This window comes from Microcoleus sp. PH2017_08_TRC_O_A (genome assembly GCF_020738665.1).
Lineage (GTDB): Bacteria > Cyanobacteriota > Cyanobacteriia > Cyanobacteriales > Microcoleaceae > Microcoleus.
Window position 1 is genome coordinate 1 of the sequence record NZ_JAEQCE010000027.1, and the last position, 54,628, is coordinate 54,628.

44 protein-coding genes and 1 pseudogene are annotated in these 54,628 nt (G+C 43.8%); 23 read left to right on the plus strand and 22 right to left on the minus strand.

Annotated features, from left to right (window positions below):
• Nucleotides 1-105: 105 nt before the first annotated feature.
• Together JGK22_RS11480 and dapB are read right to left on the minus strand one after the other, a co-directional pair.
• Nucleotides 106-510 carry a four helix bundle protein gene (locus JGK22_RS11480; protein ID WP_293177471.1) on the minus strand — a complete coding sequence of 135 codons (405 nt, stop codon included), beginning with the start codon at nt 508-510 and terminating at the stop codon, nt 106-108.
• 54 nt (nt 511-564) lie between these two features.
• On the minus strand, nt 565-1,392 hold the full coding sequence (dapB, locus tag JGK22_RS11485; RefSeq protein WP_293213387.1) for a 4-hydroxy-tetrahydrodipicolinate reductase: 828 nt from the start codon (nt 1,390-1,392) through the stop codon (nt 565-567).
• Between the two features lie 266 nt (nt 1,393-1,658).
• Between dapB and JGK22_RS11490 the strand changes: the two genes are divergently transcribed.
• From JGK22_RS11490 to JGK22_RS11500, 3 genes are all read left to right on the plus strand, one after another.
• Nucleotides 1,659-4,214, plus strand: coding sequence for an EAL domain-containing protein (locus tag JGK22_RS11490; RefSeq protein ID WP_293312897.1), 2,556 nt, complete (start codon nt 1,659-1,661; stop codon nt 4,212-4,214).
• 202 nt (nt 4,215-4,416) lie between these two features.
• On the plus strand, nt 4,417-4,734 hold the full coding sequence (locus JGK22_RS11495) for a DUF4926 domain-containing protein (RefSeq protein WP_293312899.1): 318 nt from the start codon (nt 4,417-4,419) through the stop codon (nt 4,732-4,734).
• A gap of 53 nt (nt 4,735-4,787) precedes the next feature.
• Nucleotides 4,788-4,937, plus strand: coding sequence for a hypothetical protein (locus JGK22_RS11500; protein WP_293219517.1), 150 nt, complete (start codon nt 4,788-4,790; stop codon nt 4,935-4,937).
• Nucleotides 4,938-5,194: 257 nt separating this feature from the next.
• Here the strand turns inward: JGK22_RS11500 and JGK22_RS11505 are convergent, their stop codons facing one another.
• Nucleotides 5,195-5,617, minus strand: coding sequence for a hypothetical protein (locus tag JGK22_RS11505; RefSeq protein ID WP_293191884.1), 423 nt, complete (start codon nt 5,615-5,617; stop codon nt 5,195-5,197).
• A gap of 198 nt (nt 5,618-5,815) precedes the next feature.
• Here JGK22_RS11505 and JGK22_RS11510 point away from each other — a divergent pair, with 198 nt between their 5' ends.
• The 9 genes from JGK22_RS11510 to JGK22_RS11550 all read left to right on the plus strand — a co-directional run bounded on the left by JGK22_RS11510 (nt 5,816) and on the right by JGK22_RS11550 (nt 9,007).
• Nucleotides 5,816-6,265, plus strand: coding sequence for an element excision factor XisH family protein (locus JGK22_RS11510; RefSeq protein ID WP_293177449.1), 450 nt, complete (start codon nt 5,816-5,818; stop codon nt 6,263-6,265).
• Complete coding sequence (locus tag JGK22_RS11515; RefSeq protein WP_293191866.1) at nt 6,253-6,588, plus strand: XisI protein; 336 nt, start codon at nt 6,253-6,255, stop codon at nt 6,586-6,588. The genes JGK22_RS11510 and JGK22_RS11515 overlap by 13 nt, the downstream gene beginning before the upstream one ends.
• A 144-nt stretch (nt 6,589-6,732) precedes the next feature.
• A complete protein-coding gene (locus JGK22_RS11520; protein ID WP_293177443.1) occupies nt 6,733-7,020 on the plus strand; it encodes a hypothetical protein in 288 nt (95 codons plus the stop codon).
• Between the two features lie 17 nt (nt 7,021-7,037).
• Nucleotides 7,038-7,376: a type II toxin-antitoxin system PemK/MazF family toxin gene (locus JGK22_RS11525; protein WP_293177441.1), complete on the plus strand. Its 339-nt coding sequence runs from the start codon at nt 7,038-7,040 to the stop codon at nt 7,374-7,376.
• A 244-nt stretch (nt 7,377-7,620) separates the two neighbouring features.
• The gene (locus JGK22_RS11530) at nt 7,621-7,815 is read left to right on the plus strand and encodes a DUF2281 domain-containing protein (protein ID WP_194012388.1); all 195 of its coding nucleotides are present in this window, start codon (nt 7,621-7,623) and stop codon (nt 7,813-7,815) included.
• Nucleotides 7,800-8,132, plus strand: coding sequence for a type II toxin-antitoxin system PemK/MazF family toxin (locus tag JGK22_RS11535; RefSeq protein ID WP_293177389.1), 333 nt, complete (start codon nt 7,800-7,802; stop codon nt 8,130-8,132). The genes JGK22_RS11530 and JGK22_RS11535 overlap by 16 nt, the downstream gene beginning before the upstream one ends.
• 39 nt (nt 8,133-8,171) lie before the next feature.
• Nucleotides 8,172-8,321, plus strand: coding sequence for a hypothetical protein (locus JGK22_RS11540; RefSeq protein ID WP_293312901.1), 150 nt, complete (start codon nt 8,172-8,174; stop codon nt 8,319-8,321).
• A gap of 64 nt (nt 8,322-8,385) precedes the next feature.
• Nucleotides 8,386-8,640: a type II toxin-antitoxin system ParD family antitoxin gene (locus JGK22_RS11545; protein ID WP_293213398.1), complete on the plus strand. Its 255-nt coding sequence runs from the start codon at nt 8,386-8,388 to the stop codon at nt 8,638-8,640.
• On the plus strand, nt 8,630-9,007 hold the full coding sequence (locus JGK22_RS11550; RefSeq protein WP_293312903.1) for a type II toxin-antitoxin system VapC family toxin: 378 nt from the start codon (nt 8,630-8,632) through the stop codon (nt 9,005-9,007). The genes JGK22_RS11545 and JGK22_RS11550 overlap by 11 nt, the downstream gene beginning before the upstream one ends.
• Here the strand turns inward: JGK22_RS11550 and JGK22_RS11555 are convergent.
• The 3 genes from JGK22_RS11555 to JGK22_RS11565 are packed head-to-tail and all read right to left on the minus strand — an operon-like array spanning nt 8,987 to nt 13,301.
• Nucleotides 8,987-9,274 carry a hypothetical protein gene (locus tag JGK22_RS11555; protein ID WP_293312905.1) on the minus strand — a complete coding sequence of 96 codons (288 nt, stop codon included), beginning with the start codon at nt 9,272-9,274 and terminating at the stop codon, nt 8,987-8,989. The two genes, JGK22_RS11550 and JGK22_RS11555, sit on opposite strands and share 21 nt — an antisense overlap.
• The gene (locus JGK22_RS11560; RefSeq protein WP_293312907.1) at nt 9,256-9,798 is read right to left on the minus strand and encodes an SMI1/KNR4 family protein; all 543 of its coding nucleotides are present in this window, start codon (nt 9,796-9,798) and stop codon (nt 9,256-9,258) included. Before JGK22_RS11560 ends, JGK22_RS11555 begins: the two co-directional genes overlap by 19 nt.
• A gap of 14 nt (nt 9,799-9,812) precedes the next feature.
• Nucleotides 9,813-13,301, minus strand: a complete 3,489-nt coding sequence (locus JGK22_RS11565) for a S8 family serine peptidase (protein ID WP_293312909.1) — start codon at nt 13,299-13,301, stop codon at nt 9,813-9,815.
• Between the two features lie 824 nt (nt 13,302-14,125).
• Here JGK22_RS11565 and JGK22_RS11570 point away from each other — a divergent pair.
• Together JGK22_RS11570 and JGK22_RS11575 are read left to right on the plus strand one after the other, a co-directional pair.
• Nucleotides 14,126-15,151 carry a site-2 protease family protein gene (locus tag JGK22_RS11570; RefSeq protein WP_293312911.1) on the plus strand — a complete coding sequence of 342 codons (1,026 nt, stop codon included), beginning with the start codon at nt 14,126-14,128 and terminating at the stop codon, nt 15,149-15,151.
• A gap of 73 nt (nt 15,152-15,224) precedes the next feature.
• Nucleotides 15,225-15,899, plus strand: coding sequence for a PEP-CTERM sorting domain-containing protein (locus JGK22_RS11575; protein ID WP_293177368.1), 675 nt, complete (start codon nt 15,225-15,227; stop codon nt 15,897-15,899).
• 107 nt (nt 15,900-16,006) lie between these two features.
• On the opposite strand, the pseudogene JGK22_RS11580 reads toward JGK22_RS11575, so the two are convergent.
• From JGK22_RS11580 to JGK22_RS11595, 4 genes and pseudogenes are all read right to left on the minus strand, one after another.
• Nucleotides 16,007-16,102, minus strand: a pseudogene (locus tag JGK22_RS11580) (1,4-alpha-glucan branching protein domain-containing protein); the annotation flags it as partial.
• 612 nt (nt 16,103-16,714) lie between these two features.
• Nucleotides 16,715-17,278: a hypothetical protein gene (locus JGK22_RS11585; RefSeq protein ID WP_293225438.1), complete on the minus strand. Its 564-nt coding sequence runs from the start codon at nt 17,276-17,278 to the stop codon at nt 16,715-16,717.
• A gap of 15 nt (nt 17,279-17,293) precedes the next feature.
• Nucleotides 17,294-17,707 carry an RloB family protein gene (locus JGK22_RS11590; RefSeq protein WP_293177796.1) on the minus strand — a complete coding sequence of 138 codons (414 nt, stop codon included), beginning with the start codon at nt 17,705-17,707 and terminating at the stop codon, nt 17,294-17,296.
• A complete protein-coding gene (locus JGK22_RS11595) occupies nt 17,700-18,968 on the minus strand; it encodes an ATP-binding protein (protein ID WP_293191874.1) in 1,269 nt (422 codons plus the stop codon). The genes JGK22_RS11590 and JGK22_RS11595 overlap by 8 nt, the downstream gene beginning before the upstream one ends.
• 269 nt (nt 18,969-19,237) lie before the next feature.
• Here JGK22_RS11595 and bchI point away from each other — a divergent pair, with 269 nt between their 5' ends.
• On the plus strand, nt 19,238-20,323 hold the full coding sequence (bchI, locus tag JGK22_RS11600) for a magnesium chelatase ATPase subunit I (RefSeq protein ID WP_293219523.1): 1,086 nt from the start codon (nt 19,238-19,240) through the stop codon (nt 20,321-20,323).
• Between the two features lie 74 nt (nt 20,324-20,397).
• On the opposite strand, the gene JGK22_RS11605 is transcribed toward bchI, so the two are convergent.
• Nucleotides 20,398-21,021, minus strand: coding sequence for a precorrin-8X methylmutase (locus tag JGK22_RS11605; protein ID WP_293186971.1), 624 nt, complete (start codon nt 21,019-21,021; stop codon nt 20,398-20,400).
• An 892-nt stretch (nt 21,022-21,913) separates the two neighbouring features.
• On the minus strand, nt 21,914-22,717 hold the full coding sequence (locus JGK22_RS11610; RefSeq protein ID WP_293186972.1) for a TPM domain-containing protein: 804 nt from the start codon (nt 22,715-22,717) through the stop codon (nt 21,914-21,916).
• 659 nt (nt 22,718-23,376) lie between these two features.
• Between JGK22_RS11610 and JGK22_RS11615 the strand changes: the two genes are divergently transcribed.
• Both JGK22_RS11615 and JGK22_RS11620 read left to right on the plus strand, forming a co-directional pair.
• Nucleotides 23,377-32,397 carry a DUF4114 domain-containing protein gene (locus JGK22_RS11615; protein WP_293312913.1) on the plus strand — a complete coding sequence of 3,007 codons (9,021 nt, stop codon included), beginning with the start codon at nt 23,377-23,379 and terminating at the stop codon, nt 32,395-32,397.
• 4 nt (nt 32,398-32,401) lie between these two features.
• Entirely contained in the window at nt 32,402-32,656 is a 255-nt protein-coding gene (locus JGK22_RS11620) for a cytoplasmic protein (RefSeq protein ID WP_293186102.1), read from the plus strand.
• 739 nt (nt 32,657-33,395) lie between these two features.
• On the opposite strand, the gene JGK22_RS11625 is transcribed toward JGK22_RS11620, so the two are convergent.
• Together JGK22_RS11625 and JGK22_RS11630 are read right to left on the minus strand one after the other, a co-directional pair.
• The gene (locus tag JGK22_RS11625) at nt 33,396-33,893 is read right to left on the minus strand and encodes a transposase (RefSeq protein ID WP_325315439.1); all 498 of its coding nucleotides are present in this window, start codon (nt 33,891-33,893) and stop codon (nt 33,396-33,398) included.
• Nucleotides 33,894-33,932: 39 nt separating this feature from the next.
• Nucleotides 33,933-34,235 carry a transposase gene (locus tag JGK22_RS11630; protein ID WP_293208430.1) on the minus strand — a complete coding sequence of 101 codons (303 nt, stop codon included), beginning with the start codon at nt 34,233-34,235 and terminating at the stop codon, nt 33,933-33,935.
• An 86-nt stretch (nt 34,236-34,321) separates the two neighbouring features.
• Between JGK22_RS11630 and JGK22_RS11635 the strand changes: the two genes are divergently transcribed.
• Nucleotides 34,322-34,600 (plus strand): hypothetical protein, encoded by a 279-nt coding sequence (locus JGK22_RS11635; protein WP_293208433.1) that lies wholly within the window; start codon nt 34,322-34,324, stop codon nt 34,598-34,600.
• Between the two features lie 35 nt (nt 34,601-34,635).
• Here JGK22_RS11635 and JGK22_RS11640 read toward each other — a convergent pair whose 3' ends face one another.
• Nucleotides 34,636-35,598, minus strand: a complete 963-nt coding sequence (locus JGK22_RS11640; RefSeq protein ID WP_293208436.1) for a pentapeptide repeat-containing protein — start codon at nt 35,596-35,598, stop codon at nt 34,636-34,638.
• A gap of 243 nt (nt 35,599-35,841) precedes the next feature.
• Between JGK22_RS11640 and JGK22_RS11645 the strand changes: the two genes are divergently transcribed.
• Nucleotides 35,842-36,723, plus strand: a complete 882-nt coding sequence (locus JGK22_RS11645; RefSeq protein WP_293208439.1) for a hypothetical protein — start codon at nt 35,842-35,844, stop codon at nt 36,721-36,723.
• Nucleotides 36,724-36,801: 78 nt separating this feature from the next.
• Entirely contained in the window at nt 36,802-38,166 is a 1,365-nt protein-coding gene (locus tag JGK22_RS11650; protein WP_293208442.1) for a DNA/RNA non-specific endonuclease, read from the plus strand.
• A gap of 105 nt (nt 38,167-38,271) precedes the next feature.
• Here the strand turns inward: JGK22_RS11650 and JGK22_RS11655 are convergent, their stop codons facing one another.
• Nucleotides 38,272-39,231: a pentapeptide repeat-containing protein gene (locus tag JGK22_RS11655; protein WP_293312915.1), complete on the minus strand. Its 960-nt coding sequence runs from the start codon at nt 39,229-39,231 to the stop codon at nt 38,272-38,274.
• A 958-nt stretch (nt 39,232-40,189) separates the two neighbouring features.
• Between JGK22_RS11655 and JGK22_RS11660 the strand changes: the two genes are divergently transcribed.
• On the plus strand, nt 40,190-41,830 hold the full coding sequence (locus JGK22_RS11660) for a DNA/RNA non-specific endonuclease (RefSeq protein ID WP_293193953.1): 1,641 nt from the start codon (nt 40,190-40,192) through the stop codon (nt 41,828-41,830).
• Between the two features lie 142 nt (nt 41,831-41,972).
• Here the strand turns inward: JGK22_RS11660 and JGK22_RS11665 are convergent, their stop codons facing one another.
• Nucleotides 41,973-42,446, minus strand: coding sequence for a pentapeptide repeat-containing protein (locus tag JGK22_RS11665; RefSeq protein WP_293219461.1), 474 nt, complete (start codon nt 42,444-42,446; stop codon nt 41,973-41,975).
• Between JGK22_RS11665 and JGK22_RS11670 the strand changes: the two genes are divergently transcribed.
• Entirely contained in the window at nt 42,439-43,266 is an 828-nt protein-coding gene (locus tag JGK22_RS11670; protein WP_293186107.1) for a hypothetical protein, read from the plus strand. The two genes, JGK22_RS11665 and JGK22_RS11670, sit on opposite strands and share 8 nt — an antisense overlap.
• 120 nt (nt 43,267-43,386) lie before the next feature.
• Here JGK22_RS11670 and JGK22_RS11675 read toward each other — a convergent pair whose 3' ends face one another.
• The 5 genes from JGK22_RS11675 to tnpA form a co-directional block, all read right to left on the minus strand.
• Nucleotides 43,387-43,899 (minus strand): pentapeptide repeat-containing protein, encoded by a 513-nt coding sequence (locus tag JGK22_RS11675; protein ID WP_293219463.1) that lies wholly within the window; start codon nt 43,897-43,899, stop codon nt 43,387-43,389.
• A 54-nt stretch (nt 43,900-43,953) separates the two neighbouring features.
• Nucleotides 43,954-44,346: a pentapeptide repeat-containing protein gene (locus tag JGK22_RS11680; protein WP_293219465.1), complete on the minus strand. Its 393-nt coding sequence runs from the start codon at nt 44,344-44,346 to the stop codon at nt 43,954-43,956.
• Nucleotides 44,347-44,816: 470 nt separating this feature from the next.
• Nucleotides 44,817-50,294 carry an AAA family ATPase gene (locus JGK22_RS11685; protein WP_293186112.1) on the minus strand — a complete coding sequence of 1,826 codons (5,478 nt, stop codon included), beginning with the start codon at nt 50,292-50,294 and terminating at the stop codon, nt 44,817-44,819.
• Between the two features lie 677 nt (nt 50,295-50,971).
• Nucleotides 50,972-52,303, minus strand: coding sequence for an ATP-binding protein (locus tag JGK22_RS11690; protein ID WP_293150090.1), 1,332 nt, complete (start codon nt 52,301-52,303; stop codon nt 50,972-50,974).
• A 490-nt stretch (nt 52,304-52,793) separates the two neighbouring features.
• Complete coding sequence (tnpA, locus tag JGK22_RS11695; protein ID WP_293186113.1) at nt 52,794-53,201, minus strand: IS200/IS605 family transposase; 408 nt, start codon at nt 53,199-53,201, stop codon at nt 52,794-52,796.
• A gap of 277 nt (nt 53,202-53,478) precedes the next feature.
• Here tnpA and JGK22_RS11700 point away from each other — a divergent pair, with 277 nt between their 5' ends.
• A complete protein-coding gene (locus JGK22_RS11700; protein ID WP_293198897.1) occupies nt 53,479-54,495 on the plus strand; it encodes a transposase in 1,017 nt (338 codons plus the stop codon).
• The last annotated feature ends 133 nt before the right edge of the window (nt 54,496-54,628 follow it).

Sequence of the window (54,628 nt, forward strand, 5' to 3'; positions counted from 1 at the left end):
AATGGGGAATGGGGAATGGGGAATGGGGAATGGGGAATGGGGAATGGGGAATGGGGAATGGGGAATGGGGAATGGGGAATGGGGAATGGGGAATGGGGAGATTTTTTATTGGCGATCTATCTCAATTTTTTCATCACTTATTCGATCTTTTTTACCACCAATTGAGTTTAGATAAGCATTGAGTTTTGGTGGCAATTCATCGATTATTGGTTGAATTTTTATGACTTGTTCATCTGCTAACAACTTTCGGGCATATGCCAATCTCAACCAACTGATTGTTTCATACAAAGAGCCTCTGGCAATTTTAACAAAACGCCGATTGTCTTGATGATTGTACCTGCCGCGTCCTTCTGCGATATTAGCACAAACACTATCGGCGGCTCGTACAATTTGGTTGCCCATAGTATCTTTCGTGAAATAATCCCATTGTTTGACAATAAACCAAACCTCATTTGCTAGCTTTTCAGCCAATTTGTAAACATCCAAATCCTCAAAATCAGGTCTTGCCATATCTACACCCCTCTATTACCAATCCCCAATTCCCAATCCCCCATTCCCTATTCCCTAGAGTATTTTTTCCAATCCGTAAACGAGCGATCGCAATTCCAGCACTTTTCGCACCGATAACAAAACTCCCGGCATATAACAAGCCCGATCGCTCGTATCGTGTCGTAAAGTATAAACTTGGCCTGCACCGCCAAAAATTACCTCTTGATGAGCAATTAAACCGGGCAAACGGATGCTGTGAATCCGAATCCCTTCATCGGCCACCGAACCACGAGCTCCCGCTATTTTTTCGGTTTCCTCAACTTCTGGCACATTGAAAGTTTTTCCCAATTCTGCTAGCATTTGAGCAGTTTGAATCGCCGTGCCACTGGGAGCGTCGGCTTTTTGATTGTGGTGCAGCTCGATAATTTCTACGTGTTCAAAATACTGAGATGCGGTGACGGCTGCTTGTTGTAGCAAAACCATGCCGATCGAGAAATTGGGTATAATCAAACAGCCGATGCTGGCTTTGTCAGCGAATTCACCTAAGTTATCAATTTGCTTGCTGCTCAATCCTGTAGTCCCAACTACCGGGCGTATACCATAAGCTATAGCCGATCGCACATTTTCATAAACAGACGAAGGGTGCGTAAAATCTACCATCACGCCTAATTGCTTTTCCTGAGATGCTAATACCAGCATTCCTTGCAAGTCGTCTGTTACCGGAACTTCTAACGGGCCGCATCCGGCTAATTCCCCCGCATCGGCGTTGAGGCACTCAGGAGAACGGTCTACAGCCCCAAATAAAGTCATGTCATCAGCATTTGCGATCGCCTTAATTACTTCGCGGCCCATCTTGCCACCAGCACCGTTAACAATCACCGGAATCGGAAGTTGATTCGCCATAATCTCAAAAATATCCTGAAACTTCGATCGACTAAATTTTAACGCTTGTGGGAATTTAGGGAAACAGGGGAATAAAAAACAGGACTTGTCGGCAAATCTTCAACAACCCGGTTTCCCCTCCCGAAATACTTGGCAAAATCGAGTAATTAACTTAAATAAACTCGGTTTCGGCACAATTTCTGAAAAAATTACACTCAATCTCATAATAAGCTCAATTCTGTGGAACAGACTTGTGCGAAGCGAATTTGCACCCATATATTTTTTCTGTGACTCCCAAATTCTCTCGAAATCTTCGTTCTGTACTGTCTGTCGCCACTGGCCTCGATCTGAGTTCTCCAGGCCGCCGGGTCAGAATTTTGCCTGCAATGCTGGCGGGTGCTACTGTAACGCTGCTGAATCTGGGAGTTCAACGGTTGGGATGGCTGCAAAGCTGGGAATTGGGCAGTTTTGACTCGTTAGTACGCTTGCAGCCCGATGCGGGCAGGGATCCGAGGCTGCTGATAGTGGGAATTTCCGAGGCAGATATTCAAGCTTTGGGGAGATTTCCGGTTTCCGACGGTGCGATCGCCCAAACCTTGACAAAATTGCAAAAGTACCAGCCAAAAGTCATCGGTTTGGACTTGTACCGAGATTTGCCGCAACCACCGGGACACGAAGAATTGCTGGTCAAGCTGAAAGCACCGAATGTAGTGGCGATCGCCAAAATGAGCGATGCAGAAAGTCCGGGAGTCCCGGCGCCCCAAGGAATACCGCGCGATCGAATCGGTTTTAACGACTTCGTGCTCGACGCTGACGGCGTGGTGCGCCGCCATTTACTCTCAGTCTCGCAAGCAAACAAGACTACTGTTTCGTCGTTTTCTCTGCAACTGGCTTTGCTGTATCTCAAAAACAGCGTGCAGCCCACAGATAGCCCTGTCCATCCCCACCAAATCAACTGGGGCAAAGCAGAATTTGTGCCTTTAAAATCTGACAGCGGCGGCTATGCAAATCTTGATGCCAGAGGCTACCAAATTCTGCTCAAATACCGTTCTGCCAATAATGTAGCGCGACAAGTCAGTATGTCGCAGGTATTGAAGGGGGAAATTGACCCAACCTGGATAAAGGACAAAATTGTGCTGATCGGAACGACAGCACCTAGTACCAGAGACGTGTTTCTGACGCCCTACAGTCCGGTTCAAAAACAAACTCCGAAAATGCCGGGGGTGATCCTGCACGCCCAAATGCTCAGCCAAATATTGAGTGCCGTTTTGGAGGGGCGATCGCTGTTTTGGATCTGGCCGCAATGGGCGGAAATTTTGTGGAACGCTTCTTGGGCTGTGCTTGGCGGGGTTGTGGCTTGGCGGATTGTGCACCCGGCGAGGGCAGCATTGGTTGGGGGTGCGCTGTTGATGGGGCTGTTGGGAATTAGTTTTGCGATTTTTATTGAGGGTGGGTGGGTGCCGCTGGTGTCGCCGGCTTTGGGTTTGGTGGTGACTGGTGTGGGCGTCAGCGCTTACAGGAAGCTTTACGATGCTTTTCACGACTGTCTGACGGGTTTGCCGAACCGGGATTTGTTTGTGGAATGTTTGGGGCGGGCGATCGCCCACAATAAAGGCCACCACAGCTATCTGTTTGCAGTGCTGTTTATTGATTTAGACCGATTTAAGGTAATTAATGATTCTCTAGGTCATTTGGTAGGGGACGAACTGTTGATGGCCGTGGTGCGGAGGCTGAGGGCAAGTATTGCTCGCGCGGATACTGTGGCGCGGGTGGGGGGTGACGATTTTGCGATTTTGGCGAGGAATGTCGATCTGGGGAATGCGATCGATTTGACCGATCGCATTCACCAAGCTTTAATTGTGCCTTTTGACGTGAGAGGGCAGGAGGTGTTTGTCACGGCGAGTATCGGAATTGCGGTGGGAGGCGAACCAACTACTACCACCCGGGAACAGCCGGAACACTTGCTGCGAGACGCCCACACGGCGATGTACCGGGCGAAGGCTTTGGGAACGGGAAGGTATCAGGTGTTTAATGCTTCGATGCACGATTTGGCGTTGGAGAGGTTGCGGTTGGAAACAGATTTACGGATGGCCCTGAAGCGTCGGGAGTTTTTGCTGCACTACCAGCCCTTTGTGTCTTTGGCTAGCGGGAGGATTATTGGGTTTGAGGCTTTGGTGCGCTGGCAGCACCCCCAGCGGGGCTTGATTTCGCCGGTCAAGTTTATTCCGGTGGCTGAGGAAACGGGGGCAATTGTGCAGCTTGGTGAGTGGGTGCTGGAGGAAGCTTGCCGGCAGTTGCGGCTGTGGGAGGAAATGTTTAATTTCGATCGCCCTTTGATTATGAGTGTAAATTTATCTGGGAAGCAGTTTGCTCAGCCGGATTTGGTCGATCGCATTCAGGCTATTTTGGCAGAAACGGGTTTGAGTGCCGAGAGTTTGAAGTTGGAGATTACTGAGAGTGTGGTGATGGATGATGTCGAATCGGCGATCGGGGTTTTGAAGCAGATGAAAGCCTTAAATGTCAAATTGGGAATTGATGATTTTGGCACTGGTTATTCGTCGTTGAGTTATTTGAGTCGGTTTCCTACGGATACTTTGAAGGTTGATAAGTCGTTTGTCGGGCTGATGGAGTTGGGTGAGGGAGAGAATGTGGCGATCGTCCGAACAATAGTCACCCTGGCCCACGCTTTGGGAATGGATGTGATTGCTGAGGGTGTGGAGACGGCGGCGCAATTAGCTAGGTTAAGGGCGATCGGCTGCGAATACGGCCAAGGTTATTTTTTTGCTAAGCCATTACCGAGCGAAGATGCGACTGCTTTAATGGCTTCCGAACCGCAATGGTAGTTGTTAGTTATTAGTCATTAGTCAGCAGTCATTAGTCATTTAACGGGTGTATCTCAATGCAAGCGAATATATCCGTAGGGGCGAAGCATGACCTCCGTAAATATGAGATGATAACTAATAACTTATATGCGGTCATGCTTCGCCCTCTTCAAAAACCAGATGCACCCCATTTAACACTATTCGTTCGGAGGTAAGCACGATCGTGCCAGAATTATTTCCAGAATTATTTGATGCAGTCGAATTGTTAGTAACATTGCCTGAATCTAATTTACACCTAGGTGTTAGAGGGGCTATTGTAGATTGTTATGATGAGGGAAATTACGAAGTAGAATTTAGCGATTGCTCTGGCGAAATGATAGCTTTGTGTACTCTGTCTACCGAGCAGTTTTTAGTTGTTTGGAAGTCGAAAGAAAGGCATTGGTTGTCTGTATCTGAGCTATTAGCTGCGATGGTTGCACGTTTGTCAGACGAACGTCAGATAGAAGTTTTAGAGTTTGCACGTTCTTTGTCTGGGAGATAGCGAGTTTTTGTGAGGGCGATCGCTTATATCAAAAAGGATCTCGCCCTTCGCCCGTGAAAAAGCGATCGAGGGCGATCGACCTTTCGATGAAAAAAAGGGCGATCGACCTTTCCATGAAAAAAAGAGCGATCGCCCTGCTCTCTAATTCACAAGATAATCACTCAGAGTTTTTAGTAAGCGTTGATGTCGCTCTGAGGAAATAGCTCTAATAGAACCGATAATTTGATTGCGAGGCAATACAGCAAGGAAACCTAACCGAATCAAGGATTGAGACCGTAAACCGCTGGCAGCAAAGTCTGAGTCAGAGGGGGAAATAATATCGTCAAAACCTGGAACCTGTTGATTTAGTTGGGTACTAACACCACACTAAAAAATCTCTATAAGGTGGGAGTTCCCTCAGAAGGATGGCTGGACGATTTTAGTTGTCCCGTCAGCTTGGGGTATTGGGGTGAGAACAACATCAGCTTCCTGCATAGTCAGGATTTAGTGTTTTAATTGCATTGCTCGGGTAATCATCGTCCTGACTGTAAGCATTGTTTAGTTGATGCCTTGACAACCACAACCAGGCTTCGCGTTCTGCTAATTGTTCCGGGAGGACTGTGACAATTAGTTTTATGTTTGGTTCAAGCTTATAGGGTTCATCTAGCTGAATAGATTGCCCATCAAAATGTGCTGACAAAGAAATAAGCTTCATGGCTTGGATATCTTGAAGGCGAGTGCTTTTACTAAGTTTATCATATTTTGACGTTCTAGGGACACAGGCTTTGACCCGTTTTTCTACGATTAATTTGCTCCATTCCTTAGAAAAATGATCGCCCCTCCTCGAACCAAAAAGCGAGATTCCTCGGTCGAGAAAAGCGATCGACCTTTCCATCCCACTCATAGCGATCGCCCCTGTCCATCGACAAGACCGCGCGTGCGGAGCTATCCCGAGCGTGAATCGCCCTTTCCATATAGCCAAAAATAGGCAAAAAGCGATCGCACGTTTTGACTTATTCCAAAAAGGCGATCGCCTTTTATTTCCGCTTCCGAAATAAAGGGCAATGGCGAGATATTCAGTTTGTATTGCACTATTGCACCAGTGTATACTAGATTAGAGGGGTGTTTTGAGCTAGTTTATGCCACAGATATCTACCATAATGTCGTTAAAGCCGCTCTCATTAAAGACGGCTGGACAATTACTCACGATCCTTTCACTATTAGATTTGAAGACTTGACTGTTTACGCGGATCTAGGAGCCGAAAAATTAATTGCCGCCGAGAGGAGTGAGCGAAAAATTGCTGTTGAGGTGAAGGTATTTATCAGTCCTTCCCCAGTGACCGATCTCGAACGAGCCGTTGGACAATACTATCTATATTCGAGTTTTATGGCACGGCTGGAGCCCGATCGTACTCTATATCTTGCCATTCCGAAACGCACTTATGAAAACTTTTTTCAGCGTCCGTCGATTCAGGAATTTGTTAAAGAACGACAATTCCCTTTGATTGTTTTCAATCCCGACTTAGAGGAGATTGTACTATGGAAAAGTTGACTCAGTATCGATCGATCGCGCGAGAAGTAATCGACGAATATGCCCGATATAAACCTAGTTTCGGGCAGAGCGATATGTCGGCGGTTTATGATAGCGATCGCGACCATTATTTGCTGGTTAGTTTTGGATGGAATGGCGATCGGCGAGTTCACAGCACTATCGTGCATCTGCGAATTTTCGAGGGCAAACTCTGGATTGAACGAGATGAAACTGAGGAGGGGGTGACTCAGGATTTGCTGGATCGAGGGGTTTTTCAAAAAGATATTGTGCTGGCTTTTTACCATTATGAAGACCGGAAGTTGACTGATTTTGCAATTGCTTGAGGTAAAGGGCGAGATCCCTTGGTTGAGAAAAAGGGGTAAAGAGCGATCGCACGTTTTGACTTATTCCAAAAGGGCGATCGCCAATCGACTGACGGTAATAGTTGTATAATAGACAAAGTAGGCAAGCACAAAAAGTGAAAACCGATGTCACAGGCAATCCTCAACCAAATTGTCAATCAGCTTGAAATGCTGGAAATTTTAGAGTTACAGGAACTCGATCGGGCGATCGGGAAATATCTAGCCCAGAAACAGCAAGCTACTCAACAAAATCAAAAATTTGCTAAAAAAAGGCAATTATTTCGAGAGTGGGATGCCATTTCTGATGAGGAAGCTGCGGTACTAAAATCTGAGTTTGCGGCAGAAGATTTAGAGTTGGCAGAAGTTGCCTTAAGTGATTATATGCTGAGACTTCAACAACTGGATAAAATCTGATGCTAGGAGATATTTATTTGGCTGATTTGAATCCTTCGAGAGGCTCAGAACAAGCAGGAATTAGACCAGTCATTGTTGTACAGCGAGATACATTAGACCGCTTTACTACAACAGTCATCGTAGTTCCCGTAACAAGTAATCTGCGGCGTGCTAAAATACCAGGGACAATTATTTTGCCGACTGGTGAAGGTGGTTTACCACAAGATTCAGTCGTGCTTTGCTATCAAATAGTAGCGATAGATCGAGAGCGATTAATCAAAAAAATGGGCACTCTTTCAGCAGATTATGTATCAAGATTACAGGTGGCATTGCAGTATACATTGCAAATGGATGAATTTGAAAATGTAGAAGAATAGAATGAGTTGAAGTAAGCGCGTGCGAAGCTATCCCGTAGGGAATCGCACTTTTTGACTTATTCCAAAAGGGCGATCGCTTATCTGCGCTTACAAGCAAGGCGATCCTGCTATAATTGGCTAAAGTTGCTGATGTTGAGCCAGAGGAGGCAGAGGAATCTGCGCGATGAGCTGCTAATCTCAAGGATGCTATAATAGATAGGAGTTACGCATGACCTCAATTAGTATATTTTTCTAGGTAAATGAGATGAACGCTAAAGAATTACTCCTTAAGGAAGTAGAGAATATTCCAGAATTTATATTAGAAGAAGTTTGGAATTTCCTGCAATTCCTCAAATTAAAATACAATAAAGATAAGTTAGAAGCAAGCCTGCTCAGTGAATCTTCTTTGGAAAAAGACTGGTTAAAGTTAGAAGAGGATGAAGCATGGCAGAATTTGTAAAAGGTGATGTAGTAGTTGTTCCATTCCCATTTTCAGATTTAACACAAGCCAAGCGCCGACCGGCTCTAGTAATCGCAACTTTGGCAGGAGACGATATAATTCTTTGTCAGATTACTAGCCAAAAGATCGCCGATCGCTATGCTATCACTCTTGAAAGTAGTGATTTTAGCGAGGGCGGACTTAACCAAATTAGCAACATTAGACCTAATCGCTTGTTTACCGCAGATCGAGGAATTATACTTTATAAAGCCGGTCAGCTTAAAACTGAAAAGTTAAACGAGGCGATCGCTAAGATTGTTGAAATTATTCAGCAGTAATTCTCTATTGTCAAGCGTTCCCTCTGCTTAAAATACTGTTTGACTATGTTGTGTTGTGCGATCGCCATTTTGGGCTGGAAAGAGCGATCGCACGTTTTGACTCCTTCCAAAAGGGCGATCGCTGGTTTGGCATCTGGTATAGATGAAGGGCGATCGCGCCATCTTCCCATAGCCAAAAATGTTAAATAACAAAATTGGATAATTTTTGTTATTATGGAGGGTAGTAGTTGACTCAAATAGGTGACTCAACATCATGAATATATCCTTAACTCCTGAACTAGAGCAGTTTGTTCAATCAACAGTCAAAAACGGTAGGTACTCATCTGCTTCTGAAGTGATTCTGGCTGGATTACGATTGCTAAAAGAACGGGAAATTTTAGTTGTTTTGAATCCGGTTTCGTCAGAGGGTAAGCAGAAACCCAGCTATGATTTTTCGGATTTGGTAGGGCGATTAACTTGGCGGGGAGATGCAGTAACAATGCAGAGGAATCTACGCGATGAGTGGTAATCGCTATGTGTTGGATACGAATGCGATCGTTGCTTTGCTTCAAGGGAATATTCAACTCATTGAATTACTTAAAGATGCCGATTGGCTGGGAGTTTCAATAATTAGCCAAATTGAGTTTCTGGTGTTTCCGGGGCTGACTAAAGACGATCGTCAGATTTTTGAGCAGTTTCTGCAACGAGTGGAGGTTCTTGGTTTAGGGGCGATGGATGCTGTTTTGATTGACAAAATCATTGAAATTCGCCAGCAACATCGCTTGAAACTGCCGGATGCGGTTATTGCAGCAATGGCAATCCAAAATTCAGCAACTTTGGTGACAGCCGATCGAGAGTTTGCAAAGGTAACAAGTTTAACTGTAATTAATTGGTAGAGATTGCCAACGATCGCCCTCTCCATCCCAAACAAGCGATCGCACTTTTTGACTTATTCCAAAAGGGCGATCGCAGGTTTGGCATCTGGTATACATGAAGGTCGATCGCCCTTTCCTGCAAAAACATTCGTAACCAAAAGGGCGATCGGACGGATGTTGAGTTGAGGAGATAGATCGCCCTTTTTTGATAAAGAGGAGGAAAGGGCGATCGGGCATCTGCAATCTCAAAAGGGCGATCACATCCATATCTAACTTGAGTATTCCCACGGCAGTAAGGCCTCCTGACATTTTTCAATCATTGGGTCTTGTTCAAGAACTTTTTGTTTGTTAAAAGGCCAATAATCTTCACCAATTTCTTGCCGAAGCACAAAGCGCAGGAATTGCCATAGCCCAGATGCAACTACATATGCCAAACAATCAGCATCTTCATGAGTATCGATGAAAAAAACTGGATGACCTGAAACTTTACAGGAGTGTTTTCCTAATACATAATAATTGCCACATCCATCTCCAGCAATAGGAATCCATCCTTGTTTCTTCCAGCTTGGATAAAGTTCATAAAATGAATCTACATCCAGCCATCGTTCCAAAGTATGAACCCCAAAAAGACCTCCTCCAATATATGAACCATTACATATGCAAAGCCAAGCTTTAAGGTCTGGGGGAACATCCAGATTATTCTGAATGGCAAACCCCAATATCTCAGTCTCGTTAGTTCCACTTGGAGGTGATTGTTCTTTTAATGCCAATACGTTATAAAGTAGTGAAATCACTTCTTCTTTAATTTTCATGTCTCTTCCTCTTTTTACTTGGCAGGTTTCATGAATTGACCATACTTCAGGTCAATTTCTTTAGCTTTACTTTCGACTTGCTCAGATGTTGGGTTTCCGGTCAAAGCTTTACGCCACGAATTCCATTCATTAGTTATAGACTGGTGATTCTTAGGGTCAACTGACTTCAAATTGCTCAAAGCATTAGGGTCATCCCCTCTTCTTATATGCGACCACTCTAGAGGAATACGATGATGAACTTGATTAGGACTGGCAGCACGACCAGTTACCTGTTCCCAAATGTCCCTGGCATCTCTTCGGAGAAAGTCCTTATCTGTAGTAGATAGGCGCTTACCTTGTGTTATGTCTCTAAGAACATCCCCTTTTCTTTGAATTCTACTTTTATTTTGACGCTTCTTTTTATTGTCCTGTTTTTGGTTTTGAAACCAGTTACGTTGGACAGCCTTACGCTTTATTGGTCCGGTGACTATGCCAGCAAGCAAACTCAAAAATGGGCCTGTACTGCTTTCAACAAAATCTTCTCCTATTTTATCTAAGTCTGCTTCAGTTTCAGCATTATTGATTTTACTTGGTAGGTTCTCTACACCCTTTTTTAGGGTATCAATAGTATTCAATATTTCCTGAACAGCTTTCGCCGCATTCTCAACAAGCTGCTTCGTCTCTTCCCATGCTTTTAGAGGATTTAAAATGAAATTCCAGATATTTTGACCTGTATTTCCAATTAAGCTCAAGAGTTTACCAGGATTAGATGCTAAGTTCCAAAGACTGGCTAATATCTCACTTGGAGATTTATCTATCCCAACTAGCTGCATTGCAGCTAAGATTGCACGACCAGGCGCCGTTCTACCAAGGACTTTAACAACTACAACATCGAATATCTTTTTAATCAGCCTTCCCCAATCAACATTAGGAAATTTTTTAGTTTCCTCAAGAATACTGTTGAAGTCAGAACCGATATCATTAAGAGCAGCTTCTGCCAGTCCCTTAATATACTCAGGAACGTATTCCTTAATGTGGTCATATACCGCATTTAGTTTCCAGTCACGCGACCGACTCTTGATATTTTCACCACTATCGTCGTATTCAAACTTATCATTATAGTTATAGTCTTCATCGCTAGACTCATCAGGCTTAGAGGATGGTTTCGGAGTAACGGCAACACCCGGCCCTGGTTGATAACTCACAGGCAAATAAATCGATTGTCCTGGTTTGATCGATTGTGCTTCCGCTGCGGTAAATGTACTACCATCAACTTTCTTAATCTCCGTCCAACGGTTAGCATTACCCAGTTCTCGCAGAGCGATCGCCGATAACGTATCCCCACTACGCACAACATACTGCCGCTGCTGTCCAGGCTTTGCCGGAGGTGCATTATAGGAATTAGTCTGAGCATTTTCCAGTCGGACAAACGACACTCCAGCATATTGAGCCGGCGTCAGAATTCGTTCCTTAATTCCACTACCGGTCGGCCAATTTGCCTCAGTAATCCGAACCCGTCCATCGGGATAAACCTCTTCCAAAAAGGCAACGTGACCCACACTTCCAGCCCCTTTAGTATTCGGCGGCCAAACGACTAAACCCCGCGCCCCAGCAGTTGGTGTAGAAGTAACAGGCAAACCTACCTTCAAAGCATCGTTCCTCCACAGCCCAGCATTACCCAGGAACAAAGCATTTTTCTTGACATCTGGGGGTAACAATCCTGTTTCCAGCATCCGTCCATAGGCATACCAAGTGCATTGCCCCTGCCAGCGGTAGGCAAAAGGATTAACCGCCCCATTCCGGTAGTTAGCTGAATTAGAGTTAATTGGAACTTGCGGAGTTGGTGTTGGTGTTGGTGTTGGAGTTGGTGTTGGTGTTGGTGTTGGTGTTGGTATAGGTGGTAACGGAGTAGAACCGGGAGCATTCCCGTTAATAAGTGCGCTCGCTATCCAGTTATTCGTGCCAGCAATCCGATACCAGCGCTCATCGGGAGTTCCTAGCTGAACGTCAGGAATGCGCTCTCCATAAGTCCAACCGCTAAATTGAAGAGTAGTTTTATAGCCATATGTGCCGACTCTCCCAAAGCTAGTTCTAGGCCCCGATCGCACATTTGCACCAATCGTTGCCATTACCGAACCAGAAAAGTTTACTGCTTCGATATTTGGCCACAGGGGTACAGCAACCGCACGTTCCCCAGGCGTTACCTTTCCTTCGCCGCTCCAAGTATCAGGAACAACTGTTGCCGGAATTTCGTAGACTTCCGGCGTAGTCTTCTTCGCCAAATCCACCGCAGCCAACGTATTCAAAAACCCAAAACCCGTCTCATCATCCCATCCAACCGGCCCCAAATCCCTCGCCGTAGACTTCAAAATCTCCATCACTTGGCGATAGTTCAAAGCAGGATTTGCCGCCCAAACCAAAGAAGCCGCCCCCGCAACTTTCGCAGTCGCTACCGAAGTCCCCGCCATCGTACCCAAATCATTTCCCACAGTCGATAAACCAGGGTGTTCAGTCGTGCCGCCATCCGCCACAATATCCAAACCGCGGCCATAACTAGAATAGATCGATCGCCCGTTAATATCCCCAGCCCCAACAGTAAAAATATTGTCAAATTCCTGAGAAGCTTGGCCCAAAACGGACATCACACCGCCATCATTACCCGCCGCCACTACCAGCATGACCCCATTTTGCCGCGCATATTCGATCGCACTTCTTTCTTGCGGAGTCAACTCATAGCGCGTCGTCACACTCTCGTCAGCATTCTTCTGAGTCAAATCCAAACTGAGATTGGCGATCGCATTTTTCTGTCCAGAAGCCTTCGCAGCATCCACAAACTCTACCAAAGAATCCGCCCATCTCCCAGAATCGATCGCCCTTCCCACCCACTTCGGCGCAGTCTTATTAATCGCATCAATAATCCCCAACATAAAAGTACCGTGCTCGCTACCTTCCCCACGCTTCAGCAACGGATTATCATCCCCGCCCACATAATCGCGGCCCTTCTTGATATTCGCGTAATTCAAATAAGGACTATCCGCACTCACACCCGTATCAATACTTCCCAGCAACGGCTGATTAGCCAAAGGAAAATTTAGCAATTGACGGATTGCATTCGGATTGTTAGGATTCGGCGCCTGGGGATCGACGGGAATTATACCAATTGGCAAAGTCTCAAACGCACCGCCCGGATTGTAAGGAGTTTGAGTGGCAATTCCGTTGTTGTACAAACCCAGCGGGTCAAAATCAATCAGCGGTGGTAAATTATTAGTTGGCGCAGAAGGGTCGATCGGGCAAACACCGCTATCAGCAAAGAAATTAGGTAAATGTAAATCAGGTAGCGGCAAAGAACCGAATAACTGATGCAGCGGATTCAAATCATCCAGCCATCCCCCAACACCCGCACTCGGAGTCACAATTCTTTCCAACACATGACTGCGGGATTTTTTGCGGCCTTTGCGTTTCGGTGAATTTCCAAAACCTTGAGCCTCTTTGCGTTTTTTGCCACCCAAATTTAGCCAACCCATAATCTTTCTACCTTGATTAATATGAATTCGATCGCACGAACTCGATCGAATGCCTCCCGCATTCAACCAAAATCGTTACTTGACAAAAATCTGTAAGTAATAATCTGAAAATTTCTGTTTGTTTGAAAAACTACGCAAAGTTAACAAATTTTACGTATTGGCGATCGCTTCACATCTGCCGCGCTTTGCTAACGGTCTCGTTGGCGATTGAGCCCATACTTTGTCAATGCTTAATTTTTCGGTTTTTCTTGCTTCTTCACGGTTATCCTACACCAAAAACCCTCTTTCGATTGTAAAGTTTGTGTAAAGTTTTTTTGCCAACTTAAATTAGGACTGACTCCGAAACCTGGTTTTTACGAAAATATGGAATCGCAGCCTTTAAAATCGATAAAAAACCCGGTTTCCGGCCGCCAGCGCTACATTCCAAAAATAGTTAGAATTGGCACTTGCTTTTTTTACGATTTCTGATAATATGAACCGAGAGGTGAAATTTGGAATGAGGTCTGAAGCCCTAGCAAATATCACCAAAGCTTCTTCAAAAACTACTCTCCCCTTTCCCTGCTTCTTTGAAACAGGGCACATATTGCTTGGAAAATTTATGTTTTCAGCAAGATTTAGGGCGATCGCACTTTTGCTCTCTAAAAAAAGGGAGGAGAAAGAGCTTCTTCAAAATCTCCTACTTAAGGAGGATGCGAGGGTATCTGAATTTAACGGGGAAAGGGGAAATTTGAAAACAGGCGCTAGGGGCGATCGCTCTTTTAGCCTACCAAGGCATAATTCTTATTTAGTCGATCGCACTTTGTCAGCCAAAGTAACAATATGCTATGGAACTCAAATCAGCGGTGCAGTGGATAGCTCATCCAGACGGTCATTGGATACTTCGCAATCCCGAAGACATGACTTTCATGGAAGTTGACGACTTTGACAAACAGGTAATCTTGCAACTAAGCAAACAACCCGTAACAAACACTCTCGCTGAATACGACATCGATTTAGAAGATGTGCAAAACCTCTTGAGAAGCTTAGCACAAACGGGAATGCTACAAGGCACAAAAGCCCCGAAAGCCAAATTCAATCTTCTATCTTTCACAATTCCCCTAGTCAATCCCGATGTCTGGCTGTCGCAGCATATCGACAAATTGCGCTGGATTTGGACGTGGGAGTTTGGATTTTTCCTGTGCGCTTTCATCGCATCTTCCGCAGCAGCTTGGTTTGGTTCCTCGGCGGAAGTTGTTGTCTCGCACCAGCAGTTGTGGACAGCCGGAAAAATTGAGACTATTATCACATTTGTGTTGCTGACAATCCTGGTAATATCTTTGCACGAACTCGGTCATGCTTTCACGCTCAAACATTACGGCGGTATTGTTAAAGAAATTGGATTGTTATTTATGTGTTTCATTCCTGGATGTTATACAGATACTAGCGACCAATACAGTTTAGTCAAGCGAAAACAGCGGGTTTTAGTCGTGGCAGCGGGAGTTTTGATTCAAGTAACAATTTGGGCGTTTGCTGTTTGGGTTTGGCTGTTTTCGCAGTCGAATCCTGTCTGTCATCAAATTAGTTATTTATTGATGGTGGCGGCTTTGCTGACTGTAGCAATTAATTTGAATCCCCTCAACCGATTTGACGGTTATTATTTGTTAGTGGCAGGAACTGGCATTAACAATCTGCGTCAAAAGTCGTTTGATTTTTATATGGATTTGTTGCGGAGGGAGGAGATTGAGGCAGAATCAAGTGATAGATTGGTTTTGGCAGCTTATGCGCCTTTGAGTATCATTTATACTGTTTTTGCTTTGAGTTATTTAATCTCCTTGCTGGGAAACTGGGTTTTGCGGGTTTGGAGTTTTTAACCGCAGATTAATCACGGGCGAGACGCCCGTACCACAAAATGTTGTTGATTTTTTTAGTTAGGGGTTTACTGATATGAATGTTTGTCAAAGGTTGGGAATTGTTGGCGGAAGTTTGAGTTTTGCGGTTGTTAGTCAATGTTTTTCCGTAGAAGCTGCTACTCTGAGTCAAACTTATACTGTGAATCTGGATTCGCAGCCGTTAAATAGCAGTACGAATGTGGTTTTGCCGAAGTTTAATTCGCTGTTGGGTACTCTGTTGAAGGCTTATGTTACGGTTAAGTCTACTGTTAATAATAGTGTCAGCATTACTCCTTTGACTGGAGATTTTACGGGAACGGCAGCAACTAATGCTAATATTGCTGTGAATATTCGGCTGTTGAAAACTGACCCGAATTTGACTTTGAGTGTTTTGGCTAGTCCGCCGGAAACGAAGATTGCTAGCGGTGGTACGGGAAGTGTTAGCGGTTTTGGTTCTGGTAGCGTGTCGAAAAGTTATGATTTGCCGCAGTTTTTGAGTGCTTTAACTGGCTGCGATGGTGATACTTTTACTGCTGGTGTGGCGACAACTGGTTTAACTCAAATTCTGGGGAGTCCTGCTAGAGGTAGTTTTGGCGGTAAGGTGTCGGCGGATATTGCTGCTAGTGTAACTTATGAGTATGAACCTGTGCCGGAACCGATGACGGTGGCTGGTACGTTTGTGGCGGCGGGAATGGGTTTATTGTGGAAGAAAAGACGAACAAAAAGATAAGAAGACCTAGCGGTTAAAATTACGTTATTTTCTTCAGTCTGCGGAGGCAGACTTTGTTCGTGTAGACGCGGTTTCAACCGCCGTCTGCATCTGTTTTGGGTAACTTCAAGCGATCGATAAATGCGATAATTAATCTCAGGGAAGATGCGATCTATCTCCTGAACCTTCTCCAGCCAGCCAGAATCGACTTTGCCTTCTTTAACTTGCAAACTTCCGGGATTTTTGATGTTAAATGGATAAAGGTCAAAAATATTTTTACTGTCAACACTACCTGTGTAGGTTTTGCTGTCAGTCAATGCCCCGATGTTAAGTTCAGCCATGTGTACCCCTGAAAAATAGTTGCTGGAAAATGCCCTCAAATATATATCTGTGGGAACTTGAGGTTTTTATGCAAAATCCGGAAAATCGTTACATTAGTTTATATTGGCGTGGCGCGATCGCCCTTCTTCTACCATCTACCCTGAGTTAACATCGGTGGTAACTTTGCTGCAAACTCTTGTGGGGTGGGCATCCTGCCCGCCCAAATTTGTCATGTAAATGCCGCAAATCTTAGTTGCGCTTGGGTTTTGCAGAAACAGACTTACGCATTTACCAAAGAAACCGGGTTTTTGGCGGAGTCTGTGCACTGCGATCGAGTATTCTCGAAAAAATCCGGTTTCTGACCACTCCTGCGTCCAAGATTATAAAATTGAAAGTCGATCGGAGGTAAGTGCGATCGTGCGCTATCATCGGAACAATTTTTGGTAGTTTGGCTGACGCAAGAAAGGCGTTGGTTATCTGGGAGATAGCGAGTTGTTGTCAGGGTGATAGTTTTTTTACAGTTCAGTTACATTGTCAAGGGCAATAATTAGTATTTCATTCGGCTTAGGACTAAAATTAAATCTTAAAGTCCCCGTTGCGGAAAATATTTCAAACTTTAAGATAATATCTTGAGTTAAACTTGGTTCAATTATTATTGGATTATCAAGAGCAAGTTGAAATTTATTTTGATCTTCATCTCTTATATAAAAGTGACCGCTGTCATTGTTAACTAAATAGGTAATGTTTTTGTCATTGAGAATACTAACACTCAACTTTATTATTCCACAGTTGTGCTGAACAGCATTAACCGTGATACTAATATCGCTAATTTTCTGTGTTTCGTTAATAACTCCATAGGTTACAGGATTCAAATCTAAAAGCTTTATGACTAACTTGTCTACAGTGGTATAAGGATTTAATTCATAGATTTTATGATCGCAAGCAGCTAAATTTTGTGCCATCTTCATCCGTAACCATGCTGAATTTTCAATAGCTGTTTTAGTCAGGCTTTTAAGTCTAGAATAAATTAAAATATCTGCTTTTTTAGCATAGCCTGTAAAATAATCTGATTGTTCCAAGTAATCAATAACATTTTAGGACTTAGGGAAAGCAGTTCGATACTGTTCGTAATGCAATAAAATCCAATGCTCAAAGGCAATACTTGAAAAAGCAAGATTCACACCATGTTTCTTGGCTTCTGAAAATGCTTGTTCGTGTTTGGTATAACCATCTTTATCAAAAACTGCCCAAACTTCATCATAATTATTTATTTCTTGTTTGGCGAGTTTGACCAGATTCATCGCATCTGTTTTAATAGATTCACCTTCTTTTTTTGCTGCTTTGATTTGGTCTTCTTCACTTGGATAAACTTTGACCGCATATTTCTCAAACACATCATCTTGTTGAGCAATCTCCTCAAAGTAAATTCGTTCTGTATTAGTTCCTTCACATACTATGTAGATCGACTGCTTTAACTGTTTTCGTTTATTCTCTCTTTTTTTATTCATCACCAAACATAAATTCAACTTCTTTAATATTAGGTTGACCACCAAATTTACCTTGCATATACCATTGGTCAAAAGGTTCATCACCTTTTACCTTGTCAAAGTCTTGGGCAGAAAAGAGTTGTGTTTCACCATATTTATTTTTTTCGGTAAACCATATTTGGTCTTTTCTTAACAATTCTCGATCGAGCAATGTAGTTTCATGGCTAGCAAAAATTAGTTGGGCATTACGGGGATTAGTTGACGGATGGTGAAATAACTTAATTAAAAACTTACACAGTTTGGGATGTAAACTATTATCTAATTCATCAATAACTAGAATATGACCTTCATTTAAAATAAATAAAATTAGAGTGCCAATAGTATAAAGTGTCATAGTTCCTATTGATTCTTCATGAAAAAATGAAAATTCACTTTCACCAGTAAACACATTATTTTTAAATGTTTTGTGAACTGCAAATACCTCATATTTATCACTCATTATTAAATTTTTAATATCCTCTGGCATCTCTTCATCAAATTCAGAAGTCATTGATTTTTCCTCAATATTAATTCTATCGATATGAGTGTCGGCAATTTGGATGAGCTTACTTAATTTCTTTTTCAGTTTTTCATCTCCTTGTAATGATTGGTTGACATGACGTATTAATGATTTTTTTGTTTGATTATCATAGGCTGGGAAAAAAGCATAGGTTTTTAAGTATTCATAGATTTTTTGCATTTGTTCATGTTCTTCACGAGCGACTTTTGATAAATAAGGATATTTAGTTAAAGCTTTATTTGAAAAAGAGCGCTTGTCTTGAAAATAATCACCGCGTTTGACCTCATTTTTTGTACGAATGAATAAGTTTGACTTTCTTTTTTTAGGGTAAAAATCTAGCTGTTCGTGATGAACTTCTCGACTATCAAAAGCAATTTGATAGTCATACATAATTCCTTCAAGAATAAAACTCAGCTTAAAAATAGAAGGCTGGCTTAATCGCGATTCATCTAACTTAAATGGTTCGTAATAAGGAATTTTATGATCGACATCAATATTGAGAGTCTGAATATAGGAAATAAGTCTATGTAAAGCCTTGAGAATATTTGATTTACCAGAAGCATTGGCTCCATAGATCGCAGCCGAGTTAAGCAATCGCAGTTTATTGCCTTCGATCGGCACAAAAGTATTCTCATTCTTCCTGCTGGAAGAGTCTGCAATCATACTTAATGTTTGCTCTTCTTTAATTGACCTAAAGTTAGTGACTGAAAAATCAATTAACATAGAGGAACTCAACTTTTAATTAGATAGAATCACTCAGCCAATATCTGCCAATGAAATAGATTAAATGAAAGAGATAAATAACTATCTCATAATTATAGCTCTTGACTGACTTTACACGATATTATATGAGCCTATTAATTTCTGTAAGCCGACTCGGCTTGACCCTGAACAACCTTCGATCGACTAATGTACCCCTGTATGTCACAATAGAGGACTGTCATTAGAGTAAAGAATTTATTGTGAGTCCTACTGCCGAAGTCAGCAATAACCTGAATGCGGGCGCTATACCAACCGTTACCGCCACCGCCCCCCGCCGCGCTGTTTTTCCCTTCACTGCGATTGTTGGCCAGGAGGAGATGAAACTGGCGCTGCTTTTGAATGTCATCGATCCCAAAATTGGCGGAGTGATGATTATGGGCGATCGCGGTACAGGCAAATCTACCACAATCCGCGCCCTCACAGATTTACTGCCAGAAATTGAAGTCGTGGCTGACGATCCTTTTAACAGCCATCCCACCGATCCAGATTTGATGAGCGATGAAGTGCGCGATCGCACTTTGCATCACGGTACAATGCCGATCGCCCGCAAAAAAGTACAAATGGTAGACTTGCCACTCGGCGCTACCGAAGACAGAGTGTGCGGTACGATCGACATTGAGAAAGCTTTGTCCGAAGGAGTTAAAGCTTTTGAACCAGGCCTTTTAGCTAAAGCTAACCGCGGCATTCTTTACGTCGATGAAGTCAATTTGCTCGACGATCACTTAGTCGATGTTTTGCTCGACTCCGCCGCCAGCGGTTGGAATACAGTTGAAAGAGAAGGGATTTCAATCCGCCACCCAGCTAAGTTTATTTTAATTGGTTCCGGGAATCCAGAAGAAGGAGAATTGCGGCCGCAATTGCTTGACAGATTTGGAATGCACGCAGAAATTCGCACTGTAAAAGATCCTAATCTGAGAGTAGAAATTGTCGAACAACGATCGAGTTTTGACCAAGATCCGCCCGAGTTTCTCGCCAAATATCAGCACCAACAAGACGATATGCAGCAGAAATTGGTGGAAGCCCAAGAAAGATTAAAATCCGTAAATCTCGATCGCGATTTGCGAGTAAAAATTTCCCAAGTCTGCGCCGAATTGGACGTAGACGGGCTACGAGGCGATTTGGTCACAAATCGGGCCGCGAAAGCTTACGCCGCCTTAGAATGCCGAACAGAAGTCACTGTGGACGATATTCGCAAGGTAATGACTCTGTGTTTGCGCCACCGATTGCGGAAAGACCCGCTCGAATCCATAGATTCCGGCTATAAAGTGACTAAAGTGTTCGATCGAGTATTCGGCCTAGAAACAACCGAAGGTTAGAGCATCGATGGCCAAGAGTAGTATCTTAACAAATGGAACCTCTGCGAGTCGGCTTTAAATTCTGATAAACCCGATCAACTGTTCCCCTCTTGGCCATAGGCCTGCCAAGCCAAATCCACCAAACCGTTAACAATCGCCACAGCAACCACCGCCGAACCCTTGCGCCCCTCAATCCGAATATGAGGAACCATCGAATCGTGCAGCCTTGACTTAGCCACGTCAACCCCGACAAACCCCGAAGGCGTTCCAATCACCAAAGCCGGTCGAATTTCCTCAGCCTCAATCAAATCCACCAGCGCCGACAAAGAAGTTTGAGCCTGGCCAACCACAAAAATCCCCTCAGGATAGCGTCTAGCCAAAGTTTCAATCCCCCAAGCAGCCCGCGTCCGTTCCTTTTGAGGGCGCGTCAAAGCATCCATCGAACAGTAAACCGGATTCGCAAAGGTACTTTGGATCAGCGGCGTAATGCCCACCTGTACCATCGGCACATCTACTACGATCGTAGTTCGTGCAGCCAAAGCAGCCGCCCCAGCTTGCAAAGCCTGATCGGAAAAACTAATTAAAGACTTGTACTCAAAATCAGCAGTCGCATATATCACACGGCGGACTATTTCGTACTCCGCCGCAGAAAAACCGTGGTCGCCAATTTCATTATCGATTAATCCCAGACTCTGGGCATCGCTTACGTGCCATTCCATTTGTTGGATAGCTGTCGCCTGTGTGTTGTCAGGTATCAGCTTACCAGCTTTTAGTCATAACAGAAGGAAGAAGGAAGAAGGAAGAAGGAAGAAGGAAGAGGGGAGAAGGAAGAAGGAAGAAGGAAGAAGCAGTCTAATCAAGGGTTTCAGAAATTACGCAGGGTGTCTAGAAACCGGGTTTTTTCACAGCAATACTTCGTTACAGCCGACAAAAAAGCTAAAAAACCCGGTTTCTTTGGACTTGCGCGCGAGGCAGAGAAACCGGGTTTTTCACGAGTTAACTTGGTTGCGGTCGCCAGATTCCTTGACATACTCCCCGACCGTCGCGGACGGGGATTCTAATTCATGGTTCACAGAAGTCGGCTTGCTATATCAGGCTTCCCTTTGATAGTAGAGGCAGTCTTCTCCCCATGCTTTCCCTCGAACGAGGCAGATTCCTAATGCCCTTAGGTACTGTTAGATTAAATTAATCATGGCTTTTGTTTCTTTGGGTACTTAACTTATTTCCCCTAGCTATGTTTTTCTTGGCTTTCGCTACCCAATATTTGGCAGATATCAACTCTGCTTTCTGGTTCAAGGAGTCTTAACAAGCCACCACCATGGGATTTCCAACCAATATAATTATACCAAAAGCCGATACTCAAAGCACGGGGCTTTAGACCCCATTTTTTGGTAAAAGCTGAAAGTCTTATAGAGCAGGACTTTCACCCTCGGGGTTCAAGGCATGGGTTCCGATCGCCCAAGCGATCGCTAATTGTCCATTTAGTAGGGTTTCATTGATTGGATGCGGTTTTTATTTTTCGAGAGTGATGAAAGAGCGCCAAGAGTCACACTAATGACTGATGACTGATGACTGATGACTAATGACTAATAACTAATGACTCATCAAAAACTAACTTTCTTCTGAAGGAGACTTGCCCAATACTGGAGTCAAGAATGCTACCAAAGCCCCGATCGCAAAACCGGCAACATTTCGGGCCAAAGGCAACCAATCAGAAGTCCGAGTTACCACCGGCCCAATTCCGAAGGCCAAAAACAGAATCCCCCACAGCGGCGAAAAAATCAGCGCCCACTGCCAAGACACACCGTCTCCCGGTTTCCGAGGCTGAGCCGCAAACCCGCAGATCACGCCGCCCAGCACCGACGTAATTAAAGTCAGCACCCACTGTTCCCTCGGCAAACCTGGAACTACGCGACAACCGCCCTGACGCAAACAGCCTTCTATCGACTCCAAAGATTCAATGATCGATCGATCTTCGCCATTGTCCCGCACAAAAAACTGATTGCCGTAGCGGGTTTGCAGTTCCACCCAAAAAGTCCGCGGCAGCAGTGGATACAGCGCATCGCCCACATTAAAATTTAGTAAATTGCCACCGCGCGGGTCAGCAACTAGCAATACACTTTTATTGTCTAAGCCCCAATAACTTTTCACAGCCAAACCGGGCGTGCGATCGTACTGAGTCAGCACTCGCAGCTTCCAACCGGTTTCGGCTTCAAAGGCGTTTAAATTTTTTGCCAAACCCTCTTCTTCAATATCCGTAAGGGCTTTAGCTAAATCAATAATCGGCGTCTGAGTCTTCGGCAACAAATCGGGATTGTTGAAAGCATGGGCCGCAGGTGCGATCGTCCACACCGACAAAGCCAGAAAAAAGGCGACAGCAGAGGCTAGAAATTTGCGGGGGAAAAGCTGTGACATAGGAAATTCTAATCCGGGTCTTAATTGTGAATGTTAGCTGGCGGTCTTAACCAGAGGATAAGAGAAAACTCATATTTCTTTACAATTATTTACTTTACAGGAAGCCGAGAGCAAGGGGAAGGGTTCGGGGAAGGAAAGTTTGCGATCGGGGAAAGGGCTGACAATTAACTGTAGAGGGCGCGATCGCGATCCAGGGCAAACCGTCGTTAAACAAGAGCTCGATTTTCTGACGGGTGAGTATCGATCCCAGATATCGTACCCGCAATCAAAAACCTGTAGGGGCGGGTTCACCAAAAGCTTTAAGGGGTGCAGACAGGTTAAATAAACCCGCCCCCACCCACAAAAAAGCCCCTTATTGATATTGGTGCAACATCTGGGATTAATAATACTTCAAGCCGATAGTAATAGAGAGAGACCGGATGTGCGATCGGTTATTTAAGTATTTTCCTGCCTGAAAAAAGTTACCTTCATAAAGATTTAGCATAACTTTAAAAACTATCAGTAAATATACGGCAAATATAACAGACTAGCAACATCAAAAAAACTCTGAACTTCTGTATTTTTCCGAATATCTTTATAATCGAGTCTACCCGATAATGATGAGTAACCGCTGAATAATGATTTAAAAGAAATTAACCATTTTTCAAGGAGTGTCCAGAGTGCCTTTAACCGACCCGATTAGAGAACCTTTAACAGAAGTGGAATCCTTAATTCCCGGACTAGCCCCAACTTTTGCCCCACAACTGCCGGGAATTCAGACTAACAAAACCTTATTATATCAAACTCCCGGATCTTCATCAAACTCTGAACAACCTAACTTAATAGAAACCGCAAAGCCGCCACAATCCGAATTCATTCGAGCCGAAACCGATGCTTTTATTACTAACAAAGCCTCCGATATTAACAGCATACCTTCTGCTAAAACCAGTGCCACCAAAACTAACAGCTACTCCAGGGATTCAACCACTTCTGAAATTGACCTTCTAATTGGCAAACTCGACTCGGACTTAGGAGATCCCCTGACAAACCCGAATCCAACTGCCTCAAATAGCGAGCCTTTTGACTCTAATAAACCCGTTCCTCACCCACCTGCAATCAGCTCGTTAGTCAGTAACTCAGAAATTAATAAAACCACACCTGCTACAACCACTGCAAGTGATAAATTACCTGAAAATAAAACACAATTACTCCCAACCGGAGTTGCCAACTCAGAAAAAGAAAATAACAAAACATTACCCGTTATAACTACATCCACAAACTTAGAAAAAGCTTCGGAAAAAACACCATTACCCGCAACCCCTGAAACGAGTTCAAAACCCGAAGATAACAAAACATCTTTATCGTCAGGGGCTACACTCAAAAGTGATTCAGAACCCAATAAAACATCACCTGCAACTGTATCAACGGTTGACAACTTAGAGCCGAACAAAACATCACCTGCAACTGTATCAACCGATCGCTCTGAGCCGAAAAAAACATCACCTGCAACTGCATCAACCATAATACCAGATCGCAGTACAACTTCATCAGAAAAATCCGAGAAAATTGCAGTAACAAATTCAACCGAAACTGTTGCGGCTAGTCCAAATATTCCCTCAACTGATAAAACCTCTACAGACAAACAGTCCCCAGTTGCCACAACTGACGACAAGATAGACTCAGACAAGCAATCTCAAAACTCCACAATTGTGGAGAAAGCCAACTCAGGCGAACAATCTCGTACTGCCGAAGTTTCTGACAAAATAGACTCCGATAAAAAAGCTCCAATTGCCCAGACTTCAGAAACAAAAAACTCAGACAAACAGCTTCCTATTACCGAAGCTGCCGCCAAAATAGACTCAGATAAAAAATCCCCAAAAGTCGATGCAATACCGACCGAAAAACCCATTTCAGATTCTCAACAGTCACCGACAACACAGCCCCCAACAGCCCCATTAATCCCAGCCACATCTAACCCAGTTTTACCTAACACTAATATCAGTGCAGAAGTCAAATCAACCGATTTACAAAAGCCAGTACAAACCGCCACTCAATCTTTAACTGACAAACAGAATGATACAGGAAAAGTTGACCCATTAAAAATCGAACCTGCTGCAATACCAAAAACAGCAGCCAGTGAAAATGTAACGGTGACGACAGCAACAGCAGCAGTTAACACCCCAGAAAAAACTCCGAACAATACTGACTCAGTTTCGGAAATTAAACAGCCAGTTAAAACAGAATCTATTGTCAGTCAATCAGCAGATGCTGAATTAATCAAAACCGACAAAGATGCAACTTCCAGCATCTCTCAACCTCCCGCAGAAACAGAGTCAGTTATCGCTCCAATTGCGGAAAAGTCTCCTGCAAAAATAGACTTACTCAGTTCTAACGTTGGCGAACAATCACCCAAACAAAGCAACTCCAACGTTTCTACCGTACCCGAACAATTGCCAATAAAAATTGAGTCAATTATTCCCACAAAAAACGATTCGGCTACGGTAGAAAATGAGAGCGTTTTTCCTGAAATAACATCAGAAATTGAAAGCGAATTGCCAACAAAAACCGATTCGGTATCGACAGCAGAATTCACTGCTGATACAATCGAACGGAACATTACTGTTTCCTTCACAGCAGCGGAATTAGAAACTGAGAAAAGCCCAGCACTCTTCTCAACTCCATCAGAGACAGCAGCAGTTACGACACAGATAGCAGAAGTCGAAACAAGCGCTTCACCCTCAACTCTTAAATCCCCACCTAAACTCACTTCAAACAATTATAATAGCAATTCAAATCCCACAGAAACTGTCGCTGTTTTACCAGCGTATTCCGATCCTGAAATTGCGCCCAAATCCGCAGAGATGACAAGCGGTTGGCTACTGTCAGCAACCGAAGAATCTGCTCAACTTTCAGACAATATTGCAGACACTCAACCCAATTCAACACAGCGTACTGGCGACTTCCAAAGCAATACCAATCCCTCAACAAATCTCTCAATAACAGCAGCAGCCAATTCACCCAGTGGCACTTTCCTTGTAGATAACCAAGGACAAGTCAAATTTGACTATGTATTTGACGGCGGCTACTTTACTGGCGAAATCGGCATTTTTAGTCTTTCAGGAATGGAAGCATTTACACCTGGTACTCCAGAATTCATCGCCGAAGCTGCTAGGAGAGTCCTAACTAATTCCACATTAGGAAACATTGTAATCCGCGACAGTACAGAAGGAGCCAAATTCACCGGTTCGATGCCGGGAGAATACGACTTCGGTTCAGGAGAATATCAGGGTATCAAAACTTTCAACATGACCCCTGGAGACACTTTTGCCGTCATGTTCGTACCCAGCGGTACAGTACAATCATCCCTCCAATACTCCTGGCTGTGGGATTTGTTTCCCGAAAACCGTCCCTTATTCAGTATCGCCACAGCCAATCCCAACGATACCGGTCATCTGCTACAAATAGCCGACATTACGGGCAGCGGTAACACCTTTGCCCTCGAAGATATGTCATCCGCTAACTCAGACAGAGATTACAATGACCTAATCTTTAAAATTAGTGGCGCAACCGGAAACGCACCGCTGCTAGATACAGTCATCAACCCTGACAAAGAATGGCGAAATACTCCCCTAGGACAACAATTGCTCGCCGAAGCCAATCCCCCGAATTCTGACAACAATCCGCCCGTTGTTTCACCGACAAGCACTCGGACTTATACAGAATTAGAGACAACTATTTCATTAGACAATCTTGCCACAGATGCAGAGGGCGACCCTCTGACAATTAGCGTCCTCAATCCAGTAAACGGCACAGTAATTTTCAATCCCTTAACGAACAAAGCATCCTTTAAACCAGCAACCGGCTTCTCTGGAATTGCCAGCTTTGATTTCCTTGCCAGCGACGCTTTTGGGAGTTCAACGCCCGCGCGGGTGACAGTCAACGTCAGCGATGTTCCCCTGCTAAATCTAGATTTTGTGAAGCGAAATCCCCGACTTAATGCAGGAGAAAATACGGAATTGATTGTACTCGGAGACTTTGCCGACCAAAAAGGTGTAGTGCTCCCAGATTCTTATCTAACTTACACTTCATTCAATCCAGAAGTAGCACCAATTGATCCAACGGGGAAAGTGACAGGTTTGGTCAACGGTACTTCAGTTTTGAGCGCAAGTCGCAACAACCTGCAAGCAGTAACAGCAGTGCGAGTAGGAAAATTGCCAGCCCCAACCAACGATGCAGAATTCAATGGAGCACTAGCCGAGATTAACGGTTTGAATGTCTATCCCAAAGCAGTCACAATGACAGCCGGAATGGGACGCTCGCTTTTAGTAGGAATTGAAAATATCATCAAATCCCCCGATCTGAAATTCGGCTCTACAGGAACTCGCTATTTCCCCGGAAACTCCAACCTATTACAAGTGAATTCAGACGGCGTTATTACCGCTATAAAAGAAGGAGTTACTAACGTCACTGTCATTCACGGAGCCGCCGAACAAGTCGTGCCAGTAAGAGTCTCCCTTCCCGCCATCGCCGGAACAATTTTAGGAGTAAATGGCGGTGCAGTTACTGGCAGTGACGGTTCAATTGTGATGGTGCCGCCCGGTGCTCTTGCCGAAAATACAGCTATTAGCTTGACATCTCTAACCAGCAATGATCTATCGCTACAACTTCCCGACGGTTTGCAGTTCGCCGGAGGCTTCAATTTAGACTTGGGCGACAACTCCTTGAAAATTCCCGCTCAATTAGCAATTCCTGCCCCTGCCGGCTTATCTCCTGGTACCGAAATTTTATTCCTGCGAAAAGGTTCGCTGCCGGATGCTAACAATATTTATTCCCCAATTTGGCTGATTCAAGAATCCGGTGTAGTCGATGCCAGCGGTACTATTCGCACTAATTCTCCACCATTTACCGGTATTTTGGAGACTGCCGAAATAGCGATGATAGCAATGCCGGACCTGGAGTTACAGAAGTTGGCATTGGAAAAGTTGCTCACCACCTCCAATATAAATGGTTCCCTTCTCTCAACAAATGTCGGTCTCCCAAATGGTTCCCTTCTCTCAACAAATGTCGGTCTCCAAAACAGCTTTTTAGCAGCCAATGCCGGTTTAATCGGTATAGCCGCCGTCACCACAGCTCAATTCGCCGCTACAATTTTACTGCTGGCTTACTTGGCTAAATACCTGAAATCTGGATTGAAAATTATTGCCATTCCTGAAGTCGGTTTACCTGTAGTCACTCCGGCGGGTGTTGAACTCGATCCAGAAGGGATTCCCCGCGTCACAGCCACTCTAAACATACCCACACTATTCCCAGCAGACCCCTTCGCACCTCCAGTGCTTCAATCCGCTGAATATAAGTTGGAAAATGGCGAACCAACCGTCGTCCTGACAGGCAGCAACTTCCTGAATAACTCCAATGATTTAGGCGGTGAATTTAAAGACTTAACAGTCAGCTTCCGCGTCGGCGACAAAACTTATCCAGGCACATTGATACCGGATAAAAACACCGATTTGGGAGAAAATAGCTACAAAATTGCTGTCAAAATTCCGATTACCGTACCCCTCGGCGAATCCAGCATTGTAGTGTCGAGAAAGCAGAAAAAGCGCTTCGGACCGGGTACTGGAGATTACGAGACTGTCGAACTAGAAAGTGAAGAAAATATCCGCCTCGCTCCTACCTGCGTTGAATTGGCGCTGGTAACAGAACGTACGGGCGACAAAATCAACGTTATTAACCTCAAAGACGCTTTATCAACTGTTGAAACCCAGAACAGCAATAAATTAGCGGTTGCTTTTAACATTCCTGTGGGTAATCCCAATATCCCATCAGACCGACCGGAGTCGATCGCGGCTACTAACAATGCTACCCGCGCCTACGTGACTCTGCGGGACACCGGTCGGGTGTCTGTGGTGGATTTGATGGCGCTGCGAGAGATAGATACTACCCCAGAAACGGCAACTGTGGATGCGATTGGCTTGCCCTCTGGAGCCAGACCACAAGCTATTGCGATCGACCCCAAAGACAATTACGCTTACATTGCCGACCAAAATCGCCCCAACATCTACGTCCTCGACATCAACCCGAATTCAGCAACCTATCATACTGTTATCCAGACAATTAACGTCACATCACCCCTGGGACTGAGCCAGTTGGCTATCAGCAGCGACGGGCGCCGACTGTTCGCTACTGGTTCCGACAATAACGAACAAACACCTAACCGCCGCATTTACGCTGTCAACATTGACCCCGCCGACAAACCGAGCGCTCAGGGCTCTAACGAGCGGAAGTGGCACCAGCAGATTAAAGTAATTCCCACCCTATCGGAGACAGAGGGCATAGCTGCTACTTCCGACCCCAAGAAAATGGTGTTCACCAACGGATTTGCTAGTGTCCGCACCATAAGTAATGGGGAGGAGATAAAGCTTCAGGATGACGGCAAGGGCTTCGGAGTGCTCGAAATTACGTCTGAAGACCCCCTCAATTTTAGTGCTAAAGTCAACTACGCTCCTTTGTCGCTGGGCGTGGCCACTGACTATTTTGATGTCAACGAGGCAGTGGCTGTAACAGTAACGCAAGACGGGAAATATGCGTTTGTTGCCGGCCGCAACTCTAGGGCAAAGATAAATACGCGCGAGGGTGGAAATATAGGCATTATCGCAAACCCACTGGACCCCAATCCTCAATTGGTGGCTGCGACTCGACCGATTCCGGGCAGCTTAACTAACAACCTAGCGCTTTCGAGTGACGGCAAATATTTGATTGCTTCCTATCCCACCTTCGGTTTGGGAGGAAGTTCCTACGTTTTCGATGTTGAGCAAATGATTAAGGCTATAGAGAATCCGGGTAATTACAAGCTTGACGCCCGCGACAGGGGTGTGGATACTTGGGGTTTCCAGGCAAGCAATCAGCGAAATGCGACAACTGCCGACCTCGTCCGCGTGCCTATTGACGATATCAACCCTCTTGTCAGTATTGCGGCCGACTACGAAATTATCGAAGGAAATTGGATTAATAACTTTGGTTTTGGTATCCCGGATGGTACGAAACGCGCTCCCATTGGTATCGGTGGAAATCCTAAAGGTTTGGCAATAGCGAATGCTAAAAACTGGTTGGAATTAAAAGGACCGATCGGGGATAGCAAGAATGATAGCAATCCTTTAACTCCTACTTTTCAGTGGGATTTGAAGGGTGAGAATGAACCCTGCGGTCTTCCTGGTTTTAAGCCTGATACTGATGTCGATAAGGTCAATCTTTATGTAAGCGTTTTTCCGCAAGGGAAGGGCTTGTTGCCGGGCGATCGGTGGGATGGGTTAAATTCGCAGGACGACAAAGATTACAATCCGAATCGGGTTCTGACTGCTCAATGGGAAAACGGTACGTGGACTTGGGATGGGAAAACTAAGGCTGGTTCTTCAGAGGAGTTTACTCTTTCTAGCGATCGAATGTTGACGGCGGGTCAGGAATATCATTGGGCTGTGGAAGCTACGACGAATAAAGGGGCAAAAAAAGTTGTTACCAATAAGTTTAAGACTTTACTGCCGACTCCCATTTCTGGTAGCAATACTTTCAGCAGCGTTACGGTGTTAACGCGAGGCTTAGAACCTCAACCTAATTTGATAGACCGCCAATTCGAGCAGATGGCTTCTCACCTGACTAAAGAAAATGGTTTGGTCATGCGTTACGATCGGGCTACTAACAAATGGGGGTGGCTGAATTTTGATGGCTCCACAACCTTCTCCCCTCCAAGTCATAAATTTGGCGCACCACTGACACTAATCCCTGGATGGGAACAGCCACCAGAAGCAACCGCATTCAACTCTGGCTTTACTGAGGCAGCCGCAGATGCCTTTTTTGCTTCACTGGTAGCTTTAAATCAAGGTTTGGAAAACACCCTTTTCAATTCACCTATGCACTTTATTGGGTTTGGTCAGGGTGCAACGATCAACAATGAAATTGTCCAGCGTTTGGGAAGTTATTTTCCCCTCGCTGGTGGTATTAGCCTTGTAAACCGCGACCTTCAGATGACAACGATCGATCCTCATGATTTCGACCAAGATTACTTGGTAGGCTCCTTAAAAAGCTTCCGCGATCCATCCGTGCGAATCTGGGAAAATGTTACCTATGCCGATAACTATTATCAAAACGTCCCCGCTCTGGATACACAGGAAATCAATACCCCTGCTGGTCGGCGAATTGCGGAGGCGGATTGGAACGTACACCTTGGTGGTTCTGATGGCTTGAGCCGGATTGGATTTACTGAAAATAGCACGGATGGAAGGCCTCACCAAGCTCTAACTTGGTATGCAGGAACAGCTAACCTTAGCGGAAGTCAACTCCCCTCAAGGAATGGAGAGAGGATTTACCGTCGCCTTGGAGATCTGGAATTAGATAGTTCAGGCAATCCAACCAAACCTACGTGGTACACACCAGATCATACGAATGCTAATTTTACTCACGGTGAACAACGAGCTCCTTGGGAAGGTATCGGTACTGGCTGGTTTTACTCGGTACTGGGCGGTGGCTCTCAATTACGCCCCTATGATGCTAACGTAAGTAACCGTGTGCCCGTAACTGAGGACAACACCTACACAGACGAAACTATAGGTAACAAGATGCGAGGTGACTATGCAGTTCCCACCCTTTTCAATGGTAATTTTGACGCCAGCAAACGTTTTACATATCAGAGCGTTCCAGGCTGGTCTTTTTACAACTCTTTAAGTGTATCCGACAATCCTAATGTGTCGCAAAGACATCTGCATGAACGGGATGAGATTGATACCTTTTTAACTGAAGAGCAAAGAAAATTAAACTACGGTTTAGCCGGACAAAACAATACCTTGAAGATGGGAGGTACTGATGGACCTAAAGAAATAATTCATAATCTCTTTCTTGTCCCCGATCAAAACAGCTTACACGATAGTTTGAAGTTCGACCTGCACGTACCCCAAGACCAACTCGGTGCGGGAAGAAAAATTACGGTTTCTATGCAAGCAAACGTAGCTGGTTACGAACAGTTTACGTCAATAGGAACTATCGATTTAGAGCGAGGAGTATATGAAAAAAATAGCTCTCCGGAGGAGCTCGACAGCAATATTCGCAAGATCGGTTATGGTACTGAAGGCTTGGAAACTTTCTACCTAAATGTCCCGCAAGAACTGCGCGGTAAGGTAGCTTTACTCAAGTTTGAAATCAATGACGGCACTGTTTACCTTGACGATATTTCTTTTGGCAAGAAGTGGGAATCTTCTATGACTCTCGCTGAGGCTGAAGAATATACAAAAAATAGCTACAGCAGACGCGTGCTCTATCATGGAACTAACCCAGTTCGTGCTGCTAGTATTGCGAATGGTGGTGTAAATCCTGCTAGGCTCGCAAGCGGTTTCCTCGGAGAAGGTTTGTATGTGACAAATCAGGAGGAGAGGGCTAAGGATTTTAGCATTGATGAGAATGGCAATCTAAGGAAAGGTCCGATATTAAAAACCGTGCTGAACATAAAAAACCCCAGAGTCTATCCGGGTTTAGAGGAATTTTTCGAGGAGGCAAAAATTTACGGTAATACAATTGGTAAACAAGGATCAGAGGCGATAGATAAATATACAGAGTATCTCAGATCTCAGGGGTATGATGCGATCGTGACTACCCCAGAATTCATGCAATATTATTTAGTTTTCGACCGCAAACAAGTAGTTGTTGTTAAGGAGTAATCAAATGGCTGAATATAAACGATGCCTTGACTGCCGTCACTTGTTAGATGGCATTGTAGACGAGATTCCAACTTGTCGCGCCTTCCCTAAAGGAATACCACTAATTTTTGTCGTCGGAGGTGGAGAACATATAAAACCTTTACCCGACCAAGGCAATACAATTGTTTATGAGCCAATAGAACACACAAAACCTTTACCCGACCAAGACAATACAATTGTTTATGAACCAGCCGAAAAACCTTTTTGGCAGACGGAGTGACAACCGAGTCAAAAGCCCCATCGGTAGCGGATTTGGTAGATCCTGCTTACTTTAACAGAGGATACTCATTGTTTGGACCGGGACTTTATTTATCAAATGATATAAGGGTAGCCGAAATCTACAGCACCGATGATGCCGTATTAGATATAACGTTAAATGTAAAAACTCCCCAAATATATTCACATGATTTTGCCTACAAGTCCAGCTTATAAAACTACCGTTTAACTAATGGTTTACAGTTGTCAGACCAAGAGTTAATTAATCAATATGCAGAATATTTAAAATCTCAAGGTTACGATGCTATTCAAATAGGAAATCCTCTAGTTCCTTGGAGAAAAAGCATCCTAGTTTTTGACCCAAAACAGGTAGTAGTTGTTCGTCCTTAATACTCCAATGAATAAAAATCAAATGAGCGAATATAGAGGGTGTCGTGGTTGTCGGCATTATTTAGGCGACCTAAATTGCAGTGCCTTTCCTGAAGGAATACCTCTGATAATAGTATCAGGGGAAATTCAACATACTAAAGTTCTACCCAAGCAGAAGAATACAATTGTTTATGAGGCAATTAAAAAAAGTACAACAGACAAAATGGAAGAGTAAAACTAAAATTTGCTGGGCAGAGCCAGACGCTAAAAACGTAAAATAATGATACGAGCTGTAAAAGTTTAGATTAATTTATAGATCGTATTGTTGTTAAGGAGTAATCAAATGGGTTCTATAGAACCCATTTGAGATCTTTTTACGCGGTGGCTAGTCTTTTAAGCATCAGTCTGATAAAGCAAAGCTTGAGTTTGGCATTTGAACGAGCGAGTGTGCGATCGAAGTTTTTGACTAAGCTTTTGCATCTTTCCACCCAAGCGTTTGAACGTTCAATTACCCATCTAGCCGCCACAGGCACAAACCCAGATTGCCCTTTAGCCTCCTTTTCGGCTTTCGATGGTTTGGCTGAGAGTTCAAATTGAATCTTGGTCATAATCTGGGGATAAATCTCCTCCAATGCTTGAGTAAGTTTATCGGGGTGGTACCCGTTGTCTAACAAAATGGTAGTTTTGGGAAGTTCCGCAGGTTTAGATTTGAAGTAATCGATGTTTTTTCCAAGCATTTCAATCAGCCCTCGATCATCAGATAAGTTAGCTTTGGTACAGTGGGTAAAGAATGGAAAGCCAAGTATATCGACGGCTAGATGTCTTTTGATGCCATTTGTGCATTTGTAAAAACAAAACCCTTTCGACTCAATACTAGCATAGAAGCGTGTTTTTCACCGCTTGAGAGTCAATCATAATAAGGGTTGTCCACTGCGGTTTTTTTTGACTTGTTGGCGCACCTGACTGTGTAACTCCGTCATGATCTGATCGAGTACACCGCCCTCACACCAATTTTGGTAATGCCAGAAGACAGTAGAATATGGTGGTAGATCTTTGGGCAAGTCAGACCAATTACAACCGTTCTTGAGTTGATAAAATATCCCATTGAGGATTTGCCGTTTTGTCCACACCGGAGGTCTGGTTTTCTTCTTCTGTGGGAGTAATGGCTCGATAATTTCCCACTCTTGGTCGTTTACATCGCTGGAATAACCCATTTTCATCCCTGACCTGTTTGAGTTGATCTATATCTTGTTGATTTTACTCGATCGCCCAAAAGATCTCAAATGGGTTCTATACATTTTTGACACCTAATAAAACCGAACCATTTGCTAATTGGCCTCTTACTGGGCAGCCCATACCTCACCCCTTTAATGAAATTCAAGCTGAGCTAGGACTAACTGCGACTCTGCCGGATATCCAAAATGCAGTTGAATGGCGTAATCCTGCTACTTGGCAGCTCACAATTAAGCAGCTTGAAAAGCTGATTGATGGCAGAGGAGGTAGAAAGATAAACTTTTTGTCTAGTCTTCCTGATAACATTCGGACTTATCTCAAAGATCAGTTATATCCAATTATCTAAATTCTCTCAACCATCCTTCAAATCAGACGAAAAACTCATCTCTGATTTGAAGGATATATGTTAGGACCAACGATAACTTCTCCATTTGGTAAAATTGTATTGCGAAACCGGCCAGTTTGAGAGAAAAAGATTTTAGCACTAAGTAGATTAGCGTCTGTGAAATTGACACCATTCATATCCAATGTCAATAAATTAGCACCCTTTAAGTTGGCATAGCTTAAATCCGCAGAATCTAGACAAGAATTTTTAAGATTAGCACCGCTCAAATCAGTACCCCTAAAGTTAACATTCGTCAAGCAGGACTCTTGCAAATTGGCACCGCTTAAGTTAGCATTAGCCAAGTGGGCATTCGGCATAATGATGTTATGCAAATCGACGCCTCTAAGATCGGCCCGATACAAGACTATGCCTTCAAACCTTCTTTCTCCAGCAGCGTAGCGCCGGAGCAATTCTTGAGTTTCAATGACTCTAACTGGATCGCTTTTATAGCTACCATTTGGTATAATAGTATGACAAAACAACGCCGATTCTGTATTAATATTTTGCCATTTAGCAGCGCAAAAATTTGTTCCAGTTAGGTTCGTCTTGACCAGGTTAACATTGTTTAAATTAGCATTCTCTAAGTTAGCACCGCTCAGCTCAGCATACCATAAATTAGCATTAGCCAGATTAGCGTTACTTACATTAGCCCCCACTAAGCAAGTGCTGCTCAAATTAGCATTTTCTAGATTAGCGTTACTCAAATTAGCACCGCTCAGGTCGCACCCCTGCCAAATACTTGAGTGCAAATCAGAGCCACTTAAATCGATATCAATCAGGTATTCACGTTGCTCGACAATTCCTTCTAAATTCATCCCGGAAAAGTCTCTCCATCCATCTTTGTACAAATCGACTACCTCCCAACCTTGCATCTCCGGCCAATGCTCGTTGAGAGAAGGAAGCATAATATATTCGTCGGCTTCTTCTTCTTCCCATTCGAGATATTCTTCGTTATTCATAACTTTTTTTGAAGATATTTACATATTATATTAATAATAGCAGATCGTGAGCCAGACAATATTACAATCGGAATCGTACTTAATGGAGTCGCTAAACACATTTATAAAGAGGGCGGTGCCGTTCAGAAATATAACTCTGCAACTGGCAAGTTAATCCGCACTCAAGGAGCTGTTTTCAATTCACCGCTACATTTTGTCGGTTTCGGGCAGGGGGCTGTTGTTAATAGTGAAATTGTCCAGCGTTTGGGTACGTTTTTACCTGATGCTGGCGGTACGAGTCCGGCAAATCGCGATTTGCAGGTGACGACTGTTGACCCTTACAATTACAAGTCTATTTCTTTAGAAGGAACTTACCGTAACATTCTCGACCCGGAAATCAGAGTATGGAATAATGTCACCTATGCTGACAATTACTACCAAACTAATGGTATTGGGAATACTCTTAACGGGCGGGTACTTTCTGGAACGAATTGGAAGTCAGATTGGAATGTTTCGCTTAACAATCTGGCTGGTTTTACGCCGGATAACAGGGCCGGTGCTTCCCATCGGGCGGCAGGGGCTTGGTATGCGGGAACGGCTAATCTCAATGAAAGTCGGTTGCCATCAGAAAATGGCGATCGAATTTACCGCCGCTTGGGAGATTTGTCAGCAAATAATATCACCGATGTGACTAAGACTTGGTATACCCCCGACCATACCAATTCTAATTTTACTGGCGGTAATGGCGATACTAACGCACCTTGGGAAGGAATCGGTACGGGTTGGTTTCATTCGGTTTTAGGGGGAGGTTCTCAACTGCGTCCCTACGATTTTGGGGGCAAGAAAGGTAAAAATGAGTTAGGTAATTTTGAGAATTACCTGAACAATAATCGGGCTGCTGTTTACGAGGATAATACCTACACAGATATCACTAAGTCCTTCGGAACTCGGATGCGGGGGGACTATGCGGTTCCGACTTTGTTTAACGGGAATTTTGATGCGATTGCTTTTAGAAAGTCGGATCATACTATCCCAGGTTGGTCTTTATTTAATGGTTCATCTGAGGATGTTTTACAATCCCACTTAGTCGATTGGTACACTATCGGAGAAGAAGTTGCAAAGAATAGGGCAATACCAGGCTTATAAAACTTAAAAGACTTAATAAGTAGCGGTTACTTAGATGCCATAAGCTACGATGTAGATCGACCTAATTTTGCCCTGAGAATGGGAGATGGTGGGACAAAACAAATCGTACACAACTATTTTGTGATGCCAGAATGGGGAGATTTGCGATTTAATCTCCACGCACCGTTTGGGAAAGGAAAGCTTAAAGTCTTGTTGGAAACTAAACTAAATACCGACCCGCAAGGGCGACCAATAATTGGCAGTGGTACTCATCTTCTCAAAGAGATAGATCTGGCAGCAACAACAGGAGATGAACTAAAGACATACGCAAGCGATATTGACAAAATTGGTTTTGGCAGAGGAGGGTTTGAAACATTTCATGTTGGAAGCAATCAGCTAGATAAGTTTCGAGGTCAGAGCGTTAAATTGAGGTTTGAAGTTGAGGGAAACACCAGAGTTTATTTAGATGATGTTTTCTTTAAGAGTAATCACCTTAAATTTGGCAATCCATCTGAAGCTAGGTACAGTCCTGAAGAACCACAAAATAACCTCTATCGCGAAAACTTGCTACTGGAGAAGCCTCAGTACGCAGTATCTTACAATCGCACAACTAAAACCCCCAACTGGGTAAGTTGGCAGGTAAATAAATCATGGATTGGTGGAAAACGCCAAGCTGATGAGTTCATCGCCGATCCTACATTACCTAATGGCTGGCCTCAAATTAGTGGTAGCAGTTATGAAAATAATAACGGGGCCAGTCTTGGCTTTAACAAAGGACATATAATTCCTTCAGGAGATCGGACAAGACATCCCAAAGACAACCTAGCCACTTTTTTGGGAACCAACTTAATCCCGCAAAACGCTGACAATAATCTGTTTTTTAGCAGTCCTAATAATCCCGCAGAAGCCTCTGCGTGGTACAATATAGAACAGTTAGTAACAGGTATGGCTGAAAATAGTAAGCAAGTTTACGTTGTTGCGGGTAGCTATGGCACAAATTGGGAACCACAGAAAAAGAGTAATGCTCTCCCCAACGATTCTAGGTATCAAGGGTTTACCAATTCTGAGGCTTTTCAACAACAAGGAATTAACATTCCTACCTGGACATGGAAAACAAATCTGGTTTTAGAGCATCCTAGTCAAGGGATACCAGATGTTAATCACGACACCAAAATTTACACGTTTCTTACACCTAACAGAGCCGAACCATCAGCCCTAGACTGGGATAATGCTGGGGAGCAAGGAATAGTCCACCCATTTTATGAAATTGGAGAGCAGCTGCAATTAAATCGAGTTTTATCTCCAATCAAAAATGTGACTGAATGGCGATCTCCGAACACTTGGTTAGTTAGTATCGAAGAACTTGAAAACTTACTTAAAGGTAAAAATGTTAACCTGTTTTCAAATATTCCTGGAGATATTCGAGATGTTCTCAAGCGAAATATAAACTTGCCACTTTCATGATTTATAGAAATCAAATTCATGGCAAGTAGACATCTCCAATAATCAGTGTGGAACAGGCAGGATGCCTGTTCGACCCAGGCTTTTTTGTAGATGTCTAATAGAACCCTACCTTTTCCAATTAGAAGCATATTCACTAGGACCAATAACAACTTCTCCGTTGGGCAAGGTAGTGTTACGAAAAAATGCAGATTCCACGAACAGAAGCTCAGCCCCACTCAGGTTGGCTTCTGTAAAATCTACACCATACATTTCTGCATATAAGTTGGCATCTTTCAAATTGGTGTAGCTTAAATTTGCTCCTCTCAAGTTAGCAATGCACAGATTAACACCGCTCAAATTTGCCCCCCTAAAATTAACTCTCGTCAAGCAGGACTCTTTCAAATTGGCACCGCTTAAGTTAGCATCAGCTAAGTGAGCATTAGGCATAATTATGTTATGTAAATCGACACCTCTAAGGTCAGCCCGATATAAAACTATGCCCTCAAACCTTCTTTCTCCAGCAGCGTAGCGCCGAAGCAATTCCTGAGTTTCCATGACTCTAACTGGATCGCTTTTATGGCTACCATCTGGCATAATAGTATGACAAAATAACGCAGCGTCAGTGTTAATATTCTCCCATTTAGCAGCGCTAAAATTTGTGCCAATTAAGTTGGTATTAGACAGGTTTGCATTGTTTAAGTTAGCATTTTCCAAATTAGCATCGCTCAGGTCAGCATTCCATAAATTAACATTAGCCAGATTTGCATTGCTAAGATTTGCCCCTACTAAACAAACGCTACTCAAGTGAGCATTTTCAAGATTCGCGTTACTCAAATTAGCACCGCTCAGATCGCACCCCTTCAAAATACTTGAGTGTAAATCAGAGCCACTTAGGTCGATCTCAATTAGGTATTCATGCTCGATGAGAGTTCCTTCTAAATTGATCGAGGAATAGTCTCTCCATCCATCTTTATATAAATCGACCACCTCCCCACCAGCCATCTCTGGGTGATGGTTGTTGAGAGATAGAAGCGGAATAACTTCTTCGGCTTCTTCTTCCCATTCGAGATATTCTTTGTTATTCATAATCTTTTTAAAAGATATTTACGTAAGGATTCAGGTAACTGAATTCCTTGCTGGGCAAAGACTTTATATCTGGAGCTTGATGCTAAATAAATCTCTATTATCAAGCTTATGACGAAAAACTGTCATTTCTCGTCATAAGCTTGACAATCAACAGAGAAAGACAAAACCCATTGTTTTGCCCTCTAACCCTTACCAGGCAAGCGTTAAAGCTGCAAGTTTTTAGACCTAAATCCTTACTTTAACATCTCTAAGCCTAGCTCCCGGCCAGTATATTCCACTTAAGATAATATTACTTAGGTCAGCACCGCATAAGACATCAGGATGGTCTGTATTAGCCTCAATCCTCAATCCGGCAAAATTGCGCTCTCCAGTTTGATAGCGTTCTAGTAGTTCATCTGGTGTAATCATCATAATATTTCTATTTTAGTTCTTACTTTCGGAAAATTAGCCCAATAATTTAGGTATTGATATCGTAGAAATTACGGCCTTGCAATACTTTATACTATATCCTCCTGAACAAGTAGTAGTGATTGAATCGTAAAAAAAATGATTGAGTACAAAGGATGTAACTACTGCCGATATTTTCGACCAGAGGGAACCTGTCCAGCCTTTGAGCCTGGCTTAATTCCCATAGAAATTGTTTCCGGTCAGATCAAACATACTAAGCCTTTACCAAATCAGAGAAACACAATTGTTTATGTGCCTACAAAAAAATCCATAATCTACAGGTATAGAACAGGAAATCATCAATTATAACTGAAAAAATACCCAAAGATCTGTGATTTGGTACACTCCTGACCACACTAATGCTAGTTTTACTCAGGGAGATATTAAAGCTCCTTGGGAAGGAATTGGTACGGGTTGGTTCCATTCTGTTTTAGGTGGAGGTTCTCAATTACGACCTTATTTTGATGGTGGGAAGAAGACTAAAAGTGAGTTGAGTAACTTTGAGAATTATTTGAAGAATAATCGGGTTTCGGTGTTAGAAGATAATACTTACTCGGCTAGGATGCGGGGTGATTATGCGGTTCCTACTTTGTTTAATGGGAATTTTGATGCTGTAGCGGCTCAACTAGATTCGCAACCCATTCCTGGTTGGTCTTTGTACAATGGCGATAATAAGTCTGTGTTGCAAAGCTCCTTGGTGAATCGGAACAGCATTACTACTTTATCTAACCCTGTAGTAGGGTCTAATTCGGGTTCAATCAATTATGCTCTAAAATTAGGTACAGGCGACAGCATCACGCACAATCCCTTTGTCGTACCGGATTGGGGAAATTTACGATTTGATGTTTTTGCTCCCACTCAAAGCGGAACACTAAATGTCAAGCTTGAAACGATAGATGGACAAAGTAAAAATGTAATCATCAATCTGGCACAAGATGCAAACTTTCAAATTGATGCAGCCAACAACAATAACACCGAGTCTATTAAGAACATCTATTCAGACATTGAAAATAAGATTGGGTTTGGCAGAAAAGGATTTGAAACCTTCCAACTTAAGTTAAACCTCACTGATTTAGAAATAGCAGATTTCCGAGGAAAGTCAGCGAAAATAACTTTTTCTTTAGACGGCGGTGACTCCGTTTACATAGATAATGTTTTCTTCAAGAGCGAGCATCTCAAATTTGGTAATCCCACTCAAGCTAGATGGAATCCTAGCAACAGTACATATAAAAACAACTTGCTGCTTGAAAAACCACAGTACGCGGTTTCTTACAATGCTGATACTAAAATTGCCAACTGGGTTGGTTGGAAAGTAGACAAAACATGGGTGACAAGACCAAAAACACAGCCGGGAGAGTTACCCAATGGGTTAATAAAAAGACCTGAGTTTATAGCCGATCCCGATTTATTCGCTAGTGGCTTGTCTACCTATGATGGAAATATCTTTACGGGCTTAGGAATGGATCGAGGTCATTTGTCTCCTGACAGAGATAGAAGAAGACATCCCAAAGACCAATTAGCAACGTACTTAACAACCAATTTGATTGCCCAGTCAATGGATAATAATCGTTTCTTTGGAGACAGCGATAATCCAGATGAGACTTCTGCTTGGTTCAATATTGAAGATAAAGTGGTAGATGAAAGAGCCAATCAGGGGCAAGAGCTCTACATTTTTGCTGGGGCTATCGGCAACAATCCAAATACTCAAAAGAAAACGAATGTTCCTGAGTTGCTTGATGACCTTTTCAATGGAGAGTTGATCAATCAGGGAAATACAAGCCCTAGCAATTTGTCAAACCGACAAATTCACATCCCTAGATGGACGTGGAAAACAATCATGGCTGTGGAACAACCAGGAGTTGATGTTACTTCGTCAAACATAGAAGCTTTCGCATATATGACGCCTAACATAGCAGAACCAAATTGGAATAATGTATCCTTAGATGGGATTGCTAATCCGCTTAACAATGATATGTTTTCTCCCTTTTTGGACAGCGTTCGCAGTAACATAAAGAAAACGGATTGGAGGAACCCAGATACTTGGCGAGTTACTCTTCCAGAACTCACAAAGATTCTTAACGAACGTAACAAAGTTCGTAACTATGACTTTAAGTTTGATTTCCTGTCAAATCTGCCAGAAGATATTCAGTAAGCTCTGAAGAATCAAGGGAGATATTCTCCTCCTTCTTAACATTTTACTTCTGGGCTAAACGGAACTTGGCATTACAGGAGGAAGTTCCGTTTAGCCCAGAAGTAATCATACTCTCATAACTTTTTAGGATATTATTATAATCTCATACTTCCCTGTTAGTATTGCTACAGGAAGAGCGATACAGATTGGAAGTGAAACCAGAAATAAAAACTCCGTCATGGCGAATAACGTCCCAGTAGTTACAAGGGTCTTCGCCAAAGCCCCCAAGCTTCGCACCTTGTAAATTGACTCTAGTAAAATTAACCGAGCTTATGTCGCATCTACTACTGTTAAATTCTCTCAAGTCACAGTCAAAAAACCTACTGTATTGCAAATGACTTGAGGTGATTCTAGCTTCTGTAAAGTTACAGTACCAAAATTGAGCCGAACCCAACTCGCACCTATGCAAATTGAGTCGGCTCAAATTGACATAGTTAAATTGAGCACCACTCAGGTTAATATTTTGCAGTTCAACTCCGCTCAAGTCAGCATACTCTAAAATGATGTTTCTAAAATCTCGATCGCCAGCCACATATCGTCTGAGTAATTCTTCTACAGCAATACTTTCTTTGTCCATAACTCGACTCCTGCATCTATTTACACAATCAACAATAGCATCGTCACTTTACAATTCGGGTTTTGCTGAGGCAGCCGCAGATGTTTTATTTGCCTCAATGGTACAACTCGATTTGGAGAAGGGCGGTTCTATCGGAAAGGAGGGTAAACTTTATGATAGTACGGGCAAGTTAATCCGCAATCAAGGATCTGTTTTCAACTCGCCGCTACATTTTGTTGGTTTCCGCAATAACACAGGTAGCTTAGACCCAGACATTTCGCCTGCATGGTCTGCAATAGAATCAGGATTAGTTGACCAGCTAATTTTTGATTACAACAAAAAACTTGATATTACTGCTGGTGTTTTTGATACTAAAGAACAGAATTGGTCGGTTCAGCCAAAAACTAGAGCACCTGAAGCACTTACGGAAGCACAAAATCAGGGAAATACAAATCCCACAAATTTAGAAGCTAACGGAATTCGGATTCCTGGATGGACATGGAAAACAATCTTGGTTTCCAACAAATCAAATCTTGGGGTACAAGATATTCTTGGCAGTTACACGTACATTACGCCCAACATACCAGAACCTTACACGAACTGGATCGGGCAACCAGCAGTCCCGAATCCACTTAATCAACTGTTAGGTGAAAGCCGCGATCCCATAACAAGTGCTGAACAATGGCGAAGACCAAATACATGGAAGATTTCTATTAATCAGCTTGAAAGTCTTCTGAATACTCAGGGTTCTGACAAGGTTTTTAACTTTTTGTCAAATCTTCCTGAAGATGTTCGGAATCGAATTAAACAACAAAGCGATTTCCAGTTTCCACCTCCCTAAGTCCAACTCGCTTGGGATTTACGCAGAACTATTTTGAAAAATGTTCAAAAAATGACTGTTCCCTCAATGCTCTGCGTAAGTCCTATTTTATTCAACCGATATATTCACATGGCAACTTCTTCAAAATCTATCATTCCTAATCTTTTGCGGGCGTTCTATCCAACGTTCACTAGAATTGATTGGTCCGGGGATAAATTCTCCACTTACCCAAGTGGTGTTACAGAAATACATATCTTCTTCGACACCAAAAAAATTTTGAATACCCTCAAGATTACTTCCTGTAAAATCAGGAGCATACATATCAAGCAATCCCAAATATGCACCTCTAAGATCGCAGTAAATTATTTGAGGATCGCGCCATTCGCAGTTACTTAAATTGGTATTCCTCATGTCACTAAAAACAATACGTTTAATGCCACCAAAATTACAATCAGTCAATTTAGCTCCGACCAAATTTACGTGGCTGAAGCGAGTTTGCCACAAAAAATTAACGCCAGATAAACTAACATTACTGAGATCGACTTCATGCAAAATTATATCCTGAAACTCTCTTTCACCTTCATCATAAAGTCTGAGAAATTCCTGAACATCTGTCAGTCTGTGAGGATCGGTTTGTACCTGACCATTAGGCATAATAGTTTGACAAAAAATAGTATCTTTTGTCGTTTTAATATCAGTAATATTAGCTCATGTTAGATTAGCCCCAATGAGAGCAGTACCGCTTAAATCAGCACCATTCAAATCCGCATTAGTTAGGTCAGCATTAGTTAGGTCAGCATTAGTTAAGTTAGCGTTTCTGAGATTAGCTCCTCTCAAGTTCGCATTGAGCATGAAAGCCGATACTAAAGAAACTTTTTCCATATTGGCATCACTCATATTGGCATTGATTAGGCGAGTCCGCCCCATCTCAAAGTCTACCCATCTCAAATCGGCCTGGCTGAGATTGATATCAATGAAACAAGGCCACTGAAGACGAGCGGATTTTAAATCAATCCCTGTAAAGTTTCGCTCTCCGGCTCTATACCGTTGAATCATATCAGCTCCAGCGATGCGTCCCTTGGCAATTTCTTGAAGACTCATAATTATTGTCTAAATTAGTTTAGATCTTGTATTATATAGCAATTTTAAATTATTTCCCAAATGACACGCGAGAAAGATGATTGTACTACAAGGATTATACTCTCGATAAATTTGCCACTGATTTAGGACTGCTATATCTATTTGCCTTATCAATAATAGCAACTTTACTGGTGTATTTCATGGCAGTTGTTAATAGCAAAATTATCCATATCGGGGGACTTTGTTTCCTAAGAGAGGCGGGATTTTTAACACAAATCCCGATCGGCAAATGATATCAAATCCGGTGGCATCGGAATTAATATTACCCAAAGTCAGGACACGGCGCAGTGCCGTTTCCCTACAATTAATCGGGCGATAGTTACATCTGGTACGATCGCGATAGATTATTTTGCGGTAGGGAAATGGCTTTTGGAGTGTCCTCCGTTCCTTAACAGTCAACAGTCATCCGTCAACCGCCAACAATCAAATGACTAAAACTGAGGTTTTGCGACCACCCCGTCGCAGAGACGCCGATCGCGATCGCTCACATTAGGATTAGTTCTAAGATAATCCCCCACCCAATCGCAGCCCCTCACCAGCAAATCATCAAGATCCAAATTCCACAAAATTACCCGATTATCCTTGCTAGCAGAAGCCAGAATTTTCCCATCCGGGCTAAAACTCAAGCCCATCACACTATCCTTGTGACCCGTCAAAGTTTTCAGCAACGTCCCGCTGCGGCTCCACAACTTCACCTTATGATCGTAACTGCCCGAAGCAACCAACAAACCATCCGGGCTAAAACCCACGCTAGTCACGCTGTCGCTAGAACCCTTCAGCAACGTCGCTACCAAAGTTCCGTCCACCTTCCACAGCTTCACCGAATTGTCGTAACCAGCCGAAGCCAGCATTTTGCTATCAGGGCTAAAAGCAACCCCCAACACAAAACTATTGTGAGCCCCTTCAAAAGTCCTCAGCAAACCACCGTCCCGATTCCACACTTTGACAGTGCCGTCATCGCTTGCAGAAGCCAACATCGAACCGTCAGGGCTGAATGTCACCCCAGTCACCCAGCCTTTGTGTCCCGTCAAAGTCTTAATCAACCTGCCCTGTCTCGTCCAGAGTTTCACAGTCTTGTCCTTGCTCGCCGAAGCGATAATCTCGCTGTCGGGGCTAAAATTCACGCTCATCACGCTGTCGCCGTGTCCTTCGAGGGTAAACAGCACAGAAGGCGAACACGGAAATAGCGGCGCCGAAGGACAAGGGAGACTATTACTCGTCGCATCTTTGTTCAGACTCCAGACTTTCACCGTTTTGTCGTAACTCCCAGAAACCAGTAGCTGTCCGTCGGGGCTGAAATTGACGCTGGCGACTCTCTGAGTGTGTCCTTCCAAGGTTTCGAGCAAAATCCCCGTGCGGCTCCAGAGTTTGATAGTTTTGTCCGTAGAAGCAGAAGCCAGCTTTTGGCCGTCGGGGCTGAAAGTAACGCTTTGCACCCGGTTTTGGTGTCCGTCGAGGGTTTTGAGGGGCACATCATCGAGCCGCCAAAGTCGGATAGTTTTGTCAAAACTTGCCGAAGCCAAAGTTTTGCCATCCGGGCTAAAACTTACCTGAGTAACTCGATCGGCGTGTCCCTCAAAAGTTCTGAGCAAACGACTGTCCGGTTTAATATTGCTAGCATCCGTTGGACGTTTGTCGCCAACACCAGCCAGACTCCAGAGTTTGACACTCCCGTCTGCGCTTCCAGAAGCAAGTGTTTTACCGTCGGGGGAGTAACTGACACCAAATACCCACTTGCTGTGTCCCCGCAAAGTTGTTAGCAGTTCGCCCGCCTTTGCCTTGGCTGATTTTTTTCGGGCTGGGTATTTTATGGCAGCGATGCTCCAGATTTTCACCGTTTTGTCTTCACCGGCACTGGCGATCGTTTCACCGTCGGGGGAAAAACTGACCGTGTAAACTTTGGAGGGTTTTTTGTTTTCGCTGTGCCACAAATTAGCGATTAACCTGCCGTCAGCATTCCACAGTTTTACAGTGCCGTCATCGCTCGCCGCAGCGATGATTTTACCGTCGCGGCTGAAGCTGATCCAATTTATGGGAGCTGGTTGTTCGATCGTTTGCAGCAACGTACCGTCGGTTTTCCAAATTTTGATAGTTTTGTCTGTAGATGCACTGGCGATCGTTTGGCCGTCCGGGCTAAAAGCAACAGTGGTAACGCTATTAGTGTGTCCCGTTAAAGTGGTTAACAAAGTGCCGTCTGTTTGCCAAATTTTGACAGTTTTATCTAAACTTGCCGAGGCGATCGTTTTATTATCGGGACTGAAAGTGACACAGGAGACACTGTTAGTGTGTCCTTTGAAAGTAGCCAGCAAACTGCCGTCGCGCCGCCAAAGTTTCACGGTTTTATCTACGCTAGCAGAAGCTATTGTTTGACCGTCTGGACTGAAACCCAGACCCCAAACTACGTCACCGTGTCCCTCCAAGCGGTTGCGTTCTTTGACGCCATAAACTGCCTGCTGGAGGGCAGCAGCAATCAGAATTTCGGTGTCCTTGAGGCTGTGCATTTCTTGGGAGCCTTCGATCTGTCTCCACTTTTTACCCGCTCTCAAACTTTCTAGCATGGCGTCAAATTTGTTGTTTGAAAAATAAAGAGCTTCAGAAGCTGCGGTGAGGGTACTGATTTCGGCTCGCTGAGTTTGAGCGACAGCTAGCTGTTTTTGACCGACTGCCCGCCACCAAAAGTTGACGGCGGCGATCGTGGAACTCGTTAGCAATAGGACGCCGATCACTGCTACTCCTAGCATTTGTTTGAGAAAAGTATTGGCTCGGTAGAGCTGTGCTTGACTCATCTTTTTGTCGGCTTCTGCTTTGTGGAGTCTGGCTTCTAAGCCGAATCTTTGGCGGATCGGCCGCACTAAATAGTCGTGTACCAATTGATAGCGGTCTTCGGGCGATTCCCGCAGCAGAAATAGCAAACCGTGACCGACTAAAATGTCTAAAATCAAGTCGAGGTTGTCGGTTTTCTTTTGTCCGCTTTCTGGTTCTTTTGCGAACTGTCGCTGTAGGGAAATTCTGCCTCTGCTGCCGATCGCCAATAATTCACTTTCGCCCCCATCTGCCGGCTGCTGGCCTGTCACTAAGGACAATTCGTTTTTGGTTTTAATCAGCCTCACGCCTCTTTCATCCGTCAGGGAAAACAATATTTTCCAAGCTGCGTCTTCGTTAACCAGGCCGCAGTCAGAGATCACTCCTTCGAGCGATCGCTTCACTAATTCTGCTTTGGGATTGGCGCCCAATTGCTGGTATTGTGCTAGAGTCGTAATACCTTCTTCTTGCAGTTGCGCTCCTACTACCTGCAATTCGATCGGTCTCACTTCTTGCAGTTCGTCTGCTAAATCTTCGACGAAGGCATCGATCAGTGCCGGTTCTAAATAATATTCTGCCCGTTTCGTTAAGTGTCCGATCACAGCCCGCGCGTCTTTTATTGAAAAACTGCGTAGTTGGTAGCGGATGCTTTTGTCGAGAATATTATTGTTAATGGCGTCGAGATCGGGGAAGCGATCGCAGTCGAGCAAATAGTGCAAGTAATCTTCGCGCAAGCACAGAATTATCTTGACATAAGGCAGGTTCAAAAACAAGCGCAAAAAGTTATAAAAAAGTTGTCTTTGTGCCACTGAAGTCGAAACAAAGAAAAATTCTTCAAATTGATCGAAAATTAGCACAGTTAACAAATTATTTGTGGCATTTTCGCGCAACTGCTCTATAATAAAAGAAGAAGTTTCCGAGCCGCGTTCTGGAGAAATAGAGCAACTGCTTTTGTGGATTTCCTTTAGTCCTTGAGCGATTAATTGCGTTTCATCTTCGGCTTGTTTGTCGTACAGCGCTCCGTTCAAAGCGTTTTCTAATTCCACCAGCCAGTCGGTGTAAACTTTGATAACTACTGGCAAGGCATCCCGCGCGCCCGGAGTAATATTTTTCAAAGCAGGTACTAAGCCGGCATTGACTAGAGAACTTTTTCCAACTCCGCTGGGCCCGTGAATAATAGTTAATTTATGATCGTCCCTGCTAATTCTTTCGAGCAATCTATTGATATCTTTTTGGCGGGAATAAGCTGTCATTTCCGCTGCGATCGCAGCTTGATTTTGAGCTGAGGGGCTCGAAGGATTGACAGCTTGACGCTGCTGTTGCAATTGGCTGGCTCCGATAAAAGCTCTAAATCCGTATTGATACTCGATCGATCGCTGGGTTTTTTTAATCCGGAAAGCTTTGAGATACTCTCCCTGCTCGAAATAAACCGCTTGGAGTTCTGTCAAAATATCGATGTAAAGTCGGGGGTCGTACTTGGGCTCGCTTTGATTTTGAGCCAACTCCAAAGAATGAACCGCCGCTTCCCACTGACCTAGCTCCCGCAAACTTCGGGCTAACAGTAAAAGATACGAACTGCGATCGGATTTGGGATGTTGGATTTTAGATTTGGGATCGTTACTGAACTCGTTAGTACCCACGAATTCTGGATAATTTCCCGCAAATCCCAATCTCAAATCTTCAATCAACAATCTTAAATCATTAGGTGTTTGATCCAAAATCGCCAAAGCCAACTCGGCTAGCTGGCGGGCTTGACTCCACCTGGACTGTTGCAGGGCAACTTCAGCCAAAAACCCGTAATCTTGAGCTAATTGGCTGGGAGTACCGTAGGTGAAGTGCAACTGCAAAGAATTTTCAGCTAATGCTTGCAACTCTCCCCAAGCTTTGAGGCGTTGCAGTACCTCTCCGAGGTGTGCTGTCACCTCAGCTACCAATTCTGGGCGATCGGCAAGGGAGAAAGCGTTTCTAGATTGTTCCAGGCTAATCCAAGCTTGTTCCCAGTGGTGGCGGTTGGCTACCGGATTTCTGGCTGCTTGCAATCTGTGACACAGGGCTATGTGAAATAGCACTATGCCTTCTCTCTCTAAAAATAGGATGTTGGGGACAGGATTCGACAATGAGGAGCAGAGGGTCGATCGATTTTCGGCATATTCCCAGTTTGCCAGTTCCCAGTTGCCGGTTTGCTGCTGCCAAAATATTAAGCTTTCTTGGTAATGAATTAATGCTGTTTCAGTTTGGTCGCTGACATAGTAATCTCGACCCAGAACGAATTGCAGGCTGGCTTTCAGGGCGGGTTCTAATTCTTGACCGCGATTTTGTAAATCTCTTAAAGCTAATTCTAGTTCTCGGCGCGACAAAGAGCCGATCGCCAAATCGAGGGTATTGCCCGGACTCAAAGGCGAATACGAGTGGACATCTAATTGTCGTCCGTTTTGCAGTTGAGAGTTAAAGGTGAGAAAGCGTTCTCCGGAGCTAATTTGATGCTCCTGGGCTGGTTTTTCCCAGTCGGTTTCGCAGGCGCAAAAACCTGGTCGGGTGCCGGCTGTACTGCTGCCTAGTTCTTGATTTATTTCGCCTACTTTAAATATAGTATCGGCTTGCTGTGCCAGGAAATTAATTAATTCGTCAACAGCCATTTCAAATTTAATGGTGGCGGCGGCCCAACTTTTGAAGTCCGGGGCCAGACGAATCATTTTGGTCACAATGTCATCTGTTACCCACAAAATCACCGGACAGGAAAAATTTTTGCGAAATTCATCTCGCACTTGATTGGTAGAGGCCATCAATTCGTCGATCGCTACTACTGTTTCCAAACCAAATACCATCAAAGCTGAGGCAGAACCTACAGCCGAAGCCCCGTTCTGAAGCGTGTTTGCCTGGAGGGTAGTGTAAAGGGTTTTGACGGATGCTGGCAGGACGAGATCTTGAATTGGAACTGCGGACATTTCTCGCAGCCGCTGCGCTATGTGCTGCCGCAACTGCTCGTAGTTGCACCGCACCAAAATTAGCGAAAATTGCTGCTGAGACATGGCGATGGACCTTACCAGAGTTTTGAGCGATCGCTCGTTGTAGCTGGCAGTTTCTTGTTGTTTAAGTAGATCGGTCATGCGTGCACCCCTTTTGCAGAAATCAATTACCTAACGATTGCCGATCGTGACGGAAACAGTATCTACTTAGAGATGCCCGTATCGGTCTGGCGCTTTATATCTGTAGGAATACGTAGTTTTTCGTACTTCTCCTATGAATACTTACATAGTCATCAGGTTTAATCTAAAAACATCATAGCTCCCAATCTCAGAGAATGGGAAACTTGACAATAAAAATTAAACCTAGATCAAATATTTTTTAGTCAGCTACAGATAAAATCCTCCATTCATCAATATCAGACAGCTAAATGTATCGATAATACCAGCGACTAGCTATTAGTAAACAATAGGTATATCTGTAGCATATATTTGGAAAAAAGAAAAAAAATTCGTCATGGATGCTCGCTCCAGACTAGGAGCAACGGATCAATACATACCTACCTGGTCTGGCATGGGAGATATGACAGTTGAGGTTGGGGAAATTTATTGTGTGGTGACAAATATTTATGGGGCAATTATATGCGCGGCGTAAAGACCGCATTTAAGAGAAATCAGCCAGTGGGAAAAACCGCTGACTGCGTGCTTATTGGATTGTAGAAATTGGGAGTTTTGAACGGTAAATTTTAAGTTAAATAGTTTCCAATTTACTCGCCGCTAACGGATCTTAGAGTCGAAGAATGCGATCTCAAAAATCCCAACTATTCTTGGTGATTTCGTTGCTGCCACTCCTGATATTTTCTGGTTTCTGCTAGGGCTGGATTGATGCCAAACCAGCGACCTTCTTGATCCCGGTATTCAAAGACAAACATACTTCGCAACAAGATTTGAGATTCTTCTTCGCCGGTTACACTTTGTCGGTTGACGACTTGAAACAACAATTCCCATTCCGTGTCATTGATGGCTCCCAAAAGGTCATCGCGATATTCTTGAATGACGCTTTCGAGGCATTCGCGAGAGAAGGGGGGATCTTCATGTTGCAAACAGCTATACAAAAGCATCAGTAGATTGCGAACATGGCCACCGCTAATCCGGCAAAGCCTGTCTAAAGTTTCGGGAGAGTCAAAGACTTTGGAAATCAAATCGATGCGTTGGGCGGGAGCGACTGTGGGGAAAGCTCTAGCCAATACGAGCTGCCGCAGCAGTGCCATTCCTTCGATATGATCGTCGCCCGATCGCCTCAGCACGGGTACCATCGGCATCACCTTGGGTTTGACTCCAAATCGACTGGCGAGACGGCCAAAGTCGTTAGAAAAAATCAAAGTCAGGGGAATGGTGTAGACGACGTGGCAATTGAGTTTTTTCAACTGTTCGCCACGGTCTAAAAACAGGTATTCTGGCTGGGTGCGTCCGCTGGGTTTGAGTGAGGCGTCGAGGCGATCGAGATTGTCAACAATGACTGCGAGGCCTTTTTTGCCTTGTTGCTTGAGTTCGGCGTTAGCTCTGTCGAGGAGTTCTTCGTTGATCGACTGCAAGATGCTGTTGGTGCGGGGTTCGAGATATTGCCTGAGTTGCGATCGTAGTTTGGGAGAATCTTTAGTTTTAGCAGTAACTCGAGCAATTCCTATAGATAACTCCGCTTCCGCTGACAAATCTATGGGAGTCTGCAAAAATTCTGCCACTTCTGCAAACAAATTGGTAAAGTAGCTCGGTCTGAGTTTAATTTTGGCGGATTCCATCGTTTCGCTGACTTGGCGGGCAATGCTCAGCAAAATATCACTGATGTCTACATCGCCCATGTCCAAGTCTTGGGAAGACTCGAAGTAGACGACGCAAAAACCATCTTGCTCTAGCTCAGCTTTGAGTCGAAACAATTCGGTAGATTTGCCACAGCCGATATGCCCTGTAAATAGCTGACAGGTTGGCTCGTCGGGGGATATCCGGGTGATGGTTCGCTGTAAAGATTCAATGATTTTGCCACCCCGCACCGAACCAAAATCAATGTAGTATTGATAATCTCCTGGGTCTCCCGCGACAAGGGTCTTGCTCGGGTTGCAGGCTTTATAAAATCTGTCTAATTCGAGTGCGATCACAATTGAAGCCGGCTAAAAGTTAAAAGAGTTAATCGAAAGTCTAAACTTTCTTTCGTTGAGTTTAGTTTGATTTGTCACCTTTTGCGGTGTGGGGTAATGCCCTAAATACCCAAACAACCTCTATCTGCTAATCAACCGGACGGCGCGGGAATTTGGAATTTTTAATTAAGAAATTTTAATTACCTAACTGAATCAGTGAATTTACGGATATTTGCCCTGCTTATGGGTAATTTCGCGGGGATCTGGGTGAACTACTCATCGTCAAGCGGGATACCGCTATGACGGGAGCTTCCAACTTCAAGCGGAACAGCATCCAGCAAGACCGAAATCTTACCAGGTTGACTTACATTCCGTCCATTGGCAGTAGCACTGGTTCCCAATGCCAAAATCCGCAAGGCTTCATAAAACTAATACGGGATGCGGGAAACGAGCGAGTCTTTAGACCTGAGAGGGAAGCGACGCTCTTTACTTCAGTCAAGAGTGTTCTTTCTTAATTAGCTGAATGATGCGGGTCTTCTATGTATTTCTTCACCACTTCACTACTGATATTACCTGCTGTACTCACAAAATAGCTGCTCGTCCACAAAGATGGCAGCTTTTTCAGTTCCGGGAATTCCTCCCGCAAAAAACGACTAGAACGACCTTTGAACAACTTAACTACTAAGACAGGGGTGTCCGTTGGCTTGACGGCTACAAACAAATGTACGTGATCTGGGGCCACTTCTAGCGCCAATATATCCCAACCTTTCTCAATTGACAACTCTAGGAAAATCTGACGAGTTCTAGTCGCCACGTCGCCCAATAAAACTTTTTTGTGGCGCTTGGGGATAAAGACAAAGTGGTAGTTTAGTAAGAACTTAACGTGGTTGTGCGTTTTGTATTCGGCAAGTGGCAGCATAAATAGTTTGTTGATACAAATTGACGTATCCACTATACTCGTTTAGAATAAGCAAATCAACCAATATTCAGGAAAACAGAGGTGCCAAAAAAACAAAAAGCAATGGGTGTTCAGCAAGTATTACTGTCACCAGACAAAGAACTTCAAACATTACTAGAATACCTGTGCCGACAATCCAAAAAACTGTAGAACAGTGGTGTATATTTGGCTCGCCAAACTTTTTTTTAAAACAGGAAAGCTGTTGACTGGAAAGTTCGACTTATCTTTTGAGCCGTCAGTGGCAAAATCAATGGTTGCTAAGTCGTTGCCATCAACGCCAATGCAGCAAACATTGATGTCGGTCGCAGAAGCCTTTAAATCTTTTAAAGAATTAAGAGATTTGTATATCAAAGGTCAATTATATTTTAAGCCCAAGCCACCGGGATACCTGAAAGAGCCTAAGTTGTTCAAAGTAGCTTATCCAAACTCAGGGGGCTTAAGACCTAAACTTATTGGTAATCAGCTAAGATTCTCCTTGGGATTGACGGTAAAGCGGTGGTTTGAAGTTTCCGAATTCTTTCTGCCTATGCCGTCAAATCTTGACTTTTCCAAGGTGAAAGAGTTTACGATTCTACCTAAGAATGGTGCTTTTTATCTTGAAACATCTTACGAGGTTGAAAAAGAACAACACAGCCTAGACATCGATCAAGCGTTATCAATTGACTTGGGAACTGCTGACAATTTAGCAGCCTGCATTGATACATTGGGAAATTCTTTCTTGATTGATGCTCGCGCTATGAAAGCAATGAATCAGCTATGGAACAAAAAAGTAGCAACTAGAAAAGAAGGAAAGGCAGAAGGTTATTGGGATAATTGGCTAGACCGCGCAACCCGAAAACGCAACCACCAAATGCGCGATGGCATTAACAAGACCGCGAAGTTGATTGTTAGCCATTGCTTGGAACACAGCATTGGCAACATTGTTTGTGGCTGGAATCAAGGCTTTAAGTCTAATGCTAATATGGGTAAAAAGAACAATCAAAAGTTTGTTCAAATGCCTTTAGGAAAGTTGAAAGACCGATTAAATCAACTGTGTGACTTACACGGCATCAGGTTTATTGAAACCGAAGAAGCATATACATCCAAAGCTAGTTTTCTTGATGGAGACTCCCTACGCAAGTACGGTGAAAAGCCAGAAGGGTGGAAAGCGTCGGGAAGACGAATTAAGCGTGGATTGTATCAGTCTGCCGATGGAACCGTGGTGAATGCAGACCTAAATGGTTCTGCCAATATTCTGAGAGTGCGATTCGTTTAGCTGAAACCCTTGCTATATAAGCAATGCGGAGGATGGCTAGCCAGGGACGACCTGGATAACTGAGTGGAACATGATGGTGACGGAAGTACCCTAGAAACCGAAGTCCATCCCCCCTGGTGCTGGGGTGAAAGCA

Excerpts from the sequence above, each read along its gene's own strand:
- JGK22_RS11480 (WP_293177471.1), bottom strand. The coding sequence starts at position 510 with ATGGCAAGACCTGATTTTGAGGATTTGGATGTTTACAAATTGGCTGAA.
- dapB (WP_293213387.1), bottom strand. The coding sequence starts at position 1,392 with ATGGCGAATCAACTTCCGATTCCGGTGATTGTTAACGGTGCTGGTGGC.
- JGK22_RS11505 (WP_293191884.1), bottom strand. The coding sequence starts at position 5,617 with ATGAGTGGGATGGAAAGGTCGATCGCTTTTCTCGACCGAGGAATCTCG.
- JGK22_RS11515 (WP_293191866.1), top strand. The coding sequence starts at position 6,253 with ATGGAAAAGTTGACTCAGTATCGATCGATCGCGCGAGAAGTAATCGAC.
- JGK22_RS11520 (WP_293177443.1), top strand. The coding sequence starts at position 6,733 with ATGTCACAGGCAATCCTCAACCAAATTGTCAATCAGCTTGAAATGCTG.
- JGK22_RS11530 (WP_194012388.1), top strand. The coding sequence starts at position 7,621 with ATGAACGCTAAAGAATTACTCCTTAAGGAAGTAGAGAATATTCCAGAA.
- JGK22_RS11535 (WP_293177389.1), top strand. The coding sequence starts at position 7,800 with ATGGCAGAATTTGTAAAAGGTGATGTAGTAGTTGTTCCATTCCCATTT.
- JGK22_RS11545 (WP_293213398.1), top strand. The coding sequence starts at position 8,386 with ATGAATATATCCTTAACTCCTGAACTAGAGCAGTTTGTTCAATCAACA.
- JGK22_RS11550 (WP_293312903.1), top strand. The coding sequence starts at position 8,630 with ATGAGTGGTAATCGCTATGTGTTGGATACGAATGCGATCGTTGCTTTG.
- JGK22_RS11560 (WP_293312907.1), bottom strand. The coding sequence starts at position 9,798 with ATGAAAATTAAAGAAGAAGTGATTTCACTACTTTATAACGTATTGGCA.
- JGK22_RS11565 (WP_293312909.1), bottom strand. The coding sequence starts at position 13,301 with ATGGGTTGGCTAAATTTGGGTGGCAAAAAACGCAAAGAGGCTCAAGGT.
- JGK22_RS11570 (WP_293312911.1), top strand. The coding sequence starts at position 14,126 with ATGGAACTCAAATCAGCGGTGCAGTGGATAGCTCATCCAGACGGTCAT.
- JGK22_RS11575 (WP_293177368.1), top strand. The coding sequence starts at position 15,225 with ATGAATGTTTGTCAAAGGTTGGGAATTGTTGGCGGAAGTTTGAGTTTT.
- JGK22_RS11590 (WP_293177796.1), bottom strand. The coding sequence starts at position 17,707 with ATGAATAAAAAAAGAGAGAATAAACGAAAACAGTTAAAGCAGTCGATC.
- JGK22_RS11595 (WP_293191874.1), bottom strand. The coding sequence starts at position 18,968 with ATGTTAATTGATTTTTCAGTCACTAACTTTAGGTCAATTAAAGAAGAG.
- JGK22_RS11605 (WP_293186971.1), bottom strand. The coding sequence starts at position 21,021 with ATGGAATGGCACGTAAGCGATGCCCAGAGTCTGGGATTAATCGATAAT.
- JGK22_RS11610 (WP_293186972.1), bottom strand. The coding sequence starts at position 22,717 with ATGTCACAGCTTTTCCCCCGCAAATTTCTAGCCTCTGCTGTCGCCTTT.
- JGK22_RS11620 (WP_293186102.1), top strand. The coding sequence starts at position 32,402 with ATGGCTGAATATAAACGATGCCTTGACTGCCGTCACTTGTTAGATGGC.
- JGK22_RS11630 (WP_293208430.1), bottom strand. The coding sequence starts at position 34,235 with ATGGGTTATTCCAGCGATGTAAACGACCAAGAGTGGGAAATTATCGAG.
- JGK22_RS11640 (WP_293208436.1), bottom strand. The coding sequence starts at position 35,598 with ATGAATAACGAAGAATATCTCGAATGGGAAGAAGAAGAAGCCGACGAA.
- JGK22_RS11650 (WP_293208442.1), top strand. The coding sequence starts at position 36,802 with ATGGGAGATGGTGGGACAAAACAAATCGTACACAACTATTTTGTGATG.
- JGK22_RS11655 (WP_293312915.1), bottom strand. The coding sequence starts at position 39,231 with ATGAATAACAAAGAATATCTCGAATGGGAAGAAGAAGCCGAAGAAGTT.
- JGK22_RS11665 (WP_293219461.1), bottom strand. The coding sequence starts at position 42,446 with ATGGACAAAGAAAGTATTGCTGTAGAAGAATTACTCAGACGATATGTG.
- JGK22_RS11675 (WP_293219463.1), bottom strand. The coding sequence starts at position 43,899 with ATGCCTAATGGTCAGGTACAAACCGATCCTCACAGACTGACAGATGTT.
- JGK22_RS11680 (WP_293219465.1), bottom strand. The coding sequence starts at position 44,346 with ATGAGTCTTCAAGAAATTGCCAAGGGACGCATCGCTGGAGCTGATATG.
- JGK22_RS11685 (WP_293186112.1), bottom strand. The coding sequence starts at position 50,294 with ATGACCGATCTACTTAAACAACAAGAAACTGCCAGCTACAACGAGCGA.
- tnpA (WP_293186113.1), bottom strand. The coding sequence starts at position 53,201 with ATGCTGCCACTTGCCGAATACAAAACGCACAACCACGTTAAGTTCTTA.